General features: G+C 40.3%; 54 protein-coding genes and 3 pseudogenes (1 of these 57 cut by a window edge). 46 read left to right on the top strand and 11 right to left on the bottom strand.

Annotated elements, in window-relative coordinates:
* Positions 1-114, bottom strand: partial view of a MerR family transcriptional regulator gene (locus CEF13_RS14940; RefSeq protein ID WP_102711548.1) — the 5' end (the start) only. It extends 270 nt beyond the left edge of the window; only the first 114 of its 384 coding nucleotides appear in the window; it begins with the start codon at positions 112-114; its stop codon lies beyond the left edge, outside the window.
* 213 nt (positions 115-327) lie between these two features.
* Between CEF13_RS14940 and CEF13_RS14935 the strand changes: the two genes are divergently transcribed.
* On the top strand, positions 328-1,497 hold the full coding sequence (locus CEF13_RS14935; protein WP_102711546.1) for an MFS transporter: 1,170 nt from the start codon (positions 328-330) through the stop codon (positions 1,495-1,497).
* 366 nt (positions 1,498-1,863) lie between these two features.
* Here the strand turns inward: CEF13_RS14935 and CEF13_RS14925 are convergent, their stop codons facing one another.
* Positions 1,864-2,454 (bottom strand): TetR/AcrR family transcriptional regulator, encoded by a 591-nt coding sequence (locus tag CEF13_RS14925; protein ID WP_102711542.1) that lies wholly within the window; start codon positions 2,452-2,454, stop codon positions 1,864-1,866.
* 316 nt (positions 2,455-2,770) lie between these two features.
* Here CEF13_RS14925 and CEF13_RS14920 point away from each other — a divergent pair, with 316 nt between their 5' ends.
* The 13 genes and pseudogenes from CEF13_RS14920 to CEF13_RS14845 all read left to right on the top strand — a co-directional run bounded on the left by CEF13_RS14920 (position 2,771) and on the right by CEF13_RS14845 (position 18,871).
* Complete coding sequence (locus CEF13_RS14920; RefSeq protein WP_102711540.1) at positions 2,771-4,216, top strand: 4-hydroxyphenylacetate 3-hydroxylase family protein; 1,446 nt, start codon at positions 2,771-2,773, stop codon at positions 4,214-4,216.
* Positions 4,217-4,487: 271 nt separating this feature from the next.
* Positions 4,488-4,826, top strand: a pseudogene (locus CEF13_RS14915) (alkanesulfonate monooxygenase); the annotation flags it as partial.
* 52 nt (positions 4,827-4,878) lie between these two features.
* On the top strand, positions 4,879-5,658 hold the full coding sequence (locus CEF13_RS14910) for an ATP-binding cassette domain-containing protein (RefSeq protein ID WP_102711538.1): 780 nt from the start codon (positions 4,879-4,881) through the stop codon (positions 5,656-5,658).
* A gap of 12 nt (positions 5,659-5,670) precedes the next feature.
* On the top strand, positions 5,671-6,669 hold the full coding sequence (locus CEF13_RS14905; RefSeq protein ID WP_243864874.1) for an aliphatic sulfonate ABC transporter substrate-binding protein: 999 nt from the start codon (positions 5,671-5,673) through the stop codon (positions 6,667-6,669).
* 15 nt (positions 6,670-6,684) lie between these two features.
* Entirely contained in the window at positions 6,685-7,479 is a 795-nt protein-coding gene (locus tag CEF13_RS14900) for an ABC transporter permease (protein ID WP_102711536.1), read from the top strand.
* 283 nt (positions 7,480-7,762) lie between these two features.
* A complete protein-coding gene (locus CEF13_RS14895; protein ID WP_102711534.1) occupies positions 7,763-8,437 on the top strand; it encodes a response regulator transcription factor in 675 nt (224 codons plus the stop codon).
* Positions 8,434-9,804, top strand: a complete 1,371-nt coding sequence (locus CEF13_RS14890) for a sensor histidine kinase (protein ID WP_102711532.1) — start codon at positions 8,434-8,436, stop codon at positions 9,802-9,804. Before CEF13_RS14895 ends, CEF13_RS14890 begins: the two co-directional genes overlap by 4 nt.
* Positions 9,805-10,002: 198 nt before the next feature.
* Positions 10,003-10,983, top strand: coding sequence for an alpha/beta hydrolase (locus CEF13_RS14885; protein WP_424991995.1), 981 nt, complete (start codon positions 10,003-10,005; stop codon positions 10,981-10,983).
* A 554-nt stretch (positions 10,984-11,537) separates the two neighbouring features.
* Positions 11,538-12,884: an FAD-binding oxidoreductase gene (locus CEF13_RS14880; RefSeq protein ID WP_102711528.1), complete on the top strand. Its 1,347-nt coding sequence runs from the start codon at positions 11,538-11,540 to the stop codon at positions 12,882-12,884.
* Positions 12,885-13,529: 645 nt separating this feature from the next.
* A complete protein-coding gene (locus CEF13_RS14875; RefSeq protein ID WP_102711526.1) occupies positions 13,530-15,101 on the top strand; it encodes an FMN-binding glutamate synthase family protein in 1,572 nt (523 codons plus the stop codon).
* Between the two features lie 739 nt (positions 15,102-15,840).
* The gene (locus CEF13_RS14865) at positions 15,841-16,650 is read left to right on the top strand and encodes a GNAT family N-acetyltransferase (protein ID WP_102711522.1); all 810 of its coding nucleotides are present in this window, start codon (positions 15,841-15,843) and stop codon (positions 16,648-16,650) included.
* Between the two features lie 876 nt (positions 16,651-17,526).
* Positions 17,527-18,270 carry a GNAT family N-acetyltransferase gene (locus CEF13_RS14850; protein WP_208414791.1) on the top strand — a complete coding sequence of 248 codons (744 nt, stop codon included), beginning with the start codon at positions 17,527-17,529 and terminating at the stop codon, positions 18,268-18,270.
* 109 nt (positions 18,271-18,379) lie between these two features.
* The gene (locus tag CEF13_RS14845; RefSeq protein ID WP_102711520.1) at positions 18,380-18,871 is read left to right on the top strand and encodes a GNAT family N-acetyltransferase; all 492 of its coding nucleotides are present in this window, start codon (positions 18,380-18,382) and stop codon (positions 18,869-18,871) included.
* A 194-nt stretch (positions 18,872-19,065) separates the two neighbouring features.
* Here CEF13_RS14845 and CEF13_RS14840 read toward each other — a convergent pair whose 3' ends face one another.
* Positions 19,066-20,043 carry a YpdA family putative bacillithiol disulfide reductase gene (locus tag CEF13_RS14840; protein WP_102711518.1) on the bottom strand — a complete coding sequence of 326 codons (978 nt, stop codon included), beginning with the start codon at positions 20,041-20,043 and terminating at the stop codon, positions 19,066-19,068.
* Positions 20,044-20,586: 543 nt separating this feature from the next.
* On the opposite strand from CEF13_RS14840, the gene CEF13_RS14835 reads away from it, so the two are divergent.
* Complete coding sequence (locus tag CEF13_RS14835; protein WP_102711516.1) at positions 20,587-20,997, top strand: DUF4830 domain-containing protein; 411 nt, start codon at positions 20,587-20,589, stop codon at positions 20,995-20,997.
* A 594-nt stretch (positions 20,998-21,591) separates the two neighbouring features.
* Here CEF13_RS14835 and CEF13_RS14830 read toward each other — a convergent pair.
* The 4 genes from CEF13_RS14830 to CEF13_RS14815 all read right to left on the bottom strand — a co-directional run bounded on the left by CEF13_RS14830 (position 21,592) and on the right by CEF13_RS14815 (position 23,197).
* Entirely contained in the window at positions 21,592-21,909 is a 318-nt protein-coding gene (locus CEF13_RS14830; RefSeq protein WP_243864875.1) for a hypothetical protein, read from the bottom strand.
* A gap of 30 nt (positions 21,910-21,939) precedes the next feature.
* The gene (locus CEF13_RS14825; protein WP_102711512.1) at positions 21,940-22,173 is read right to left on the bottom strand and encodes a hypothetical protein; all 234 of its coding nucleotides are present in this window, start codon (positions 22,171-22,173) and stop codon (positions 21,940-21,942) included.
* Positions 22,174-22,517: 344 nt separating this feature from the next.
* Entirely contained in the window at positions 22,518-22,763 is a 246-nt protein-coding gene (locus tag CEF13_RS14820) for a hypothetical protein (protein ID WP_102711510.1), read from the bottom strand.
* A 242-nt stretch (positions 22,764-23,005) separates the two neighbouring features.
* Positions 23,006-23,197, bottom strand: a complete 192-nt coding sequence (locus CEF13_RS14815) for a hypothetical protein (protein WP_102711508.1) — start codon at positions 23,195-23,197, stop codon at positions 23,006-23,008.
* Between the two features lie 793 nt (positions 23,198-23,990).
* Here CEF13_RS14815 and CEF13_RS14810 point away from each other — a divergent pair.
* The 9 genes and pseudogenes from CEF13_RS14810 to CEF13_RS14765 all read left to right on the top strand — a co-directional run bounded on the left by CEF13_RS14810 (position 23,991) and on the right by CEF13_RS14765 (position 33,215).
* Positions 23,991-24,455, top strand: coding sequence for a GNAT family N-acetyltransferase (locus CEF13_RS14810; RefSeq protein WP_166742957.1), 465 nt, complete (start codon positions 23,991-23,993; stop codon positions 24,453-24,455).
* 1,650 nt (positions 24,456-26,105) lie between these two features.
* A complete protein-coding gene (locus CEF13_RS14800) occupies positions 26,106-26,732 on the top strand; it encodes a hypothetical protein (protein ID WP_102711504.1) in 627 nt (208 codons plus the stop codon).
* A gap of 50 nt (positions 26,733-26,782) precedes the next feature.
* A complete protein-coding gene (locus CEF13_RS14795; RefSeq protein WP_102711502.1) occupies positions 26,783-27,136 on the top strand; it encodes a LysE family transporter in 354 nt (117 codons plus the stop codon).
* A gap of 255 nt (positions 27,137-27,391) precedes the next feature.
* On the top strand, positions 27,392-28,663 hold the full coding sequence (locus tag CEF13_RS14790) for an IS110 family RNA-guided transposase (RefSeq protein ID WP_102711500.1): 1,272 nt from the start codon (positions 27,392-27,394) through the stop codon (positions 28,661-28,663).
* Positions 28,664-29,197: 534 nt separating this feature from the next.
* A pseudogene (locus CEF13_RS14780) lies at positions 29,198-30,285 on the top strand (IS3 family transposase); the annotation flags it as partial.
* 121 nt (positions 30,286-30,406) lie between these two features.
* On the top strand, positions 30,407-30,925 hold the full coding sequence (locus CEF13_RS14775) for a GNAT family N-acetyltransferase (RefSeq protein ID WP_102711496.1): 519 nt from the start codon (positions 30,407-30,409) through the stop codon (positions 30,923-30,925).
* A gap of 528 nt (positions 30,926-31,453) precedes the next feature.
* Positions 31,454-31,615, top strand: a complete 162-nt coding sequence (locus tag CEF13_RS28810) for a hypothetical protein (RefSeq protein ID WP_166742996.1) — start codon at positions 31,454-31,456, stop codon at positions 31,613-31,615.
* A 117-nt stretch (positions 31,616-31,732) separates the two neighbouring features.
* On the top strand, positions 31,733-32,419 hold the full coding sequence (locus CEF13_RS14770; protein ID WP_102711494.1) for a DUF2711 family protein: 687 nt from the start codon (positions 31,733-31,735) through the stop codon (positions 32,417-32,419).
* A 418-nt stretch (positions 32,420-32,837) separates the two neighbouring features.
* Complete coding sequence (locus CEF13_RS14765; protein ID WP_102711492.1) at positions 32,838-33,215, top strand: cupin domain-containing protein; 378 nt, start codon at positions 32,838-32,840, stop codon at positions 33,213-33,215.
* On the opposite strand, the gene CEF13_RS14760 is transcribed toward CEF13_RS14765, so the two are convergent.
* Positions 33,202-34,227, bottom strand: a complete 1,026-nt coding sequence (locus tag CEF13_RS14760) for an IS1595 family transposase (RefSeq protein ID WP_102711490.1) — start codon at positions 34,225-34,227, stop codon at positions 33,202-33,204. The two genes, CEF13_RS14765 and CEF13_RS14760, sit on opposite strands and share 14 nt — an antisense overlap.
* Before the next feature lie 265 nt (positions 34,228-34,492).
* Here CEF13_RS14760 and CEF13_RS14755 point away from each other — a divergent pair, with 265 nt between their 5' ends.
* The 16 genes and pseudogenes from CEF13_RS14755 to CEF13_RS14655 all read left to right on the top strand — a co-directional run bounded on the left by CEF13_RS14755 (position 34,493) and on the right by CEF13_RS14655 (position 48,530).
* The gene (locus CEF13_RS14755) at positions 34,493-34,813 is read left to right on the top strand and encodes a hypothetical protein (protein ID WP_102711488.1); all 321 of its coding nucleotides are present in this window, start codon (positions 34,493-34,495) and stop codon (positions 34,811-34,813) included.
* Positions 34,814-35,578: 765 nt separating this feature from the next.
* The gene (locus CEF13_RS14745) at positions 35,579-36,013 is read left to right on the top strand and encodes a hypothetical protein (RefSeq protein WP_102711484.1); all 435 of its coding nucleotides are present in this window, start codon (positions 35,579-35,581) and stop codon (positions 36,011-36,013) included.
* A gap of 92 nt (positions 36,014-36,105) precedes the next feature.
* Entirely contained in the window at positions 36,106-36,534 is a 429-nt protein-coding gene (locus tag CEF13_RS14740) for a hypothetical protein (RefSeq protein ID WP_102711482.1), read from the top strand.
* Between the two features lie 885 nt (positions 36,535-37,419).
* Positions 37,420-38,187, top strand: coding sequence for a nucleotidyltransferase domain-containing protein (locus CEF13_RS14735; RefSeq protein WP_102711480.1), 768 nt, complete (start codon positions 37,420-37,422; stop codon positions 38,185-38,187).
* A gap of 565 nt (positions 38,188-38,752) precedes the next feature.
* Positions 38,753-39,394, top strand: a complete 642-nt coding sequence (locus CEF13_RS14730; protein WP_102711478.1) for a class I SAM-dependent methyltransferase — start codon at positions 38,753-38,755, stop codon at positions 39,392-39,394.
* A 442-nt stretch (positions 39,395-39,836) separates the two neighbouring features.
* On the top strand, positions 39,837-40,520 hold the full coding sequence (locus tag CEF13_RS14725; protein ID WP_102711476.1) for an MBL fold metallo-hydrolase: 684 nt from the start codon (positions 39,837-39,839) through the stop codon (positions 40,518-40,520).
* 604 nt (positions 40,521-41,124) lie between these two features.
* Positions 41,125-41,205 (top strand): annotated as a pseudogene (locus CEF13_RS29270) (helix-turn-helix transcriptional regulator); the annotation flags it as partial.
* A gap of 3 nt (positions 41,206-41,208) precedes the next feature.
* Positions 41,209-41,682 carry a hypothetical protein gene (locus CEF13_RS14710; protein WP_102711474.1) on the top strand — a complete coding sequence of 158 codons (474 nt, stop codon included), beginning with the start codon at positions 41,209-41,211 and terminating at the stop codon, positions 41,680-41,682.
* Between the two features lie 766 nt (positions 41,683-42,448).
* Positions 42,449-42,835 (top strand): pentapeptide repeat-containing protein, encoded by a 387-nt coding sequence (locus CEF13_RS14705; protein WP_102711472.1) that lies wholly within the window; start codon positions 42,449-42,451, stop codon positions 42,833-42,835.
* Between the two features lie 335 nt (positions 42,836-43,170).
* Positions 43,171-43,773 carry a TetR/AcrR family transcriptional regulator gene (locus CEF13_RS14700; protein ID WP_102711470.1) on the top strand — a complete coding sequence of 201 codons (603 nt, stop codon included), beginning with the start codon at positions 43,171-43,173 and terminating at the stop codon, positions 43,771-43,773.
* 477 nt (positions 43,774-44,250) lie between these two features.
* The gene (gene map / locus CEF13_RS14680) at positions 44,251-44,991 is read left to right on the top strand and encodes a type I methionyl aminopeptidase (protein WP_102711466.1); all 741 of its coding nucleotides are present in this window, start codon (positions 44,251-44,253) and stop codon (positions 44,989-44,991) included.
* A 432-nt stretch (positions 44,992-45,423) separates the two neighbouring features.
* The gene (locus tag CEF13_RS14675; protein WP_102716387.1) at positions 45,424-46,017 is read left to right on the top strand and encodes a chloramphenicol phosphotransferase CPT family protein; all 594 of its coding nucleotides are present in this window, start codon (positions 45,424-45,426) and stop codon (positions 46,015-46,017) included.
* 675 nt (positions 46,018-46,692) lie between these two features.
* Positions 46,693-47,139, top strand: coding sequence for a hypothetical protein (locus tag CEF13_RS14670; protein ID WP_102711464.1), 447 nt, complete (start codon positions 46,693-46,695; stop codon positions 47,137-47,139).
* Position 47,140: 1 nt separating this feature from the next.
* Positions 47,141-47,368, top strand: a complete 228-nt coding sequence (locus CEF13_RS14665) for a helix-turn-helix transcriptional regulator (protein WP_102711463.1) — start codon at positions 47,141-47,143, stop codon at positions 47,366-47,368.
* Complete coding sequence (locus CEF13_RS14660; protein WP_146022718.1) at positions 47,368-47,586, top strand: hypothetical protein; 219 nt, start codon at positions 47,368-47,370, stop codon at positions 47,584-47,586. Before CEF13_RS14665 ends, CEF13_RS14660 begins: the two co-directional genes overlap by 1 nt.
* A 26-nt stretch (positions 47,587-47,612) precedes the next feature.
* Entirely contained in the window at positions 47,613-48,530 is a 918-nt protein-coding gene (locus CEF13_RS14655; protein ID WP_102711459.1) for an NAD(P)-dependent alcohol dehydrogenase, read from the top strand.
* Between the two features lie 311 nt (positions 48,531-48,841).
* On the opposite strand, the gene CEF13_RS29265 is transcribed toward CEF13_RS14655, so the two are convergent.
* Positions 48,842-49,114, bottom strand: a complete 273-nt coding sequence (locus tag CEF13_RS29265; RefSeq protein ID WP_244917158.1) for a transposase — start codon at positions 49,112-49,114, stop codon at positions 48,842-48,844.
* 846 nt (positions 49,115-49,960) lie between these two features.
* Between CEF13_RS29265 and CEF13_RS14645 the strand changes: the two genes are divergently transcribed.
* Both CEF13_RS14645 and CEF13_RS14640 read left to right on the top strand, forming a co-directional pair.
* Positions 49,961-50,827: a MerR family transcriptional regulator gene (locus CEF13_RS14645; RefSeq protein WP_102711457.1), complete on the top strand. Its 867-nt coding sequence runs from the start codon at positions 49,961-49,963 to the stop codon at positions 50,825-50,827.
* A gap of 55 nt (positions 50,828-50,882) precedes the next feature.
* Complete coding sequence (locus tag CEF13_RS14640; RefSeq protein WP_102711455.1) at positions 50,883-51,815, top strand: NAD-dependent epimerase/dehydratase family protein; 933 nt, start codon at positions 50,883-50,885, stop codon at positions 51,813-51,815.
* A 254-nt stretch (positions 51,816-52,069) separates the two neighbouring features.
* On the opposite strand, the gene CEF13_RS14635 is transcribed toward CEF13_RS14640, so the two are convergent.
* Positions 52,070-53,278: an IS110 family RNA-guided transposase gene (locus CEF13_RS14635; RefSeq protein WP_102711453.1), complete on the bottom strand. Its 1,209-nt coding sequence runs from the start codon at positions 53,276-53,278 to the stop codon at positions 52,070-52,072.
* 336 nt (positions 53,279-53,614) lie between these two features.
* Between CEF13_RS14635 and CEF13_RS14630 the strand changes: the two genes are divergently transcribed.
* The 4 genes from CEF13_RS14630 to CEF13_RS14615 all read left to right on the top strand — a co-directional run bounded on the left by CEF13_RS14630 (position 53,615) and on the right by CEF13_RS14615 (position 56,816).
* Positions 53,615-54,037: a GNAT family N-acetyltransferase gene (locus CEF13_RS14630; protein ID WP_102711449.1), complete on the top strand. Its 423-nt coding sequence runs from the start codon at positions 53,615-53,617 to the stop codon at positions 54,035-54,037.
* A gap of 395 nt (positions 54,038-54,432) precedes the next feature.
* On the top strand, positions 54,433-54,729 hold the full coding sequence (locus CEF13_RS14625; RefSeq protein ID WP_243864965.1) for a histidine kinase: 297 nt from the start codon (positions 54,433-54,435) through the stop codon (positions 54,727-54,729).
* Between the two features lie 1,020 nt (positions 54,730-55,749).
* Positions 55,750-56,373 (top strand): HEAT repeat domain-containing protein, encoded by a 624-nt coding sequence (locus CEF13_RS14620; RefSeq protein ID WP_102711447.1) that lies wholly within the window; start codon positions 55,750-55,752, stop codon positions 56,371-56,373.
* 71 nt (positions 56,374-56,444) lie between these two features.
* Positions 56,445-56,816, top strand: coding sequence for a hypothetical protein (locus CEF13_RS14615; protein WP_102711451.1), 372 nt, complete (start codon positions 56,445-56,447; stop codon positions 56,814-56,816).
* A 69-nt stretch (positions 56,817-56,885) separates the two neighbouring features.
* On the opposite strand, the gene CEF13_RS14610 is transcribed toward CEF13_RS14615, so the two are convergent.
* The coding region (locus tag CEF13_RS14610) for an IS3 family transposase (RefSeq protein WP_146022772.1) at positions 56,886-57,671 on the bottom strand (786 nt) is incomplete at its 5' end.

Here is a 57,671-nt window from a genome sequence, read left to right as displayed (position 1 = left end):
ATTTCCATTTTCATCTCTTTTTATATAAGGTAGAAGACCTTCTTGTTCATAATAGCGGAGTGTATGTGTAGGCAAACCTATCTTTTCTGCTGCTTCTTTTATATGAATTTCCATGTGTCTGTCCTCCATAAATCATTTTATTATGTTGTTTCTCTTATTACTATTACTTGTGATCTTTTCCTTATCATAGACCTTAAAGTGTACTTTAATGCAACAACTCGTTTTCATCTTCTTTGGGAATTTATGAATATTTCTTGACTTAAAGTCGTCTTTAAGGGTTATTGTTGCATGGTATTAGAAGATGAAGAAGGTTGGAGATGGAGTTTAATGTCTAAACGAATTAATTTGCTTATATTTATATTGACGGTAGGAGTTTTCGGTATTTTAAATACTGAAATGGGCGTTATTGGCATATTGCCTTTGATTGCTGATTACTATGATGTCAGTGTATCAAAAGCCGGGTTGTTTGTGAGCCTCTTTGCACTTGCTGTTGCAATATCTGCTCCAAGTATGCCGCTTTTGTTTTCGGGTATAAATCGCAAGAAGGCGATGTTGCTTGTACTCGGTGTTTTCGTTCTGGGTAATATTGTCTCAATTTTTGTATCTAACTTTGCAATTGCATTAATTGCTCGTGTGATTCCAGCTATTTTTCATCCAATTTATTGTTCCATCGCATTTACAGTAGCTGCTAACTCAGTAAGCAATGAAGAAGCTCCAAAAGCTGTTTCTAAAATAATGTTGGGAGTATCTGCCGGTATGGTACTTGGTGTGCCAATCACTAGTTTTATTGCTAGTGAAACTTCGTTTGAAATGGCCATGTTATTCTTTGCTATCATTAATGCATTAACATTCATTGCTACATTACTATTTGTACCATCTAAGCCTGTTAAGGAAAGACTTTCTTATGGAACACAATTAAGCGTATTAAAAAATTCAATTACTTGGCTTTCCATTGCCGCTGTTATTTTTATTAATTCAGCAATATTTGGGGTTTATAGCTACCTTGCTGAGTATCTTGAAACCATTACTAATATTTCAGGGAATACGATAAGTTTAATGTTAGTTGTATACGGTGGGGCAAATGTTATTGGTAATATTGTGGCAGGGAAGTTACTTACTAAAAATGCCATTAAAACGGTAGTGTCTTATCCTGTCGCATTAGGAGCAGTTTACATCGTATTATTCTCATTTGGACAGTTCACTGTACCTATGGCTATCATTACTTTAATTTGGGGAATATTAGCTGGCATTGGAGGTAATATCGCTCAATATTGGATCACGTCCGCAGCTCCCAAAGCTCCTGATTTCGCTAATGGATTATTTTTATCATCCGCTAATATTGGAACAACAATTGGTACAGCTGTAGGTGGATTATTTATATCAGCAATCGGTACACAATATATTGTAGTAGGGGGGTTACTATCGTTGATATTGAGTGCGGTGTGTATTTTGTTAAGAAACAACATATTTCGTCCTAGAAAACAACTTTCTGCATAAGAAATTTAATAAGTTTGTGCTTGATGAATTACCTGCTTATTAAAAAATTTAAAGTAGCCGATTTCTTTGTTCAAATATGCTATACGAAAGCTAATATATCGCTTTTTTGTTCTAAAATCATGCTGCTTTCTAGTGGGTTTGTCGAAATCGTCGTTGAACCGAAAGACGATTCTCGGGAATTCATCAAAGACTGGGCGCCAGAAGGCAACATATAGGACTCTATTCAAACATCTGTTATAGAGTTAAGAAAGCATAATTGAAACTCAATAAGCTCGTGAAATACCACGAGCCATTTGAGCCGCAACGAGTTTTAAACAGGCTCTCTATTCCAATGCATAATAATTTCATCCTTCTAAAGACACAAGTCTACAATCCCATAGCCTTGTCCGTGCCTAGCATGCTTATTCTCGTCAACTGAAGGGCCATGTAATTTGCGCTGTATTTCATGCCGTTGTCATACCATTTCTCAACTACCCCAATAATCGAAGAGCAGAGGTAATCCAAAAGAATGTCCATGGGAATAAGCATCTTTTGTTCGAGTTTGAAATGGGAGATGATAATGAACTGGCTTTCTCTAATGACCTCCTGCATACGGCTGCGAACTGCTGAATCCTCGATTCGCTTGAACATGATCGTGTAAAATCCTGCATGAGTTTGAAGATGATCGAACAAAGTGACGAAATAAGGATGAGGGCTGTCTATCGTATTAGAAAGTACGGAATCGCTAACTCTTGAGGCTTCAAGCTCTTCAGAAAGTGATGTTAGCTTCTCTTCGATGACGGCATGAAGGAGATCGAATTTATCTTTGTAATGGGCATAAAAGGTTGATCGATTGATTTCGGCATGTTCCGTTAAATCGGCTACAGAAATGTCGGGAAACCCTTTTTCTTTTAGAAGGGAAACGAAAGCTTCAGTTATGACCTTCCGTGAGCGGATAATTCTACGATCTTCTTTCATGGTTGCAGCATGTTTTTACTCTCCTTCTGATAAAAAACAAAATGGTTATATATGTTGTTTAACCAACAAATTGAAGCTCATGTTCAAGCAAGCAATTTCCATGAAATTAGATCTTACCAGTAATAAAAAGGTTGAATAGATCTATTCTATTGTTGTTTGTTTTTCATTAATCGAACATAAATGGTAGTTGTGTAGTTTAAAGGACATATGAACTGAAATTGATGGTTGAAAACATTGAAGAAATTGGATAATATCAACAACATGAATAAAAACATAGTATTCTTATCGGAAAAAGAAGTCAAGGAGAATCCATACTATGACAACAAGAGGTGAAAAATTTTTAAACAGCCTTAAGGATGGTAGGAAGATTTGGCTTGAAGGCCAAACGGTTGACGATTTGCCTAAACACCCCGCGTTTCAAGGCACGCTCAAAACCATTACAGGACTATTTGATTTGCTGGATGATCCGCATCGCAGAGATGAAGTTGGATACTTGCAGCCATCATTAGGCCGATATGTTCACAGTTCGTTTCTAGTACCTTATTCGAAAGAAGATATTTTAACAAGAAGTAAAGCTTTTACCTGTTGGGCGAAAGAAACAAATGGCATTATGAGCCGTTTATCCGATTACGGCAGGTCTATGATTACGGGATGGTACGCGGATAGGGAGGAAATCAGCAAGAGGGATTCGGGATTTCAAGCGAAGATCGAGAAGTATTACGAATCGGCCAGGGATAACGACTTGTTCCTTACGACGGCTATACTGGATCCGCAGATCGATCGTTCACGTGAACTGAGCGATGAGCGTATCTCAGAAAGATTCCTTCATGTTGTGAAGGAAACGAGCGAAGGCATTATTGTGCGTGGAGCGAAAATGATTGCGACAGGAGCGCCGTATACTCACGATTTCATTATTTTCTCTTTTTTGCAGCTGAAGAAGGAGAACAAGGAGCATTCGCATGTACTTATCGTTCCAGCGAATTCGAAAGGGCTGCATATCGTTTGTCGGGAATCGTTCGCAGATTCGAGAGAAAAGGAGCATATTTTAAGCTCCCGATACGAGGAAATGGATGCCGTGCTGTTTTTCGACGATGTTCTGATTCCATGGGAACGCGTATTGCTTTATGGCGATTCAGAATCCGTATTGAGTCTGCGGAACAACAAAACGGCGAATTCGCTCGCTTTCCATCAAACGGTTGTGAGGTCCGTCGCAAAGCTTGAATTCGTAACAGGACTTGCTTTCGCAATATCGGAATCCATAGGGGTAACTGGCTTTCTACACATTCAAGAGAAGCTTGGCGAGCTGCTAACGCAAGTCGATACGATGCGCGCGCTGGTGATCGCTTCTGAGACGAAAGCTGCGCCAAATGCTTCAGGAGTTTGGTTGCCTGAGATTTCCTTCATCGATACGGCAAGGAATATTGGAACGAAGATTTATCCGAGAGCGATTGAGATTTTGCAGCAAGTCGGAGGAGGAGGGTTCGTTCAAACCCCGTCCAGTATGGAAGACTTCTATGGTCCGATCTCCAAATTCATGCATCTGTATTTCGAAGGCGCCTCCGTCAGCTCGGAGAAAAAGGTAAAGTTGTTCAAGCTAGCATGGGATTTAATTGGCAGTCCGCTCGGCTCGCGCCATGAATTGTATGAACGTTTCTACGCAGGCGATCCCGTTCGCTCGTACGCGAATCAATATCTGAACACAAATAAAAGTAGTTATATCGATCCGATCTGGAAGCTGTTGCAGGAAACGAGCAAGGGATAGATGATCAACCTATATCAAAATACAAGCCGATTAGACCACTAAAGGCACCTTTCTCAAGCAACATGGGACTGGTGTCTTTTCTATTTGAGAGGAGATTGAACATTTTGGAAGTTTTTTGGTTTATTCCCACCCACGGAGATGGACATTTTCTAGGCACTAGCGAAGGTGCTAGAGCGGTTAACTACGCGTACACGAAATAAATCGCTCAAGCAGCTGACGAGCTGGGTTTTGGCGGCGTACTACTTCCGACGGGCCGCTCGTGCGAGGATGGATGGCTGCGTTGCACGGAAGGGACCGAAGTAAGCTTGTGGTGAGTCCTAACCTATGTGCCGGGGTCGGCTTGGTGCGCTGTGGAGCCGGCACTGCGCTTGTAGGCGACCCCGATCAGGTCGCTGCTCGCATGCTGGAGTATCAAGAGATAGGAATTGAAACCTTCATTCTGTCCGGATACCCTCACTTGGAGGAGGCTTATCGGGTAGCGGAGTTATTGTTTCCGAAGCTTCCTCTGCAAAAGCGGGAGCAGGGAGATCAGCCGCTCTTCATCAGTCCATTCGGCGAAATGATTGCCAATCAGATTATACCGAAGAGTATAACGACCTCTTCGCGCTAAGCTTGACCGCTCTCCGAATGAGGAGAAAAGAGTATAAGAAGGAGGGTAGGGAGTGGAACAAACAACTTTAGGCAGCCATCTGCAAATCAAGAAAACGGCTAAGCGATACGGAGATAAGCAGGTTCTGCAAGAGGTAGAGCTTGAAGGAAAGCCAGGGGAATTCATTGCTATCGTAGGAAGGAGCGGCTGCGGGAAGAGTACTTTACTTCGATTGGTAGCTGGCCTTGAGAAGGCGTCCGAGGGCGGCATACATATCGATGGCGAGGAAATTCGGTTTATTCACCCTGATACTCGGGTGCTGTTCCAAGATGCTAGGCTGCTCCCTTGGAAAAGTGTACTCGAAAACGTCAGAGTCGGCGTTAAGGACGGAGACATTCGGAAAGCAGAGAAAGCACTCGAACAAGTGGGGCTCAGCAGTCGCGCATCCGAATGGCCAGGCGTGTTATCCGGCGGACAACGCCAACGGGTGGCGCTTGCCCGTGCGTTAGCAGGGAATCCCAAGCTGCTGTTGCTTGACGAGCCGCTTGGTGCGCTGGATGCCTTAACCAGAATCGAAATGCAGCAATTAATAGAGCAGTTATGGACGGAGCAGAGGTTTACTGCACTGCTGGTCACCCATGACGTAGCGGAAGCTGTGCAATTGGCGGATAGGGTTATACTCATCGAGCAGGGGAAGATCGCATTCGACGTTAAGATTACGTTGTCGCGCCCGAGAGAGCATAATAGCGACTTCGCCTATTTTGAGAAATTGATTCTTGACCGCATTCTGATCAAGGAGAAGGCCAAATCGCCTAGCGGAAATATCGGCAAAAATGATAACTATACCATTTAAGGGGAAATGAACATGAAAATAGGAAAAGGCAAGCAAATTGTATTCGCGATTGTTATGGTTTTGGTTGTGCTACAGTTGGCAGGCTGCGGCAACGGCATTTCGAAGGACGTATCATCAAGTATTACGAAGATTAAGCTGGATTATGCTTATTATAATCCGGTAAGCCTTGTGCTGAAGGAGAAAGGCTTCCTGGAGCAGGCTCTTAAAGCAGACGGCATCCAAGGGGAATCGGTACTTAGCGCGGGTAGCAATAAGGCACTGGAGTATCTGAATAGCAAAAGCATAGATTTCGGCTCCACGGCAGGCGCCGCGGCGTTATTAGGCAAAGCGAACGGAAATCTCATCAAGTCGATATACGTTTATTCTACGCCGGAATGGACAGCTCTTGTCACGAAAGCTGATTCTACGATCACCAAGGTTGAGGACTTGAAAGGAAAGAAAATCGCGGTTACTAAGGGAACGGATCCGTATATATTTCTGCTTCGCATTCTGGATCAAGCGGGACTAACCGAAAAAGACGTAGAGCTCGTTCAACTGCAGCACGCGGATGGAAAAGCGGCATTGGAAAAGGGTGAAGTCGATGTTTGGGCGGGATTAGATCCGTTTATGGCGCAGACCGAAGTCGAGCAGGGCTCCAAGCTCGTTATCCGCGACGCTTCCTTGAATACTTACGGGGTGCTTAATGTAAGAGAGTCGTTCGCAAGCGATAACCCGGAGTTGACGAAAAAAGTGATTGAAGCTTATGAACAGGCTCGTAAATGGGCTATCGGCAATGTAGAGGAATTCAAGAAAATCGTAAGCGAGCAATCCAAGCAGACGTTGCCAGTCGTAGAAAAGGTTATCGAGAGAACCGATCTTTCTAATCCTGTTATCGGAGATACACAGAAGAACGCCCTTAACGCGGCGGGGACCGTCTTATTGAAGAGTGGAATTATTCCCGATAATACGGACATTGCCAAAGTCGTAGATGAATTGATCGATTCGCAATACTTCACTAAGATCACACAATAAACGGAGGTAATCGATTTGAAATTCACGGACAGTCGCATTTTTCAAATCGCTTTGGGATTCCTAGTTCCTATACTCCTACTCGGCGCTTGGCAATATGCTTCCGTTACCGGATATGCAGCCCCCAATTTACTTCCGCCGCTTACAAGGATTTACGGCACCTTCACCGATCTGTTGGCATCAGGCGAGCTGGGCGAACATTTATGGATTACTTTGTATCGGGTGTTTGCCGGTTTTGTTGCAGGTTTGGCTGTCGCGTTGGTACTAGGTATTCTAAATGGATACTTTCGGTTTTTCCGTTATTTGCTCGACCCTATGCTTCAGGCGCTCAGAAATATTCCCTCTATGGCATGGGTTCCACTTTTTATTTTGTGGCTGGGTATTTACGAGACGTCGAAGATCACTCTTATTGCCATTGGGGTATTTTTCCCCGTCTATTTGAATTTACTGACAGGCATTATAAGCGTAGATCGCAAGCTGATCGAGGTAGGATGGGTACATGGGTACAGAGGCTTCCGATTGATCTGGCATTTTTTTCTGCCAGCTACGTTGCCTTCCTTGGTCGGCGGCATGAGAAGTGGGCTCAGCATGGGCTGGATGTTCGTCGTGGCAGCTGAAATTATGGGTGCCAGCAAAGGGCTCGGTTTTCTCATGACGGACGGTCAAACAACGGGACGTCCGGCGATTATAATGACAAGCCTAATTCTGTTTGCTATATTCGGCAAGCTAACCGATATGGTGATGGTATGGTTAGGCTCCAAGCTGCTGTATTGGCAAACCGATTTGGTAACAGGGAAACAACAAAGCGCGTAATTGATAAGGGTATTGAAGGGCAACTGAGAGTAGTTGTCCTTTGTTTTGATTTTAGCGATACCAATATTGATTTTGGATAATTCACCGTGGAAAACGATAGATTAATACAAGAGAAACGCCCCCTAATAATTAGTTTTTTAAAATGATCTTGTTATTTTTGGATGCAGAGAGTGAGATGGGACTATCAGATCTAAGATTATAAGAGGAACTGGGGTAATTCAATTTTATTTATAGTATAATGGTTACTTCAATATGGGATTGAAAACAGGGAAAGAGGGAACGGATGCCTACAATACTGGTTGCTGACGACGATGCGAACATTCGAGAACTCGTCTGTTTATTTCTACGCAATGACGGATTCGTGACAGCCGAGGCCGCGGACGGCAAGGAAGCGCTAACCGTATACGCCTCAATGCATGTCGATCTTGTCGTGCTCGATATTATGATGCCGATTATGGATGGTTGGACGTTATGCAAGGAGCTCCGAAGAGCCAATCCTGATCTTCCTTTACTTATGCTAACTGCAAGAGGCGAAACATGGGAGAAAGTGAAAGGTTTCGAACTTGGGACGGACGATTATCTGACAAAACCATTCGATCCGTTGGAGTTGACAGCTCGTGTTAGGTCATTACTGAAACGATACCGGATTGGCTCCACGCAGATGATCCAATTCGGCAACGTCACCCTTGATCGGAAGACCTATAAGGTGATAAGAGGGACAGAGTCACTCACGTTGCCACTCAAGGAGTTCGAATTGCTGTATAAGCTCGCTGGAACACCCGGACAAGTCTATACGCGTGAGCAGTTGATCGATCAGATTTGGGGGATCGATTACGCTGGAGATGATCGAACAATAGACGTACATATTAAACGCCTGCGTGAACGGTTCGCTACTACACCCGATTTTCGTATCGAGACGGTGCGTGGGCTTGGCTACCGGATTGAGATTTACGAATGATCAGTTCCATATATACACGGGTTGTCTTGACATTTCTAGTCTCCGTCATCGGGGGCACGATCATTGCTTTTTTTGTGGCTACTTGGGTATATAAAGATCAATTGAATGAAAATTTGCAAATCACTTTACTTGATTTCGGTCAAGACATCGTCCAAATTTACGAGACATTTCCATTACGTGAAGCGGACTCATTCGTAAGTGGAATGAAGCAGCTCAATTCCTATCATATTCGAATTTACGATGAATCGGGTCAGTTCCAGTCTTACGGAACGCTTAACGGACACAATCCTGCCAAAGTGACAATGGAACAAGTAAAGGAAGTACTAGACGGAGAAAAAGTTGTTCAAGTTAATTCGTATGGTGCTGATCCTATCCTCATAGGGCTTCCGTTGAAAACGAATATGGGAACGAAAGCGATGTTTGTGGAGCAGCGTGCCCCGTCATCCTCCTCATTTCTCATAAAGTGGATTTTTAATTTTTTGATCTATTCGTTGATAGCAGGAAGTATATTGATTCTGGTTGCCGCCATGTTCCTAGTCAGACCGATCAAAAAGCTGACAAATGCAACTCGGCGTATAGCAGCTGGAGATTTCAACGTCAAGCTGAATATTAAGCAAAAGGGTGAGCTAGGTACTTTGGCTCGCAGCTTCGAAGAAATGATGCATGATCTGCAGCAACTTGAACAGATGCGCAGGGAATTTGTGTCGAACGTGTCGCACGAAGTTCAGTCTCCGCTTACCTCGATATCCGGTTATGCTCTAGCGCTCAAGCAGGTAAACATCACAGATAACGAGCGAAGACGTTATCTTGATATTATTATCGCTGAAGCAGATCGGATGTCCAAGCTGAGCGATAGCCTGCTAAAGCTGAGTTTGCTTGAATCGCAATCGCAGCATCTGCGTTTGGTCACGTTCAGCCTTGATGAACAGATCAGACGCGTCATCGTTGCGATCCAGCCCCAATGGTTGGTTCGCAATATCCGTTTCGAGCTCAATTTGCCTACAGTCATCCTTTCGGCGGATCATGATCAATTAAACCAGGTATGGACGAACATAATCGGCAATAGCATCAAATTTTCCAAGGATGGCGGCGTTATTAACGTCAGAATTAAACAAGATATCAAAAACGTGACAGTCCGAATATCCGATACGGGTATTGGTATTACCCTCGAGGCCCAGAAGCGTATATTCGAGCGGTTTTTTAAGGCCGATCGCTCCCACAGTCTTAAGTATGGCGGCAGCGGTATGGGACTCGCCATCGTTAAACAGATCGTATCGCTTCATCAAGGCGAAATCCAAGTGGAAAGTGAGCTGGGCCGAGGAACGACTTTCATTGTCACCTTGCCAATTACAACGCCGGCAGAGTAATTAGATTCATATGTAGGATTGTCTAATCCGCATTCTCCATGCTACGACATTATGTGCAAGATTCCTTGCACATGATGCCATAGCATTTTTTTTTGCTTGTTCATACTCCGTTCATATTGTCGTCACAGGGAGTACATCTTCGTCGTATAAGCTTTCTTAAGTGACACGATAAACAGATGAGGATAGGGGAAGATGCGAGTGAAGCAAGAAGAGGTAATAAAAATGAGGATGGGAATGAGAATGAAAAAAACACTTATCATCTTACTTAAATCACTAGGAGTTATAGCCATTATCATAGGACTATTTCTAGCCATTGTTTTTATTGTGAATATGATAAGCAACAAATCGGAGCAAGGGAAAATAGAAACCTATGGCCAGTTAGTATCTGTAGATGGGAAAAATATGAATGTTATGATTCAAGGTAAAGGCGATGAAACAGTCGTGCTCCTACCTGGTTATGGAACAGCAGCACCAGCACTTGATTTTAAGCCGCTAGTAGATGAACTGTCCCCATTTTACAAGGTAGTCGTGATTGAGCCTTTTGGTTATGGATTAAGTGATGTAACCGAAAAGGTGCGAAGCACAGACAATATTGTAAGTGAAATTCATGAAGCTTTACAGAGTCTTAATATTGACCGATATATTCTAATGGGTCATTCCATTGCAGGCATTTACGGTCTAGATTATGTGAACAAATATGAAAACGAAGTGAGTGCTTTTGTTGGCATCGATAGTAGTGTTCCAACGCAAGGTGGTATGGATACTCAATTTCCAATAAAAACTATTAAACTACTCCAAAAATCAGGCTTCGTCAGATTAATAATGAAACTAAGTCCTGACCCGTATGCTACACTTCCATTTGATGATAAAACAAAAGAACAGATGAGATTTCTCGCTCTCAAAAACATGAATAATACCAGCACCTTAAATGAAATGGTAAATTTTTACCCTAATTTTAAAGCAGCTGAAAAATTATCATTTCCAAAAGATCTTCCACTCATTTTATTTGTACAAGCGAATAATACAGACGTAGATAAATGGATACCACTGCATGAAGAGCAAGTAAAAGATTCCGTACATGGTAAAATGATAAAATTAGAAGGAGAACATTATTTGCATCATACCCAATCAAAAGAAATCGTTGAAAACTTCAGGGCATTTATGGAGGAAATAAAATAAGTGCACTGAAAAGGCACATTCACTATTATACAAATGTAAAAGTGATATTAAAACCGTCCTTTGGACGGTTTTTTTCGCTGTAGTAGCTCGAACATGGATTGTGGAAGTGTAGATTGAGACTGATATGGCACTTTAAGGTGCATCTAATCTCAATGACAATGTAACTAGAAACCGATTATTGAAATTGTCTAAACACAGTTGGAATGCACCTCCAGTTGATGCGTTACCTTTGGGGAAAGAAATTGTAGAACAATATTTGGAGCCACTGGATGAACTACCAGAAATTAAGCCTTTTATCATGTTATATGGAATTATTGACTAACGTATCCGGTCAACTGAAAATGACTATACTTAAGCCCTGTCCGTAATTCAAACGGCAGTAATCAAAATAACCAAATACAAAACAATGATAGCCGTGATCATATGATTATGGCTTTTTTAGTACCATATCAGCAGCAGTCCATACCAACGGGTTAAACCCTTCATACGATATATGGCATCTACCTAATTTATGGAAGAAATGAACATTCATTTAATCATAGGGAGTTGGATATGTGAATTCAATAACGAAGCTTACTGGGCGAGTGATATTTAAGGGGAATCCGGGTTATGAAGCAGCTCGGAAGAATTGGGATCCGCATACCGACAGATTTCCTAAAGTATTTGTTTTTGCTCAAAGAACGATAGATGTAGCAAATGCAATAAAATGGGCCCGCGAAAATAAGGTACCTATTCGGCCAAGAAGCGGAAGGCATGCCTTGGAGACGAACCTTTCTCAGGTCAACGGAGGCATTGTCATCGACGTTAGCGAAATGAAGAAAATCAAGTTAAATAAAAAATGCAGGACTGTTGTGGTTGAGTCAGGTAATCGGGTAGGAAGAGTCGTAGATACACTAGCACGGCAAGGATTTATCGCTCCGTTTGGTGACAGTCCATCGGTTGGGATCGGCGGAATTACACTTGGTGGGGGGATTGGTCCGCTCCAAAGGACGACTGGTCTCATTAGCGATAATTTAATCGGACTAGAAATGGTTGACGCTAAGGGAAGAGTAATCCGGGCAAGTAAAAAACGCAACTCCGATCTCTTGTGGGCTTCCCGCGGTGGCGGTGGCGGCAACTTTGGCGTATATACCAAATATAAATTCAAAGTACTGCGTGCTCCAGCCAAAGCTACCGTATTCAGCATTATCTGGCCATGGGAGCAGTTCGAAAAAGTCGTAAAGAGATGGCAAGTATGGGCTCCTAATGCCAGCACCAAATTGGGCAGCGAATTAAGCGTCGGTCCAAAAAAAGGCGGGAATGTAAGCATGTTGGGGCTGTACCTGGGATCTAAAACGGAAACCATACGTCAATTAGAGCCTATTCTTAGCGTGGGGACGCCTACTCAAAAAACAATCCTGTCTCTACCATACTTGGAAGCCACTAAGTTTTTATTAGCCCCCGATCCAGTTCTTACCCAAAAGTTCAGCAACCAGTTCTCTAGCGGCTTTGGCAGACGTCCATTCCCGGATAAAGCTTATAAAGTGATGCGCGAGTTTCTAGAAAAAGCAGAGGGAGGGACTCCAGCCGGATTCTTCTTCCTTAACTGGGGTGGTGCCATAAGCCGAATCGCACCTAGAGCCACAGCATTCTACTGGCGTAAGGCTCAATTTTATGTCGAATGGAACAGCTCGTGGGTTAAACCATCTCATGCGGCTAAAAATATTGCATTGGCTCGGAATACTAGGAAGAAGCTGCAGCCTTATATCGTTGGCTCCTATATCAACGTACCAGACCAAGGTATTAAATGTTCTGGTCCAGTTTATTATGGCAAGAACTTTCCTAGGTTACGCAGAGTAAAAGCAAAGTATGATCCGACTAATGTGTTTAATAATCCTCAAAGTATTCCGCCGGCTAAATGAAAATATCGTTTAAATGCGAATTAAAGGAGTAAATGAATGAAACTCATTCATTTACTCCTTTTTATTGAAGAACTTATTTTTTTGTTTGGCTTGAAAGGTGGAAATAGTGTTTAAATGTCGGATTACAAGAATATGAGCCGATGTTCCAGCATCTACTTGGGCGGTATTTTCGAATGTATTGTAAAAATAAAGACGGTTATAAGTATTGTGAGTATGGTATCAATTTGAGGAAAAGCAAATAGGATAAGAACAAAGCCCGCTCCGCAGAAGCACCATAGTTTAATGCTAAAAGGCTGCCATATGGCAGCCTTTTTCTCAACTGCGGAAGGCTAATTATCCACCAAATTTATAGACGTTCTAAAAATAAACGGAGAACGCTAGTTCAATACAACAGATTAAAACCTCTCATTAGAAGAAAACCTAGCCCTGGCTACGCTAATTTCTTATGAAGAAACTTACTTAACATCCAAACCCTTTTCTAAATGAAAAGTGTATTCGAAAAATACATTCATCGGCATCCTGTTCCAATATAGCAAAGTTTTGCGCGGTACGTTTCTTATCGATTGCTGTATATAACAGAATTATAATTGGAAATTGGTGGTACAATAATCTTTGCACGATTATCACTACGGGGAGGTCAATACAGTGGTACAAATTGTCCTGCTGGTTCTACTGCTTGTTATCGTTATACTGCCACCGATCATTTTTATCGGTTATATGTATGCCTTATCCAAAAAACCGAAGCATTCCATTATTCGCTCACACCCGTATCTTGGCTGGGTACGTTATTTGCTTGAAAAGTTGGGGCCAGAGTTCCGTCAATATTGGTTTGACAGCGATACGGTAGGGAAGCCGTTCTCGCGGGCCGACTTTGTCGGTCTCGTATATGCTGCGAAATACCGGACGGATCTTATCTCCTTCGGCGGGAGGCGCGATTATGAAAAGCCCGGCTTCTATTTATCTAATGCCATGTTCACGAAATTGACAAGCGAGCTAAGGGTGGATAACGAAACCCTCGTACCAGGAAAGAAATATGTCATTACCGACGAAGGGCTGTTTATAAGGAAGGAAAAATACATAGAAGAACAGGTCAAACTTTGGCTTCTACATGACGATGATGTCATAATAGTCGGCGAAAACTGTAAACACCCATGGCGGCTCAAAGGCATGTTCGGCGCTTCAGCTACTTCCTACGGAGCAGTAGGTGAGCATTACATTCAGTCTACGGGAAGCGGCGCATTCATGGCGGGCGGCTCTTGGATCAATACAGGTGAAGGAGGAGTTGCGAATGTACATCTTGCCACTGGCGTCGATATCGTCTCGCAAATCGGGCCAGGCTTGTTTGGATTTCGTGATGACACTGGCCGTTTCTCCATTGAGGCATTCAAGCACAAAGCTGACATCCCGAACATTAAGGCGTTCGAACTGAAATTTCATCAGGGTGCCAAAATACGCGGCGGGCACCTCGAAGGATCTAAGGTCACCGAAAAAGTCGCTGCAGCTCGTTTAGTGCCTATCGGTAAAACCGTGAATTCGCCAAACCGGTTCGAATTCCTAACCAATCCAGAGGAAGCGCTTCGTTTCATAAGCACCTTGCAAGAAGAAGGCGGCAAACCCGTGGGCATCAAAATCGTTGTCGGCGATCCGAAGCGGCTCGAGCCGTTTTTTCAGTCTATGCTTGAGCTAGAAATTTTCCCGGATTTTATTACCGTAGACGGTTCCGAGGGAGGTTCTGGAGCTATGTTCAAAGCAATGGCAGATGGCATGGGATTGCCGCTCTTTAATGCGTTGCTCATCCTTGACGACATCGCAAGAAAATTCGGTGTGCGCGATCGTTTCAAAATCTTCGCTTCTGGCAAGCTCATTACGCCTGACAAAGTGGCAATCGCCCTGGCACTTGGCGCGGACTGCGTCAACTCTGCACGCGGCTTTATGATGGCCAACGGCTGCATCATGGCTCTGCAATGTCATACGGGCAAGTGCCCAACAGGGATTACGACTACGGATTCTAAGTATCAAGAGGCACTGGCGCCCGAAGAGAAACAGTGGCGTGTAATGAACTATATTCTTCAGATGAGGGAAGGCTTGTTTTCGCTGGCTGCCGCCTGCGGTTTAGAGAGTCCCCGCGAATTAAGACGAGAACATGTGGTGTTTTCGAACGAAAGCGGACAAAGCTTCCGAATCGTGGATTTGTTTCCTTATCCAGTATCGAAGTAAATATACGTTCTTGGCAATATAAATAACCATTAAAGCTGTCGATGCATATGTGGCAAACTCGTATAATGAAAATCCTATTGCAGTAGAACCAAATCAGGAAATGCGAAAAGCTTGTGTACAAATACTTGGACATGAATCTAACTTTCGTGCTGTGGCAGGTTCAGCAGAATCAACATGTTTACGTGCCTGAACATCCCAACTACGGACCTATGATGGGCGAATTAAAAAGTTATTTAACCGATATGAGAAGAACGGTAAAGTATCTTATATATATGAAACAGAGTGATATTGGGGAGAAATTTAATTTTCAAGTAACGGGGAACGATGTAATCACTTGAAAATAACGAGTTAATTAATATGATATGTGAATGAAAGACAAGAAAATGTTCAATCTTCTTGTCTTTTTTTAATACTCGAGTGAGGAGGAGGGGCATCGTCATACTGTTGGTCTTAAATCGGATGGCGCGGAATCCAACTGCCCGGCAATCAGTTTTGGGGGATCCTTAAACGTGATTACAACACGGTATTACGAAGAGCCAATAAATCATTAATCGAAGACCACACTTCAAAAACACTGCCAACTAGCTAATGAGGCTTTAAACTGACGAGCAGTTAGTTCAGTTATAATCGATTTATGCTATTCCATTTTATACTAATTATCAGTATGATATTACTAAAAGTGGCAATGTAATTTGGATTGTATGGAAATGCAAACCAAAGATATAACAGGGGAGATATTATGAGCGAAAATAACTTTCTGAATGATGTAGCTTTTAAAAAAATTAAAAAAGAAATCTTAAATAGCTATAATGTAAAAGACGATATAACAAAACCAAAAGTAATTTTTAAAGAAATTGATATAGAAAACGACAAAGAGAGAATGTACGATTCATCTTCTGATACATACATTCCATTGAAATATATCCAATTTGCAGACGGTGAAATTGTAATTTCAGCCATATCTGACTATATAGATTTTGCAAAGGGTTATTATCAATTATTTTCTGAAAATCTCTTCAGTGAAAAAGCTTTTGATTACCTATTTGATTTTTTAAGTGTAAAAGTCAAAGATTTTAAACTAATCCCTTATACAGGGAATCAGGCAAAAGAAAAATATTTATCTATATTTGGGTTAAGTGATAAAGCTGATATAACATACTATAACATTCAACATTCGACAATTCAGTTCAATTCCAATACATCAAATAAGAATATAACCCATTCATATGAAGAATTAACGCCAGATAGAGTTTATTACGGTACTTTACTCGGAAACAAAATTGTTTCAATTGTAGGATGTAATAACGCGATTCAACCGTTACTATCTCCTACTGTTGTGGACATTGGTCTAGAAACACATGAGGATTACAGACAAAATGGCTACGCTCTTTCAAATGTTGCTGCAATGTCGAATTATCTAGTCAGTGAGGGACATGTTGTTAAATATTGTTGTAATAACAAGAATACAAATTCAATTAAAACAGCTATATCGAGCGGGTTTAAAGTAGTTGCAAATGAAAAGACATTTTGGTGCGTAAACCCGAGATGATTAAGCTAACAGGGAACGATAGCTCAAGATTGCTCAATGAACATAAGAAACGCTATGATACCTTCAAACTAAGTAACTAGATTTCAACTTCCAACGGATGGATGTGGAAGGAATCGTCGATATGATTTTTACAGGCATACAGTCAAAGGAGAGATGAATGAAATGGTCATCCTGAAATCGAGATCAGAAATTGAAGAAATGAGAAAAGCCGGCTGAATTGTCGCTGCTTTTCATCAAGCAATCGCAGGTATGATCCAGCCGGGTGTTACGACGCTCGATATCGAGTCGTTCGCGGTGCGGTTCCTAGAGGAGAATGGCGCCAAGGCTTGAGCGGTGATATCCTCTTCATGATTTTAAACAAAAAATAGGCCAAATAAAAATAATCGCAGAGTACCGGCGGTCATGCTGGTACTCTGCGACTGTTTGGCGCATATCGGATCGAGAAACTTAGTTCATTGGGCTTCCTCGTCGGCCGAGGGAACGTAGATGCCCGGCACCGGATCTCGAGAAGTCGCAAGTATACCTGATAACGATCTCCAGGAATCCTAAACGGGACACGATAGTTTAACAAAACAAGGAGTAGATTTGCCATGGCAGCTGCTCTTTATTTATTATGTTAACTGGTAGATTACGTTAACAAAAAAATAAACCGGCACAAGTATGTGCCGATTAACCAATTGCCATTATGCAAAAAGGATACCCTAAAAAAACCATGGATACAGGATAGGCGCAAAACGATAAGGGATGAAGGGAGAAGACCTTCATGATTACGCTCAGAAAAATAACACTGGAAAACCTTCGCGCCATATATAACTTGGAAGTATCAGAAGAACAACGGAGCTTCATTGCGTCCCTAAAGCGAAAGGAAGGGTAACCATGATTATGACACAAGAAGAAATGCTGTTCATTGTGCAATCACAACTTGCAATTGACTTGAATTGCTCTATCAATGACCTGAACGGCGAGAGGGACAGCATTATCTTTGTTGAAGCTAAAGAAAATCCTGGACGCAGGCCATTTCCAAGGAAGGCGCGTTATTTCGAAATTGTGTTTATGGGGAAATCAATTGTAGTATCGGCTACATCCGAACGGTTGTTAATTGCCAAAACACAGATGCAGGGCAAAGACAGGGATAGCGTATTCTCCTTGCCATTTATCAGAGGTCTTTACTTGCATTTTCTACCTGATGTAAAAAAAATAAAGCCAATGACACCACCGAAATTATTTTCATTTGAACTGATTAAGCGAGATGAAGTGGTTAGTTTAACGGATGTCACAAGATTCAATGAAGCGATTATTTATGATACGAATCTTCCCTGGCAGACTGATCTAGCTGTGCTTGCAAAGCAAAACGGGGAAATTGTTGGTGTGGCAGGAGCAAGCAAAACGTGTGCAAAACTGTGGCAAATTGGCATAGAAGTATTACCCGAATATCGTAATTTGGGATTGGCTAGTTATCTTGTAAACAAGTTAACTTTGGAAATATTGGAACGTGGAGATATACCGAGTTATGACGTAATCGCCAGTAACATTGCTTCACAGAGAGTAGCTCAACGATTAGGGTATTTTCCCGCATGGGTGTCTGATTGGCGATGCAATTTTGAAGGACTTGAACAGTAATTGTATATATCATGACGCTTCAACTAATAGGTATGATGATTTAACAAAATGTGGAATTATAAATAGAAATACTGAATATTGAACCCTAGGGTGAAAAGAGGAAATACGAATGATAACTATTCAAATTGTCGGCTATGATAATAAATCGACTTTAAGAAATCTCCTAGAGCTCTATAGATATGATTTTAGTGAATTTGACCCTGAAGATGTAAATGAAAACGGCTTATATGATTATATGTATTTGGATCATTATTGGACAGATGAAGGCAGATATCCATTTTTTATTCGTGTGGATGGAAAACTGGCTGGTTTTGCTCTAGTGAGGATGATTGGGACAAATGAACATAGCCAGCCAATTTATTCGGTCGCTGAGTTCTTCATAATGAAAAAATATAGAAAACGTGGAATAGGTATAATCGCTTCTTATGAAATATTCAATCAATTCAGAGGTATTTGGAAAGTTGCTCAAATAGAGAATAATATACCAGCTCAAATATTTTGGAGAAAGGCAATTGAAAGATATACAAGTAACAACTTCCAGGAAGTTAGAGAAGACGAGTGGGATGGTCCTATTCAAACATTTTCAAACGCAACTCACTAGACTAACGGAGAACTGTGCTTTAACAATCACTATAACGTGGTTGCTGTCATAAAACGACCAGTTTTAAGGATATAAGTTCTTGTCATCCGACAAGAGAGGTTGGGCGTCGGATGACAAGAATATGAGCCGATAAAGGAGCAATGGGCTATACGGTTGAACAAAATGAAATGAAGGAACTAAGTCTCCATAAACTTTTATGTATAGTTTAGGCGTCGTTCAATTTCTTCAGCAATTTTCAAGCCATGGAATCGTCCATCTTCAATATAAACACGATTTGTAGTGCCTCCAGTTACCACACCTGCAAGAAAAGCGTTATCAACGTTCGTTTCATATGTTTCTGGATTAAAGGTTGGCACCAAGGTAGAAGAATCAATCTCAATCCCAATGCTTTGAAGCATTGTTGTATCGGGTTGATATCCAATCAGAGAAAATACAAAGTCATTTGGAATCGTGACCAACCCTTCTGGTGTATCTAAACAAACAGTAGTATCATTTATCTCTTCAACACTGGAATTGGGATAAAACTTGATCTTTTCCTTTTCGATAAAATTTCGTATATCTAAAAGCAAAGAAGGTTTAATTCCTTTGTAAACAGTGTCTCCACGATGGACAAGTGATACGCGTGCCCCGTTACGATAAAGATCGATAGCTGCTTCGATAGCAGAGTTCTTGCCACCTACCACGGTTACTTCTTGTCCATGAAAGAAATGACCCTCTTTATAATAATGCATAACCTTCGACATGTTTTCCCCTTCAACGCCGATCCTCTTCGGGTGATCGAAGATCCCTGTAGCTATAACAATCATACGAGCTTGGTAGGGAATTGTTGTTCCTATACGATCTACGGCATACACTGTAAAAGAATCTGTATCCTTCGAAATATGATTAACCTTTTGGAAGCATTTAATATGAATAGCTTGTCGTTCAGTAACAAGACGATAATATTTTAATAGCTCCGTTCGTGTAGGTCTTGCTTCTTGTGATAGGAAGGGGATATTACCAATTTCTAGACGGTCTGAAGTACTATAGAAGCGCATATCTAATGGGCAATTAACAATTGAATTCACAATCGCTTCCTTCTCAACTATTACATAACTAATTCCTTTTTCTTGAAGCGCAAGGCTGGTAGCTAGGCCACAAGGCCCTCCACCTATAATGACAACATCATACATATGATTAATCTCCTTAATCTTGGTTGCAGTTTGCTGTTTTAACCACAAATATTAATTATTGTACAATAGTTTATCTCATAATCAATAAATTATCAAAAATCCAAAAATCGCATTTAATTATTTTATAATAAAGTTGATAAATTTTTAAGAATTATTAGAGCTACCAAACTGATAAATCATGTTATTTTTCCGGTAATAGTAAAAAGTTTTTAGATGTGAGACGGTCAGCCATTAAAGATCAATCACAGTATAAGCGGAAAAGAGGAGCATATTTAATGAATATTTAGATCTTGTTGTTCAATACGCTCATTTAGGTACAGGCCTGTTGCTAAAAATGATATATCTCTCAGACAGATTCCAATGATTGCAATACTTTACATTGAGGAACATTTTGTTTTCTCGCGAAGGCTCTCTTATTCGTGAAATTTGTTCAGTTTGATAAGGGACGATAGATAACGCTTTCCAGTATTGCTAACGGGCAGAATAGTTGAAACACCGCAACCTTCATGTGGGTCTTTACGTCTCATATCTAAATGGAAAATGATGGGGGTAATTTCGGTTAAGAAAATTATTGTTTTATTTGCATATTTTTGTCTCGCGTTCCTGATTGGTTGCGGTAAAGAAACAACTGAGCAAAATAATGTTAAACATATTGAATACCTTAAGTCGTTTGGTTGGCATATTGAGGAAAAAATTAGCGAAAGAACGCAAGATACAAAAAACTTTCTACCTGCAACAAACGCAGGTATTGATTTGAAGCCTTATAAAGAAATTTATATTACAACCTACTTGCTGAAAGAAAAACAAAAAACAGGAAAGAAAATATACGCTTCCATTTATCAAATTAATGAAGATATTATTGGAGGAAACGGACATTTAGAGACTTGGGAGCCTGGAGATTTCTCTTTGAAGGATAAAGAAAGATTAATCAACGAAGGAAAAATAAATAAATAGCGTGTTCTCCTTTATTACGCTAACGGGACACATTAGTTTAACGCATCGTGGAGCATTTTTCCCAGCGCCAACTACTACGCAAAGCTCATAAGGGTAGGGATGAGAAGTGGAGTTTACGGAATTGATTGCAATGAAGAAGTCACGAAAAACACCTGAAGAAGGCGATATATTTGTTATCCAACCCAAGGGGGTCATTATTTCTTTGGTAAAGTAATTATGACGAATATCCAAGGAAACAATATAAACTTTCAGGGTATGAATTTAATTTATGTGTATAACTATTCATCCGTAAATAAGGAAGTCCCTGCTAACTTTGATTCATGGTGACCTAAAAGGTGCAATTCGTTAGTTATTCAACATTACGCTAAAGAATAACGTTAGTTTAACAGTGCAAGGAGCAGATACTACAGTAACTGCTCCTTGTTTTTATTAAGCTAACTGGCAGATTAGTTGAATCGTGAGTTATTCTTACATGAGACGTACAACAGAAAAATAGGAGTGCGTATGAACGAAATCTAAATGTCCTGTTTCGTCCCTGACGCGTAAATAAGACACCTATTATGGTGTCTCGTGATATTCGGCAGCCGTAATTTTCTATGGAGTGAAAGACTCATTTCTCACCCAAGCTCCACCTTCATCCGTACTCCGGTAAAACATCGTAGCGCAGCGGAGTGCTCCTCGTGCCGCTTCTTCAACAGATGAATATCTATTTTCCAATGGATCGTGAGGATCGGTTTTATCCGCGTCTTTATAGTAATGGCTTAGCTCATAAAAATAATGGTCGTTCTGATTTCTGAGGATATCAATTTCAATTTCTTTACCATCGATTATAACCTTTAATGTTCGGACAATCTCGTGAACGGCTTGGATATCGGCGTGAAGATTTCCGAGTTCAGACAAATTCAACATCATGAGTGTCCTCCCAATAGCTTCCTTCACCAATTAATCTTTACATACGCTGTTGAGTGACTGCAACACATCGATAATTCCTTTTAAATCACATGTATGGAAAGTGTCATTGATTTCACGATTTTCCTCCGTAATTGAATATACATGGATCTCAGCGCAGCCATCCCATCTAATATTTACATCAAAACGCTTATCTTCTGTTTCGAGTTCTAGCGCTGCAATTCCGCCGTCTGCATCTCTTTTATGTTCGGTCTTAATAATCCACATTCTAATACACCACCTTGGGCATATGATACCCAAAAGTAGAACATTTATTGCTGTCGCAACAGTATTTGGAACCCATTTTGCAATTAAATAAGGAGACAATAACAGTAACCAAGGAGCTATAAAGATGAACATAATAGATGGAATGGATGCGGCGAGGTTTAAATCAGCGAATCCTAATTACAAGTCAGAATAGAAGTTAATGAAGAAAGAAAAAAAGATGTCGATGGTTTTAAGAAATCTAAATAATAAATAAGCTTAAGTGAAATTTGGGATCAAGTTCCATATCACAAGAACTTGGTCCCATAACACAAAAATCATCATCCTTTTTCACATTCATCGTACATTTATTCGGTTTCTATATCAGGTAAATCATCAAAGACGTTCGACTTCGGCACCTGGATCATATCTTTTTTTTGCTGAACCCAATACCCGATATTGCGGTACCAATCCTGAAAAGAGTCGTCCAATTGCTGTTCCCGATTGCGGTCCTCATTAACGTCGGAATCAACTTCCGTCTCCTCCCTAAGAACCCCATAAACATCCTTATTAACCCCGTCTTTCCGGTCTTCGGTATCATTAAATGTATCCATGTTGATTTAGCCTCCTAAAATCTCATACCCCTATTCATTCAACTATGAGAAAAAAATAGCCGTATAACCGTCAGGACGATCTCCAGCCATTTTTAACTACCCTACATCTATTATGCTTATGCTAACGGGGAACGATAGTCCAATTAAAAAGCAGAAGGCTATTGGCATCCAGGTGGGGAAGTGTGTATTTGTCAGCAGATTGTTATAACCAAGCTGCCGATAGATCGGCAGCCTGCAGTTCACTAAACCCCTCGTTCTTTACTATCGATAATCTTATCTAACGAGGTATGTGGATCACTGTTTGCCACTTTAGCAATTTCGCGATCCGTTTCACTTCCACCTTGGATGGTATCCGTTGCATTTGTCTGCTGCTTCAATTGCTCTTCAACTTGTCCTATCCCATGCGCCCCTTGATGATTCCGGCTTGTAGGCATAATTATCACCTCCGTTAACATTTTTGGAAATTCCTAACTTATTTTTTGTTGGTCGAACCCGGGACTGCAGAATCGTGATTGTTTCCGGGATTTTTTTTGCCCACCAAACCTTCGCAGCAAATATCTACCATAAAAAGTATGTCCCGTTGGTTAATCAGTAATCCGAGAACGTAGGAACAGATTCATCCAGACGTACTTCTCGTTCTAGTAACATCAACTATCGGATAGGATAATTCATTATCATGAGGGCTGCCAGTCATGCAGCCCTCGTTCTCTAACGGGAAGAATATTTTATAAACCCCTTTGCTCTGGGGTGCTTTGTTGATACTTTTCCCAAAAAAGAACCCGGTCATGTAGACCAAGTTTGGTGATGCTTTCATAATATTTAACTGGGCATGTCAGCTTTACTTCGAATTATTTTGTACTTTAGATCTTCCTTGATCGTTCGGGTCGTTTGATCGTGATGGGCTTTGCTTTGGGTTGTTTTTAGCGGGTTTGGTTTTAGTGCTCATTTTATAGTTCACCTCCTCTATAATCCATAAAGAGTATTTCTCCAAACCGTTATCCTTATTAGAATATTAGGTGCTAAATTAATGGAGATTATAGCTTAACAATCACCAGGACGAGGCTGCCGACATGAGACGGCAGCCTCGTTGAGCTAACGGGCAGGAGTGTTTAATCATTTGACGAATATTCATGCAAGGAAGATGTAAAAGATGTAACGACGTATTCTAAGGATGAGGTTTGAAGACGAGAGTAAAGAAGTTCTATCCACGAGAGAGGGGAATGCTTATTGCTGCAGAGATACATTAGATCGGACCAGGATCAATTGGAAGACTTCATGAAAACTATGTATGTTTCCAGAGGATATGTCTTTGATCCTGAAGGGCCGCATTCAGATATTAGAAGTATTGAACTGCTATATTTTGAGACAGGAGGCGGATTCTGGTTATTGAAGAAAGAACAGAGCGTTATTGGGACTATTGGTTTAAAGGGTATTGATTCTGAAAACAGAATTGGTGAAATTAAGAGGTTCTTCGTCTTACCTGAATATCAAGATAAGGGTTACGGTAAAAGCATGATGAGCCAAATAATAGAATATGCAAGACAAGCTGGATTAATAAAGCTGAGATTGGACACTGAGAAACAATCTTATAAAGCGATGTCAGTGTTTCGAAGTTTTGGCTTTTATGAGATACCAAAATACAATGATAATGATATTGCTGAAATATTTATGGAATTATCCATTGTGTCATAACGAATCTGAATTCAAGATAGAAGGAGAAGTACTTACAAAAGATAATAGCACTGAAACAGTACAGATTACCTTTCGGGCTGAAGTAGAAGAAGGGTATAAAGCCGATGGTATGAGCGTTATTTCTAAGCAATCAAGCGAATGAGGTTGGGCCAAAATGTTAAGTTAATGGGGAACTTGAGTTGAAAGATACACATTGATGAGCAAGCGCTACTGTAGTCTGCTCATTTCATTAGCTAACTGGCAGAATAGTGAAGGATTCGGATAATAATTGTCAAATGTTTTACTTAATCTTTTATTTTAGAAAGGAAACCGAATTAATGAGATTGGTCTGTTTTGGGGACAGCATAACTGGAAGGACAGAAGGTCATGAGCACCCCTTATTAACAATAAAACTTAAAGCTAAACTTAGCGAAGAATGGGAGGTCATCAACGCTGGCGTAGCTGGCAAGTTGTGAGAATTGAGAAAGAAATCTTAATTCATAATCCAATGATGCTGCATTTCACAAAATGGTTCAACTACATGATTATAAAAGGAGTCTCACCGATAGTGTGACAACCCTTTCTCCTATGAGGGTGATACTCATTAGCCCTGCGCCAGTTGACGAGAGGTTACAACGTGCTCGAACTAACTTCGTACTTAAGCAATAATCAGAGGTCGTTAGAGAAGTGAGTGTATCAACAGGCAGTCATTTTATAGATTTATTCTCAAATATGATTGATCTTCATATTTTGACCGAAATAATAAGAGGTCAAAGAAACGAGGGACTTCATTTCGGCGAACTAGGATATGATTATTTGTCCGATGAGATAAGTAGTAAAATTCTGAGTTTGTGAGGCAGAGTGGTTTATGTAGAGACTTTTTTGCGTCTGGTTCAGTCCCATAAATTTCTTCATTGACAACTTCGTTCCGCTGAAATGTTATCTGCAAAGAGCAAACTAGGACAATATTCTAAGAAAATGTAAGTATTTAAGAGAATAGTGATTATCCATAGAGGGAGTTTAGTTATAAATGTTTATTACCTTCTATATCGTTTGTGAGATGCTATAATTGTAAAAATATAAGTAGATGAGTGGGTATAACTAATGTAAAATAAATTCCCTGTATTTATCGTAACAGGCGCAAATGGATCGGGAAACATTTGTCGTTCAAGAATCACGCGAAATAATGCTAAAATTCGATGTTTTTGACTCTGATAATATTGTTGAGTTTATCGGACGTGACTTGGGATATTGAAAAATGTGTGGATTTTCCTTATTTAAGCATGTTTATTACCTAAGCCTACACTGTAATGAAGAAACTCGTGAGCAACGCTTACGCGAATGAAATTGGTCTGAGGAAATGATTCAGGACCACAAAAACTTTGCAAGGGCATTGCTTGATATTGCCGATAGAGACTTTAATCAACCTATGTCTACTATTGATACAACGGATACTGATGTAACCTTAGTTGCATCTCAAATAAAAGAGTGGATTCTCCGATACGTTTGAAGGGTAACGACGAGGCTGCCAGCATAGAACGGCATCCTCGTTGAGCTAACGGGCAGGATAGTTTAATCAGTATCCGATTTAAGATTAGTAAATGAAGGATTTAGACTATTATTTCTTGAACATATAATTAAAACGAAAAAAAGGGATTGAGGAGTACCAGAATGACTATAGTTGGTATATTAGGTTCAATGTTTGGAATAGAGGGACATAATTGCAACTTAGATCATTACGCAAATCTTATAACAGAATTTCAGCCAGATGTCATTTGTGGAGAAGTGCATCCAAACACATGGAATACATTTTTATCTGACAAATCCAAACGAGGGTTTTGGGGAGAGGCAGAAGATATATATTATGACTGGATAATCCCTTATTGCGAACAAAATAATGTGGTATTTTCACCTGTCGATTGGTTCGAGTTAGATGTTTGGAATGATTTCGATCCATTTATAAAATTCAAAGGCACACAAAAGGAAAAACTTCAGAGCGAGTTAACACAATGGTTCGAGAAACAAAAAGCAGTATGGAATGTTACTCTTGTACCTTTTAATTCGAAACAATATGACGAAATTGCAAGACAGAAGTATAAATGGCTATACGATATCAATCCCGAGTCGCAAATCTTCAGATGGATCTGTAGAAATCAAATTATGGTACAAAGAATCAAAAATACAATAAAAGAACACCAAGGTAAACGAATTTTATGTATTGCTGGAGCAGACCATAATTATTGCTATTATGATGGATTAAAGGAATTAGATTTAGAACTCAAATATCCATTAAAATAATGGTTACAAGGTGTTACGCAAACGGGACACGATAGCACAAAGACAACAGGCTGCCCTTATCTCTGGCGGCCTACTCAGCTAACTTAGTTGGAAAATCTAAGAACAGTGAAAAACCGATTGAACAAAAAGAAGTAGATATTAAACTTTCCTTTCGTCAAGCTGTGCTAATTGAAGTATTAAACCCTAAAACCGCACTATTTTTCTTAGCCTTCTTACCGCAATTTGTACAACATAATGGCTATCCAGTATCCATCCAACTTTTAACACTCGGTTCAACATTTGCACTGATTGGTATTTTGTACACCTTTGTACTAGTGCTTCTATCGAATGCTATCGGTAAAAAATTATTTAGCAAAAAAAGCAAAGACTCAAAATGGATGGGAAAAGTTATCGGCTTAGTCTAAATTGGACTGGGTTTAAGAGTAGCCCTTCAAACACAAAAATAAATCAAATATATTATTTTATTTCGTAGTTTAATTAAGGAATTTAAGAATGGGATGGCTAGGGCGATCCCGTTTTTTATTAAGCTAACGAGGAACGTTAGCATTCCTGTAGAGCGTTAATTAGCAGCTTTGCAAAAAGAAGAGCGCCTCGGTACGATGGGAGTACGCAACGGGTCAAAGCCCTTAAAATCCCATCATCCAGGAGGACGCTCTAATATGAAGTTTAAAGCCCAAGACAAACAAAATCAACTCATTGAAAAAATTACCCCTCAGCATCTCGTCGTCGGAATCGACATTGCACAACTAACGCATGTCGCTCGTGCAGTAAACTTCCGCGGGATCGCAATTGGCAATCCGCTATCTTTCTCTAATGATGAAGAAGGATTTCAGGCCCTTCTTCGCTGGATTCAATCGTTGCAAGAAGCCCATAACCTTAACTTCGCAATTATCGGCATGGAACCGACGGGGCATTACTGGCTAAGCATCTCTAGATGGCTATTCGAGAAACAATTCGAAGTTGTTCTTGTTAATCCTCATCTCGTGAAAAAGAATAAAGAAAACCGTGACAATACACCATCGAAGAGCGACAAAAAGGATGCTCTCGTCATCGCAGACATGGTCAAAAACGGTTATTACTCTTTTATTCGTAGCACGCCTGAGGCTTTTGAAGAGCTGCGTGTTTATCTCTCAAACCGCGACTCTGTTGTGACGAGACTCGTAAGCGCTAAAAACCAAATCCATCGCTGGGTTGACGTAGTGTTCCCTGAGCTGCGACAAGTATTTAAGAACCTGTTGTGCAGGGGGGCATTGGCAACACTACGTCTTTTCCCAACGCCTGAAGAACTGAGAAGGCTAGCGCCTCAGGACGTGGTGAGTGGCTGGAAATCCATTATGCAACGTCAACCCGGGAACAAGAAAGCTCAGACCCTTATTGCGCTTGCTCGTCATTCTGTTGGCTCTAAGCAGGCAACGCATGCGTACAAGCTCCACTTAACGCAACTTCTGGCTGAATACGACCTGGCTTGCCAACAGCTGCAAGTCGTAGAGGCAGAGATTACGGCAGTCTTAGACCGTATTCCTTTTGCTAAATCTATGCTTGCGGTCAAAGGGATTAGCGCCATTTCACTCGCAGGTATTCTCGGTGAGGCTGGGGATTTAAGTGGCTTCACTCACGGTAATGCACTGCTTCGCCATGCTGGTCTCAACCTTGCAGAAGCAAGCTCAGGTAAATGGACGGGTCAGATGAAGATTAGTAAACGCGGACGATCGCGCCTTCGTCGCTTCATTTTCATGATGACCATAAGTTTGGTTGGGAACAACCCAGAGTTCAAAGCCATGCATGCGTACAATGTACAGGTTAAAAAGATGAAGAAAATGAGGTCTCTGATGAAACTATGCGGTAAATTGGCACGAATACTCGTTGGAATGGCTCGTAGCAACGAGGCATACCATCCTCATAAAACGATGCCAATTCAACTAGCAGCTTAAGCTTAATTTAACCGTTTCGTCGTACGAATTTTGGCTTATTCGTAGGATTTCAAAGAAAGCACGGAGTACCGGATGCATTGAACCAAAGGGCACCGACCCGTAACGTTAGCAAGACCGGCCTCCACCCCTTGGACAGGCGTAACGAAGGAATGAGAGGGCAAAGACCCGTTGAGACATGGGAGTGATAACCTCCAGGGGCAGCGTGGAGAATGCGTGCAGTATATGGAAGGATATGGGGCTTGCAACCTCCCCCTCTATTTCCTCACGCCTTTATGTTGACCTGGTCTTCAACTACCTTTCTCTACTATCTTTCCGCATTTCCGGCAAGGGTGAAATCCTGCGAATAAGCGAGTATTTGTGAGAAAATTGAATCGTACTGAGGGAGTTCATAAAGCAACAACAAAGGCAGCCGACAAAAGTGATGAACTGCACCCCATTTGTTAGACACGACTAACAATGGAGGTGCAGTTTTTTTGCCTAAATTCAGTTTAGATGAGAAATTGAAGGCCATCCACAGGTATCTCCTCTCCTGGGATCATTAGAAAATGGCGCAGTCAATTCAATGAACATGGAATGAACGCCCTAAAATCAAAGAAAAAGGGGCGTTCACTCATGACAGATAAGCGCAAAAAAATGACGAAGAAGCAAGAACCTACCGAGGGCTCAGTTGAAGCTCTACAAGCTGAATTAGAACGTTTGCGTATGGAGAACGCCTACTAAAAAAAGTTGAATGCCTTAGTTCAAAACAAGGAAAAATCACCAAACAAGACAAAGTGCAAGTAGTCTATGAATTAAGGCTCGAATTCCCGGTGATTGAATTACTAAAGCTCGCTGAAGTCCCACGTAGCACCTTTTATTACGGGGTGAAACAGTTTGGTAAGCCCGACCCAGACGCAGAACTGAAACTCCTTATTCAATCCATATACGAGGAACATCAGGGACGTTATGGCTATCGTCGTATCCGTGATGAACTAATTAATCGGGGCAACCGAGTTAATCATAAAAAAGTGCAGCGTATCATGAAAGAATTAGGTCTGAAATGTGTGGTACGCATGAAGAAATATCGTTCCCATAAAGGAACAGTAGGTAAAATTGCGCCTAACGTACTGGATCATAATTTTCAATCAGATAGGCCAAATGAGAAGTGGGTTACCGATATTACGGAATTTAAGTTATTTGGTGAAAAGCTGTATTTATCACCTGTTCTGGACTTGTTTAACGGCGAGATTATCACCTACACAATAGGGACGCGTCCTACCTATTTCTTAGTCTCCGAGATGCTAACAAAGGCCTTTAAACGCTTGTCTGACGAGGATGAACTCCTCCTGCATTCGGATCAAGGCTGGCACTATCAGATGAATCAGTATCAACATGCTTTGAAAAAACAAAGAATTACCCAAAGCATGTCACGCAAAGGAAATTGTTACGATAACGCAGTAATGGAAAACTTCTTTGGCATTATGAAGTCGGAGTTTCTTTATCTTAATGAGTTTGAAAGTGTAGATCACTTTAAGCAAGAACTAGCTCGATATATTGATTACTACAATCACAAACGCATCAAGTCAAAGTTAAAAGGCATGAGCCCGGTACAGTACCGAGCTCATGCCCAACAGGTTGCATAAAAATATTTGTCTAACTTTAAGGGGTCACTTCATGATTGACTGCCTTGCTCAACTAACGGGCAGTTTACTTCAATCCGCAAGTGTTATTTAGAACAATTTGATAAATGATCGGAAGTGACTAATGAACATTCGTCTGTTGAATGACTCTGATGCCCAAATGTATAGAGAAGTAAGGTTGCGTGCATTGAAAAATGACCCCGATGCATTTGGATCAACGTATGAGCAAGAAGAAACTAAACCACTGGGGCACATTATAGAAAGGATACACCATACAAAAGATCAATTTACATTGGGATGTTTTGACGACAGTAACACATTAGTTGGCATTGTCAATTTTTCACGTGAAAACAGGCTTAAGACGGCACATAAAGGAAACATTTACGGTATGTACGTAGAGCCTCTATTTCGAGGACGGGGGGTAGGTAAAGCCCTTCTATTAGCCTTGATTGAAAGAGCAACAAAAGAATGTGAAGGGTTGGAACAGATTCATTTGACGGTTGTGTCTAATAACAAATCAGCAAAACGCTTATATGTCTCACTGGGGTTTGAAGTTTACGGTATAGAACCACATGCATTAAAGTTTGATGAACAGTATTTCGATGAAGACTTAATGATTTTAAGATTGCGACTTTTAAACTAAAGGGTACGATAGTTGAATAATAATGGATGGGCAGGCGCTGCGGTGACCTGCTCATTTTATTAAACTCCTATGGAAGAACGCAATTGCTTCCATAATCCGTGGTGTCGCGTGAGCGGCATGGATGGCTAACGGGCAGGATAGCTTGGTGATATCAAAAGGGTTCCAACAGTAAGTCTCGAAATATTAGCTGTAAGATGCACTAGCGAAAGGATAATGAATAAAATGAAATTTTTTAACCTTTTAAAAAAACACAGATATAAGAATGTCAATATCTATGTAAGCAAACATAAAGACTTGTTTATGATTCCAACAGGTTCCTCCAAAAAATTTGGAATTGCGGAAATTAACATTGTTAATGAACTAAAATCACCTTATACAGATTAAGGTATAGAGGAGAAGCTTTTATTAACATTTGATCAATGTTTCACCAAGAATCCAGATGAATTAATAAATATCACACCAATCGAGCTACATTTCAAAATAAAAGGATGGACTAATGCTGTTCGAAACAAGAAATTGATTAGTTGCATGTGGAATGATGAGAGTGGTTATGTAATTACACCGACCAATAAAGTTCCATACAATGGTTACGAGCATCAAGAAGATGATTCGATTGTGGTAGGAAAAAAAATTAACCTTGGTGATCTGGCGAATGCTGTTAAAATAGCGATTGAGAAATCAAAGAATTAATGAGCTCTCAGTTATCTGCTAATTATGTAAGCTACTTGTTAAACTAACGGGCAGATTAGTTCAATGATATAGTGTGATTAGTGATTACGGTAGTTTATTGATTTGAAGGAGGATTACATGAACTACATATGGTTTAATTACGAAACGCCTATCTTAGAGCAGCTACCTCATCCGTTTACAAACGCGGCGATATTACTCAATCCGTTCATTCAAATGCCAATAGGCTGGACAGACATGAAGCGAAAGAGTGAATATGAGCATGTTTATCCAGAATTAAAAGAGTCATTACAACTTGGCAGACCTAAGCCTTGGAAAGAAGTCATGCATGATACAGGGATACAATCTTATGAAGAGATTGCTGTTGCTCTAAAGACATCTATCTCAGCATTTAAAACAGAGTTTGCTCGCCCAGATTTAGCAGTTTTATTAAATAACAATCTATCCAAAGATCTTTACTATCCTTTTGAAGACAGAATATCGGAATTTTTTATACCCGATATCCTCGACGTTCTAAGTTCTAATGGAGCTGAGTCTTTAATGTATTCTGAACCGATTTTAGATCAGTCTGGTGAATTGAAAATAAAAAATGTCACAGACCTGGAAATGTGTGAGTTATCACCTGTCGAGTTAGTAATAACGGATGAAGGAATGGATTATGCATTTTTAAGTGTTTACGACTCATTTATTACCTTATTCCTCTCTAGAGAAAAGAACATTGAAGAAATCATCAATAAAAAGAAATGGGAAGCAGTGATTTGTGCCCCAGACACGTACATTAGTTGGTATTTTGGCAAAATTGATTAAGCTAACGGATAACTATAGCGCGGTGCTATGGAATTAGGCGCATGAAAAGGAGCGAAACATTTGGATAATAAAAGGATAAGTGCTTATTTTTATTTGCTGTATAGCGTACTGGTAGATATACGCTCCCATTCATTTACGAACTCAGAGAAGTCAACAAAATTTATTAATGAGCTATCAGATACATTTCATAACTTACCTTTGGTGCTTTCTGATGATCCTAAAAAGTGAGACGAAAAATTATTTTGGGAATATGTAGAGAGTGTACAGGAAAGGTATCCACAAGAAGCACGGGACTATAAGATTTTGTTTAATCAAGGCTGTTTTCTAAAAGATTGTTGTTAATTATCATGTAATTGTATAATACTTACTTTTTCATGGTAAAATTAAGTGCGACAAAAGTTAAAAGAGGGGGAAAACAATGGAGCTATACAGATTTGATAAAGAGATTGGCAAGAGAATTTCAAAATTCAATTCCGACTTTATTATGTCTCGGATTATTCAAACTGAAAAGGTTGCTCATATTGGGTGTATGCATTTAGAAGCCAATGGTATTATAGGCTATCACCAAGCTGTTGTGCCTCAAATCCTCCTAATTATGGCTGGTGAAGGGTATGTTAGAGGCGGAAAAAATGAATGTTTTAAAGTTGAAGCTGGAGATGCTGTTTTTTGGGAGAAGGATGAATGGCACGAAACAAAAACGACAAATGGATTAACTGCAATTGTAATTGAGAGCGAAGAATTAACCCCTTCATCTTTTATGACTGTTAAAGAGGCATCATCAGTCAAGCCGTTTTAAATGACCGAACCGTAGTAAAATTAGGTTTCTGACACGATGCCAATAGTATTGCGTTGGAAACCAATCTATCGTCTTGGTTTTTGTTCAGTTCAAGGAACCGAAACCAAAACAAGTAATTATCCAGGTAGCGAGTCGCTACACCGTCAAAGCGTTTCAACCAATATTTCAACTCACCATGATAACGATTCACGTGTTGGATATGGTAGATACCTTTTTTCACATATCCATCTTTTCGAATGTTGATTACTTCATGGTTAATCTTATGCTCCTTGGCAAAAGCTTTGTAATTGGTTGCAGAATCCGTACACAACACAGCGTCACCATGCAGAAGAGTACCCATTACGTCATCAATTTGAGATGCAGTAATTCGTCCACGTCCAGCTATCTTTGAAAAAATTGAACCATTGCGATCAAGTGCTACCACGACTGACACTTGTTCATCACTAATCCCACGTTTTTGGGCTTTACCGCCTCTCTTACGGGGATTTCGATGTTCAATGCCACCCTTCTTGGCCTTGTCACTTTCCAAGATGTACGTTTCATCACTTTCCACAATGCCTTGCAGTGTTGTGTGACCTAATGAACGTAAAGCATTTAGAATCTTATGTCTCCAATAAAATGCAGTAGAAACGTGTATATCGAGTTCAACTGCAATTTTGGGCAATAACTTCCCTTTGTTTTCAACCATCATCAAAAAATACCGCATCCACTTCTCAGGATTGTGTGTGCCAGAGAGAGGGGTTCCGCTAATATCGTTAAAACTTTTTCCGCAATCCTTGCACAAGTATCGTTGGCGTTCACGGTATGTTCCATTTCGCTTTACACGAAGACTTCCGCAATGAACACACGCTAAACCGTTCCGAAAACGGGATTCACGAATGCCTTCAAATATCCCAATAACCTTCTTGGGTCCGGCATTTACATCATTCTTTATCGCTTCAAACAGTTGCCTTTTGTCTTCCTCAGACAAGTCTGTATACTGTGCGTAAAGGTCTAACCACTCTTTTGCCATTCGAAATGCCACCCATCTGAAAGTTGTTATTATTGATATTATAACAACTTTCAGATAACTTCCGCATAATAGCAACAATTATTTAGAAAACCGCCTTAATCAAAAGATGAACGGCTAAACTAACGGGACACTATAGCTTAATAATCACCAGGACGAGGCTGCCGGCATAAATCGGCAGCCTCGTTGCTAACGGGCAAGTTAACGCAACAATCACTTTCCATTTTCGTCTACTATATAAAACGGATAATTGATAGGAGTGCGGAATGTGAAAAAGATAATCCTCTCTTTGTTAGCAGTACTATTTCTTTGTTCATGTCAAAATCAATTTAATACAGATAGTTGGTTAGAGGATCCCGAGAAAAGAAATAGTATGGTTTATAATTTGTTAGATAAATACGAACTTAAAGGAAAAACAGAGAACGAAATTATTAGTTTGTTAGGTGAGCCTGGAGAGAAACTAGATGAACCAGTTCTCGAGTATGTTTACTACTTAGGAAGAGCGGGTTTAGGGGTTAGTGACAGTTTACTTAAATTGCAATTCGATCTAAATGGAAAAGTGGAGAGTCATAGGATTACCTATAGTTAGTAACCCTCATATGACTTCGCCATGCTAACGGGTAACGATAGTTCATAAAGGAACAGCAAAGGCAGCCGACAAAAATTGATTGGCTGCCTTTGCTCAACTAACGGGCAGGATAGTGGAATTATTCCACAGGGTAAATGTAAGATAAGAATATTAATATACCGTAAGGGTATAGATGAATTATGTAAAATTAAAGGAGTGGTAATTTGGAGGTTTTATTTGGATTCTTTGTAATTCTAGTTTCGATTTTTTTCTTATTTTTATTAATTTTTGGACTTATACAATGCAGGAAAAATCACTTCATTGCAGGCTTTTACTTCTTTCTTATAATCATATTCCTGAAGATCTATGATTTTATTGCACCTTTTACAATAAGTCGATTCATTGATTCTTATAATGTGAACCGTACTACACTACCGCTGAGAATGACATTTGGACAGATGATCTCATTACTGACTTTCATTCCTAGAACTATTGAAGTTATTGCTTTTATCTTTCTAGTTGTTGGACTGTATCGAATGTGGAAATCTAAGACATTAAAACCATGAAACTGATGTACGAAGAAAATAAAGTGTTAGACTGAAAAATAAAGTTGTAGACTGAGAAAATAAACCATTAGACTCCCAGACCCGAAAAGCAATATTTTATCAAAAAATAGTCCGCTCCGTTATAGCTTTACATGTTTGCACAACCATCCTATACTATATTTAATGCAGGGTTGCACAACATATACATTTAGATTGAGTATAGATTCGGGAGGTGCTTTGTATGGCACGTATAAATTTGTCAATCAGTGATGACCTATTTGAACTCTTAAGCAATGATGCTGAGCAACATAACTGTACAGTAAATGTGTATCTTATCAGTCTGCTTGAAGGTTTATACCTACAAAATCCTTTTGATTACGAAGCGGCATTAAGCAAACTTATCGAAGAGGCAAATATTAGACCGTTGGGTGAGGAATTTATATTGTTCGACTTGCCTTCTTTTTCAGAAATTTGTATTGCAAAAGCAGAGAATGCAAATGTAAAGCCATCTATCGTAAGAGCACGCTTGGGAAAAATGTTTAACTCACTTGTGCGAATAAAAAAGGTGGGAAATGTTAGGCGAGTACATAGTAAAGATGGAAGCTTAAAATTCATTTCTAGAGCGGCAGTCTATATTCGAGAGGCAAAGGAGGATTTGGGTGACGTTGATGAATAGATTGGCCGGAAATGAGCAGTTGGAAAATGAAGTTAAAGTAAGAAATTTCAACATATCATTTGCACAGAAAGACCAATGAATGCGGGATGACTATGAGAGAAGAATTAGAAGAAAAGCTGGCGAATGAATTTCCATTCATGAGGAGAGGAGAAAGTTATAAAGAACAGGAGAAAAGTGGCGAAATACGCGATTTATTTGGTGCTTTCGGATGTGAATTTGGGAACGGGTGGTATGAGGTGTTGCGCGGGCTTTGCAATGAAGTTACCAAGGCTTACGAAAGGGCTGGGTTGCCTGTAGACATTGTTGTTGATCGAGTAAAGGAAAAGTTCGGGAAATTACGTTTCTATTACCATCCGGTATACTATGACCCTGGTATTCACGCCATTGATTCCCTTGATGGGGGCGGTCTTAAGGCAAAACCCAGCTGTTCCGAGCTTTATAAGGATGTTTCTAATATTGTACATAAATGGGAAATGAAATCTATGACTGTTGCGAAAGTTGCGGATCAGCTGGAGTGTTGAGAAGGGATTTAAGGTGGGTACAGACCTTATGCGAACAGTGCTATTCACCACGGAAACAAAAAATCGACGAGTGGCGATTGAGAAAGGAGTAAAACGATGGACAAAAAATATGAAGAAGAAGTAGAACATGAGGTATTAAATTTTTTCTACGATGAAATCTTGTGTAACTACAGTGAGGAAGAAACAGGTGAAGTGTTCGACGGCTATGATGACTAATTAGGCTAGAGAGCAAAAGGATAGTCTAATACTATTTTTTCTTTTATTGATGGAATGCAGAAATGAATTCACAGTTAGTCTACATCTTATTATCGGAATGTTGGAGTTAATATTTCCACTAATCCGCGTCAAATTAAGAACTTCAGTCTACTACTTTATTTTCTTTCGACAACTGAGATAAATGCTTAAGCTAACGGGACACGATAGCTTAATAAACACGATGAAACGGCTGCCATGAATCTGGCTGCCGTTTTCTCAACTAACGGGCAGGATTGTTCAATAACTTCGCGAATACTTAAAAATTGATAATTTTCGCGAAGTTCGTAAATACACTGTTAACCGAAACTTTCTAGGTCAAGAACATATGGGTAAACCCTCAAAGCCAGAAGCATCTAAGGTCAAGTTCGGATAAGGGCATATGAAGGTCAAGGTTGGATATGGGCATATAAAGGTCAAGAATGGATAAGGGCATAAGAAGATCAAGACATATTCGGTGGGTAACTCTAAGAAGAGGAAGCATCGGCTAACACCGCAATCACGCTTCGGGCTACGCCCTCGAAGTTGAGAAGCCAAGTAGTAGATTCAGCCGGACACATCCGACTCCGTCGGACGTCGAGAATTCAAGAACGTTAGCCGAAAGAAGTTCTTACATGTTTAGGAGGAGTCTTTATGATATTAGAAAAAGTTATAAATAGAATTGTAATACAAAGTGAATATAAGGATTTTGTTGATAAGTATATAGATAATATACTTACTGAATTTAAAGGTAAGATTCATAGCATTTATATGTGTGGCTCGATTCCAAAAGGAACTGCTAAACCTTTTAAGTCAGATGCAGACTTTACTATTGTATGTGTAAATCCCAAAGATATTGATTACGAAAGATTGTCAAATATTAAAGACAATCTTTTGGACGAATATCCAGTAGTAACTAAGATTGATACGATAATTTGCTCGATTGACGATGTATTAAGTAAACCGAATGAGTGGGGTTTTTGGATTAAGATAATTTGTGTTTGCATATATGGTCATGACGTTGGTGAAAGAGTGCCACCGATAATTACTTCTCCAGAGTTCATTTTAGACTTAAATACAGAGACCAAGGAGGAAGTAGATCGTATACATAGTTTACTTTCTAATGCTAGTGATAACACAATGAAAACTAGATATATTAAAGGTTATTCTAAGAGATTAATTCGTGCATTATACTCTTTGGTTTTAGAAGATACAGGTGTATGGCAAGATGACATTATTAAGATGAAAAATGCCATATTAGACTATTGTGAGATTGACTCCGCTTTAGTTGATTATCTGTATGCTTGTTACTTGGATAGTCATGTACCTGTTGAAGAGTTTCTTGGAATTGCAGATGAAGTATATAGCTATTTTGAGAACGTCTTAAATACAATGGCTGCTTCCAGAACTTCCTTCGGCTAACACCATATTGACGCTCGGGGTCACTCTGAGAAGCGAGTGACCACATCCAGCCCCCTAAGCCCGTCGGGACGTCACTGCATTAGGTGTTCGGCAAGCCTCACAACTATAAGCAGCGGCTCTAAGGGGCCAGGACGTCGTCAATACAAAACGTTAGCCGAAATTTCCTAGGTTAAGAACATATGGGTAAACCCTCAAAGCCAGAAGCATCTAAGGTCAAGATCGGATAAGGGCATAAGAAGATCAAGACATATTCGGTGGGTAACTCGAAGAAGAGGAAGCATCGGCTAACACCGCATTCACGCTTCGGGCTATTCGGCCTTCGGTCCTGTTAAGCTAACGGGGAACGATAGTTGAACAAACATGGAGTAGTTTGCTGCGGCAGCTGCTCCCTTTCTTTGTTAAACGAACGGGCAGGATAATTCAGCACAAAGTTGAATAAATATTAATAAATCATGGGACAAGGAACTCCATGGATAATCAGTTACACGAATTTACACTTAAATGGATAAATATACCAATTTCACACCATTTTGATGAATTTATTAAAACGTGAGGAGTACGTATCATGACGAAACGTTCGAGTGTTCCGGATCAAGAGCATTGGAATCAAGTGTATAACAGGTTATCCCTTGACAAGCCGGTCTACGACTTATGGCTCGATGCCTATGAACCGTTTTTGGCCGGAGCGAAGAAAGACGCCATTATAGATCTAGGCTGCGGCTACGGCTGTGATACGCTCTACTTGACTGAGCGCGGGTACCGCGTATTAGCTTGCGACTTCTCGGAAGAGGCGCTACGCCGTATCGCCGAACACATCCCGGAGGCTGAGACGAAGCAAGTTGATATGACTGCAGGATTGCCGTTTGCGGGCGGAAGCGCCGGAGCGGTCGTGGCCGACTTATCGCTACATTATTTCGCTTGGCAGGATACCGTTAATATCGTGAATGATATCGCCCGGGTACTGAAGCCGCAAGGCGTTTTACTTGCCCGCTTCAACTCGGTGGGCGACGTTCACTATGGCGCCGGACTTGGGGTTGAGCTGGAGCCGAACTATTATGAGCATGATGAGCGGCGCAAACGGTTTTTCGATGAGGGCGATTTGCGCCGGCTGTTTGTGGATTGGGGAATTGAAGTGGTCAGAGAGACGGACCTACATCGTTACGGCAAGCCGAAACGGTGTTGGGAACTGGCTGCTGTAATGGTGTAAGCGAACTTGCCGCCAAACTAACTGGACACGATAGTTAAATGTAAAGGGTTTCACATATTATACATGACTAATATGCGAAACCCTTTATTATGACTGAATTTTATAAATTTAGCTCTTGATAAACTGAGAAAATAAAGTCTTAGACTAACGATACGTCATTAAGCTCCCATGGAAGAACGCAAATACTACCATAATCTGTGGTGTCGTGTGAGCGGCATAGATGGCTAACGGGCAGGATGGTTAAATCTCTTCACGAATACCTCAGTTATGGGGAAATTGCGGTCATCGAGGGAGGGATACAATTAAACGTTGAGCTAACGAGGAACTATAGTCGAATCACATAAGGAGCAGATTTGCCGTGGCAGCTGCTCCTTGTTTATTAAGATAACGGGCAGTATTGCTCAACTGTTTACGAATAATAAAGTCGAATGGAGAAAGAAAATTGAAAATATTAGAACTACCAATTGAATTTGAATTTAATGGACAAAAAAATTACATTTACCCTAGCTTAATTATTTTGAATAATGAACTAACCTTGGTCGATACAGGGTATACAAATTTTTTAACTTTAATTGAAAATGAAATTTTAAAAAATGGATATGAAATGAAGAATTTAAAGAATATAATCATTACTCACTATGATGATGATCATATAGGTTCCTTATATGATTTCAAAGAAAAGTATCCTTGGATTAACATTATAGCTAGTGAAATTGAATCGAAATACATTAGTGGTGAAATGAAGTCAGAGAGAATGGTTCAAGCCGAAGAAATGCTGGAAAATATGCCAAGTGAAGAAATTGAATTTGGTAAATGGTTTATACGGCAATTAAAGAATTTGAAGCATGTTTCAATTGATAAAAAGGTACATGATGGTGATTTGATTCTAGATAACAAATGTAGAGTAGTAGTAACACCAGGGCATACCTCAGGCCATATTTCATTATATATTCCAAGTTTAAATAGTGTAATTACAGGTGATGCAGCTGTTCATGAGAATCATGAATTGGTCGTTGCTAATCCACACTTTTGTTTAAATGTTGAGAGAGCAGAACAGTCTTTGATACAGGTTAAAAATTTTAAAGCTGAAACTTACTATTGTTATCATGGTGGGAAATTCACTTAATAATTGGGGCTAAACGTAAATATTCAGCTCTCGAATTAAAAACTTTATTATTCAGTGAAACGACGCTCTTAAGCTGCTAGCGGAAAACTTTCGTCGAGCCGTAAGCTTCACTGCTCTTAGCCTAACCGACCAGCATGCGGGCAACATGCCGGTGACTTTCCCGCATAATTTCATGATAGATTTCATTTTCATGAGCTTTTTCACTTCGACATTGTAGTGATCTAAGGCTCTAACATCCGGATTGGTCTGCTCCTCCCAGCACACCGACTAATCTGGTCCCATTAACACCATGAATAGCAAGTAACTTTTGGGCATATGGAATGCACTCTAGGATATGATGGAGCTCATGCTCAATCTGCTGAATCAGCTTAGTCTAGGAGCACAGACTGGTCGAGAACTCGGTTTTATTGAATGGGCTGCCACAGCAGCTCATTTGTCATTTATGTAGACTGTTTTGATGAGCCTATAGGGAATTATGGGTTAAGTAAGATAAGAGGAACGCCAAAGGAAGTAAAGCAGCAGGAACAGGTGTGTGACGGGCTATTGAGTTTCGTTTTGCAGCCTTCTCAAATCACATTACAAAACGTAATATATAATTGACATTTACAATCCTAGCCTTAAGTTATGTATTGAAATATGCAAGGCACTTAACAAAACATTGAATGATATATTTTGGGAGGAATGATATATGAAGAATGAAAAGATAGTTAAAGAAGCTAAAGTGATTATGGGTGTAACGTTGTTTGTTGGTATCGTACTTTTGGCAGTAGGGCTTCTATTTATACAATTGGATATTAATCTTATTTCAAACAATAAAGCACTGATCGGATTATCAGTTCTACCGTTAAGTGTGGCATTTGTTTATTTCATAAAGTTAACAAGAATAAAGAAATCCTCCAAGAAGATGCGAAGCATCTTTATTAAAGAGAATGATGAAAGGCTCGTAGCATTAAATAATGAAGCAGATGCAAAAACCTTTAAATTACTCAAAGGAGCATTGTTTTTAACTTATTGTGGTTACACATTTATGGTTCCGGAGGACGTTTTTAAGTCGGTCGGATGGTGGATTTTATTAATAATTCTTCTAGGCTCGCTCTTCTTACAAGGAATGCTTAGAAATGCGATATGTAAAGCCAATTCAAAAGATAGTAATGAAGAATAAATAACGGATTAGGAAAGTATAACTTCAATTGCAGATAAAGCTGCAATAGACACTGAGTTGCCTAGGGACGTTAAGGAGTTTTTCGATAGAGTAGGCGCAGCAGTAGGTGATCGTTATCCTGAACATTCCACGAAGTTATTAGACAAGTGAAAGAAGTGAATAAGGTGGAGGTAAGGAATGGAACTTTCTTTTTATTCCTCACTCTGATGCTCAAGAAAACATGACCATAGATGGGTTGAAATCTAGGGATATTAATAAACATGTATTAGGTTTGTGTGCTCCCACTAAATATTTGCATTATTAAAATGAGCCGCATGGGTATGCGACTCATTTTGTTTTAAACGAAGTATTAGGAAGACAGCAGAGCGCGGAAACAACAATCGGGCAAATCGGACAATGTTCTTGTCATCCGTTGTCGGATGACAAGAATATGTACCGATTGCCGAATTAGGCCAAGAATGTATTCCCATTGCCGATGAGCTATTTTGTTTTCTCACGAAGGCTCACTTATTCGTGAAATTTGTTCAGCTTGATAAGGGACGATAGATAACGATCTCCAGTAATGCTAACGAGTTACGTTTGCTCATAAATACAGAGAAACGGCAGCCAGAGAATTGGATGCCGTTTTCTCGACTAACGGGCAGGATAGTTGAGTAACTGCGGCGAATCATCATAGCAGTATGTAATAATACCATATTATAGGAGGTAACCAAAATGAATGAAACGAATAGTAAATTTTATTCGGGTGATTTGACCAACTCCGTTATTGAAAATTGAAAATGCCAACTTAAATGAAACAACAATAAGATTTGCAAACATGAAAAACGCCCAAATCGTTCATGTTGATTTAACAGGTTCCACAGTTCGAGCAAGCAATTTATCAGAAGTAAATTTGGAAGGTAATGCGTGGTGGGATATGCGTATGAATCAATGTGATATTTTTGGATTGAACTTTGATTCTGGAACCTTGGAGGATTCAACGGTTTCCAACTCGAATCTTGTAAATCTAACGATAGATAATTGTGTAATTGATGGTTTAAAAATAAATGGTGTTTTGATAAAAGAGTTGATTGAGAATCATCCCGATTACCGTTTTAATGGGAAATCGATTCCTAAAAATACTCTTTATAACGAGGACAGAAATCGCATTTAATTATTAAGCTAACGTGTAACGATAGTTCAATAAATAAGGATAATAAATAAGGATAGCAGTTTGCTGCGGCAGCTGCTCTTATATTCGTTAAGCTAACGGGCAGATTAGCGTGATAGCTATGACTATTATATAATTAAGGAAAAATCAGTTTTCAGTTTATTAATTCCATTTGACGAGGGCCAATATGAAAAAAAACGTACTTATAGGTTCTGAAGGTTCAGGCAAATCAACTTTGGCTCGCAAAAAGCAGGCGAATCGAAGTACTTGATCCTTACTTCTAAATGATGTATATTGGTTTTAAATTGACATTACTGCAGGTCTAAAAAGGAGGAGCCATGTCACCACGTACCAAAGAACAGAATGATGCGATCAGGGAGATGCGGATGAACCAAATTATGCAAGCGGCTGCGGAAGTATATTTGGAGAAGGGCATTCAATTGGAAATACGTGATGTTGCGGTCAAGGCAGAGCTCGGTTACGGAACCGTGTATCATTACTACAAAAGTAAGCACATGCTTTTGGAAGATTTACTTTGGGATGCCCTGAATCGAACGGAGTCGGCTGTACTGCCCGCTTTGACGGGGGACGGCGGCAGTTTGCTTAAAGCTGAGTCGTTCTCCAGGCTGCTACTGCGGAAGTGCATCCAAGATCCTTCCGTATTTATTTTGCTTAAAACGGTTGCGGATAATTTTCATCACTTCCCGGGAAACCGGTTCATCAAGCTGTTTGCCGATTTTCAGGAACGGATCTATTTGCCGTTTGTAGACATGATTCGTGAAGGAATCGGTTCCAAATCGCCGGAGAAAACAGCTAATCTGATATTTGGCTCGCTTGTTGGCTGCACAACATTGAACATCCACCACAATATGCGGAACGAGATGGATGTGGAAGGAATCGTCGATATGATTTTTTCAGGCATACAGTCAAAGGATAGATGAATGAAATGCAATCGCAGGTATGATTCGGCCGGGTGTCACGACGCTCGATATCGAGTCGTTCGCGGTGCGGTTCTTTAAGGAGAATGGTGCAAACGCTTTTCCGGCATTAAACATCGGCTCGATCGTAAAAACCATTCCTTCCTACGTAATGACCGAGCAGCTCGCGCACTACCGAGAATCCGTTTCGCTCGGCATGGGTTTGAACCTAGTTACGAAGCCAAGAGCAAAAGAAACATGTGAAATCAATTACCAAAGGGATTTCAAAAAGAGAAACGCTTCAAGAACGCATCGAGCATATGCGTGCTGAATTTGAAGCAAAGTTCGAAAAGCAAAGACATGAGTTTGAAAATCGCCAACCATTGAAGGGTGAAAAAGTGTATGGATTCAGGGGAAATCGCAATAGGCGAACTCATGTCCCTTTCTGCTATTAAAAATAAAGTATAACTAATACTTAGATAGATATGGAGATAGGAAAAAATGATTGCAAAAACAGAAGAAGATTTTAATGGTTTGAAGGAAATTGGTAAAATTGTTGCCTTCATTAGAGATGAATTGGTGCAAAGAACAATTCCTGGTATAACGACCAAAGAACTCGATGATATAGCGGGAGAACTTTTAGAAAAAGCAGGTGCAGTTTCAGCTCCAAAAGATGAATATGATTTTCCTGGCTATACTTGCATTAGTCTTAATGAAGAAGTGGCACATGGTATTCCGGGTCATCGGGTTATTCATGAAGGGGATCTAGTAAATATAGATGTATCTGCTTCAAAGAACGGTTATTTCGCAGATACAGGAATCTCATTTGTAGTAGGAGAAGGAGAAGAAGTATTAGCGAAAATATGCAACGTTGCTAAAAAGGCATTTGAAGCAGGTCTTAAGAGAGCAAAACCCGGTTCCAAAAAAAGTGGTATCGGAAGAGCAGTATTCGAAACAGCGAGACAGCATGGATTCACTGTTATCAAAAACCTTACAGGACATGGTGTTGGACGTAACATACACGAAGCACCTACCCATATTTATAATTATAATAATACATGGGATGATGAATTATTAAAGGAAGGGATGGTTATCGCATTCGAACCATTTATCTCAACCTTTGAAGAAGAAGTATTCCAAACAGAAGACGGTTGGACCTTTGCTACAGAAAAAAGCTATGTAGCTCAAATGGAACACACGATTATCCTTACTAAAAATGGTCCGATTATTGTCACACTTTAAGTTGGAGTTAGTATCCTTATTAATAAATGCTGAGCAATATATTGCAGAGCAAAATCAGAAGTGGCTCAAAGAACAATTTTGAATTTTAAAAAAGTGATTAAGGACGTTTAACCTAGTCGTATCCTGGCTAAGTAAACGTCTTTTCATTTTACATACACAATCAATTAATTGAAAAAGCGAAAAAGGATGAAATTTATGTACTAAAAATTTACATTTCAGCAGGACAATGAGAGAGATTGGCTAGAAGTGATATATCAAAATAATAAAAATCGTTCTCTTGAGATTGGAATAAAAGCGATAAAAGCTTTGGTTAACTGGAAGGATATTTCAATCATTTCTCGAATATTTTCTGAGTTGGATAATTTTATGAACTTTGTGAATATAACGTTATCTGAAAGATAGGCAATGATTTTTTTTGAAGGGATGATTAAATTGGAGCAAGGGATATTAGTTTTTCTAAATGGAACTTCAAGTTCTGGAAAGACCTCCATATCGACTGAACTGATAAATCAGAAAGAGATTCTTTTTTATCATTTATCAATTGATGATTTTTTTAATAATTACAATGATTTTATTAATAATAAATTTCCAGATGAACCTACAAGAGAAATAGATCATCAAGTTGTCTCACAAATACTTGATGATTCCATATTCTCAGTGTATCATTCGACAATTAAATTGTTATCAGAAATGGGTTTTAATGTAATAGTGGATACCGTAATCGACAATGACAAGAGGTTTAATGAGTTTCTTGATCAATTTTTAGATCAGCCTACGTTATTTATAGGTGTAATATGCTCGAAAGAAGAACTCATAAGAAGAGAGCAAACAAGAGGAGATAGACAGATTGGACTAGCAGCTTCACAGTTTAGCAAAGTATATTGCTTTGATGAATATGACCTCGAAGTAAATACGGAAGAGATGAATCCAACAGAATGTGCCGAAAAGATATTAAGTTTTATTAAGTCCAATAAGGAATACTCGGTATTTAAGAAATTACGTAAAAGAAATGTTAGTGTTTCCTAGTTGGCGTATCCATCAGACAACACCATATTCAAAACAATCCGGGGAGGTTTTAGAACTTATTATTTGATGATCGAAAATACATATCATATATTGTGTAACAATATATGTGTCGGATGACATCCTTAGCCGAAATGGACAAGAACTCATATCATTAACCGTAGTCGTACACAGCTAACCCGCATTATCAATTTCATCGCCACATTACGCTGACGGAGACGATAAGAACATTACTAGCAGGCTTCCGGAATTATCGGCAGCCCCGCTCCTCTGTGACTTCATCTTGTCGCTCCATAGCATCGCTTGTTATACGGGATCTTAAGTCCCAACCAGCCTCAATCATGGTCATGACTAGTAGGGCTGAACATTATAGCGCTCGGGATCAAGTCCCACGGGCAGCTACGTTCGACCCGTCTACCTCAATTCTCAAAGCTAATAAAAAAAGGATCAGCCAGAAAGAACTGGTTGACCTTATAATACGATCGGGCAGTTTAGTTGAAGATTAATTAAGATGAACCGTACCACAAGTATGGCGAAATTTTCGTCCCCTGTTGCCGGAACACTACCTTATCAGGTAGTGTCCGGCATTTTTTATGTAAAATTAATTTAACTTTATGTCAAGGCTTCCTTACATATTGCATACAATAATTTACACCAGTTTATAAAGGGGGGGCGATAATGACTTATCAAGAGAAGAAGAGCATCGTATCGCTAATCAGCACCATACTCATTTTTACAGTTTATTGCCTGTATAAGTACCCGCAGTATCCCGAAGCAGCGCTGGATTCAACGGAAACCTTTCATTACTGGGGATCCTTTGTCCTCGTTTTGACCGTGGTCTCTATCGCAGCGCATATCGTGATCAGCATCGTTTTTAACATCGTCTTCCGAATGACGACGGGTGAAAAGGAACCTTCATTTGCGGATGAACTGGATAAGCGCATTGACTTATTGGCCTTCCGAAATTCATTTGCCGTGTTTGTCATCGGTTTTCTCCTGGCTATGGGTTCCCTGGTTATGGATCAGCCCTCGAAGACGATGTTCATCATCTTGATCGCCTCCGGCTTTCTTTCGGATGTAACGGGATCCCTATCGAGACTGTATCATTACAGGAGAGGAATCTAATATGGGTAAAAATTTTGTCGGCAACCATATCAGAAAATTACGATTTAATCACAATGAGATGACCCAGCAGCAGTTAGCCGACATGGCGGGCGTAACCAGACAAACGATCGTAGCCCTGGAGAAGGGCAACTATTCACCGTCTTTGGAGTTGGCTTTTCGAATTGCTTATGCCTTTAACTTGCCGTTGGAAGAAGTATTTTTCTACGGGGGAAACACGGAAGAAGATTAGTGAAAATGAATTTTTCAACCAAGGCAGCATCAAGAATTATTGGCGTTCTGTTTATTGTTGCAGCAGATACAGCGATCATCGGGGGATTTATCTTATACAAGCCAATCCTAGATGTTCCCGATTATCTGATTCAAGGTTCGGCGCTGATTATTCTTGCATACTTGTTAGAATTATTCGGGGTTATTGATCAATTCTCCACTAAGCAAACACTAGAATGAAAATATTATAATCAAGGAGGGCAAGGATGAGAGCAATTGTATATGCCAAATACGGATCGCCCGATGTTCTTCATCTGAAGGAGGAAGAAAAACCTACACCGAAGGACAATGAAATACTGGTCAGAATATATGCGACAACGGTAACAGCGGGGGACTGGCGCATGCGAAAGGCCGACCCACTCCTTTCAAGACTGTACAATGGTCTCCTAAGGCCCAAAAAAGTAACGATATTGGGGTTTGAGTTAGCTGGGGAAGTTGAAGCCGCAGGCAAAGATGTAACACGATTTAAGATCGGTGATCAAGTATTTGCGTTTTGTGGTTTTGGCTTCGGTGCATATGCCGAGTATAAATGTTTGCCTGAAGATGGAATAGTGGTCATCAAACCGGTCAATGTGAGCTATGAGGAGGCTGCCGCTGTTCCCATCGGGGGAATAACCGCGTTTAATTTTCTTAGGAAGGGGAATATCGCGAGCAGAATGAAGGTTCTTATTTATGGAGCCTCTGGAAGTGTAGGTACTTATGCGGTGCAGCTTGCCAAATATTACGGGGCAGATGTAACAGGGGTATGCAGTAACGCCAATCTTGAGATGGTGAGATCTATAGGAGCCGATCGGGTTATAGATTATACGAAACAGGATTTCACGTCGCTTGGTGAAAGCTATGATTTAATCTTTGATGCCGTCGGGAAACAGATATCGAAAATCAAAAAATCGACATTCAAGAAAGCACTGCGTACGAAAGGAAAATATGTGAGTGTGCATCAGACACAAAAGCCTCGCGTTGAAGACCTTATCTTCCTCCAAGAGTTACTTGCAGTCGGTAAAATTAAACCAGTCATCGATAGACGCTATTCGTTGGAACAAATTCCCGATGCCCATCGCTATGTCGAACAAAAACATAAGAAGGGGAATGTCGTCGTAACTGTGAGAGAAACTTGCCGCTAGTGACAGCGCGGAGAACCGTATCAGTACGGATCATTGAACTCCCTCGGTATGATTCAACTTCCTCACTCAGACTCATGAATTCGCAGGATTTCACCCTGTAGTTGAATTGAAGAAGAGGATGATGGGGGAGCCGGATAATTGGGCATACGGAAATAAAGGGTGAGTAGCAATCACCCATATTGTTCCATATCTGCACGTCTCCACTTCGCCCTAGCGATTCTTACTCCCATGTCTCAACGGGTCGTATGTCTCCCGATACTCCGTCCTTCTTGTCATCCTGCGAATACTTGAGCTGGTGAGGATCGTTTGGTTTATGCTGCTTGAGTGAATACCTTTATCGGTTCGTAAGATGTATTGTTTTTAGCAAGAGCTATGAGCATTCGTACTACTTTACCGCATAATTTCATAATGAATTTCATCTCTTTCCGTTTCTTTTCCTCTACATTGTAACGATGTGATGCTCTAATTTCTGGATTTGTCATGACCATACTCATCGTCATGAGATAAAGAAAATGACGCAAACGTGGCCGGCCTCGTTTGCTGAGAGTGACAGAATATGAATTTCTGTCGGATGACACAAACATTGTCCGAATCAAGTCCGCATAAACTGCGTGCTTTTATATTTATCGGCTCAAGTTCTTGTCAATTGACAATGTTAAGAACTTGAGCCGATTGTCGATTTGTGACAAGAACATTGTCCGAATGCTGATAAGTTAAAATGTAGCGCTCAACTATCGGGCAGGTTAGTTCGGAGGAATGTGGAATATATTAGAAATGCCCCTGGGCAATCTTATGGTATACAACGGTTTGAAAAAGAATGTTGGAGAAAAAGGCGAGACATATCCATTATGGTATCGGCGGGGGTAGTCCTGGTTTTTAGGTTGAACTGCCTTCAAAATTATCCGATCAACTCAACGCATAGACGGATGGGATAACATAACCAGCTGACAACTGAGAAACAAATAGCGAACAAGGTTGAAACGAATGAGAGGGGAAACTGACTTGAACACAAATTGTCATACAGACTTATCATGAAATAGACGCACCAGAAACCCTCAGTAATGTATTTAATGGCCTACAGCCGAAAACAAACCCTTTTTGCATTGTGAATGAAGCAACCTTTTCGAAACTGGAAAAACAATTAGAAGCTAATGCCTACTACATCAAACATTTGAAAAACGGAGTCATGGTAAATGAAAGAGATTATGCGAGTTTAGTAAGAAGATGAAACAAGGGCAGGTCGTTACGCTGATGGGACAAAGACTTGGTTTGCATGAAGTCAAATATGAAGGAATAGGACTTCTCGAAAAGGGCGATTGGGAGGGGCCAACGAATAGGTTATATACCCCAAAAAAGTAATTGAAGCAGAATAAGGGGAGGCAAAGTTTAGTAAACGACTATTAATACTCTGGTGAGGTGTTAGCTGTATTATGGTTAATGATCAATCTTATACGATCGGGCACGTGTCACGGATATGCGGGATTTCCATCCAGACGCTGCGATATTACGATAACGTTGGACTGTTGTGTCCGAGCCGGACTGATCCCTTTACCCACTATCGTTATTATTCGAATATGGATATTTTGCTGGTAAAAATTGTGCAGGATTTGAAGAGTCTGCGTTTCTCACTGGAGGAGATCGGCAGTATACTGAAACAGTCAGGCCTGGACGGACTAACAGCAGCTTTGAAGGGGAAGAAACAAGAAACGCTGGAGGAAATCGAACGTCTTCAAATAGCGCATGCTTCTATAGAGAACCGAATCAGACAGTTGGAAAGCCTGAGAAGTCTGAATGAGAAGCTTGATTCCGAAGGAGAAGTAGTCCTAATTGAATTGAAGCAGCTGGCTGACCGCATTATCGCTTTCGAAAGAAAGCGGGCGGTGTGCGGAATGGAGGCGTCTGTTGTTCGCTTTACACAGCTGTTTGATACGCTGGAGATGCATGGCTTGACGGCACAGGGTCAACTCATGAGCATCTATCACGAAAATTTGCTCGCGTTTGATCGAACCGATTCGGATATCGAGGTTAGTATTCCCCTATCATCGGACGCTCTCAAACACCCGTTCGTGCGGACATTGCCTGGCGGCGAATATATTACAGCTACCTACAGCGGCCCCCCTAACGAGGAGTCATGCAAAAATGTATACCGTTATCTTTTGGATTGGATGGGTCGGAACGGGTACGCCGAATGTGGGCCCGCTGTGGAGCAGTATGTCGTTGATTTGAGTCAAATGCGCGACCCAGGCGAGTTTATCGTGGAGCTTCAAATTCCTGTGGAAAAGGTATTGACCCTATAGCTGCTATAGGGTTTAAGCTGGTTTTATTCAAATGAAACCAGGGAGGAATAGGAGCATGCATGTAGTATTAGGCACAGGGCCACTCGGAAGATCGGTGATCAAGGAGCTTCGAAGGAGGGAGGAACCGTTTCAGGTGGTGAATTTCTCCGGGCGGCAGCTGGGGTCCGAGGATATATTGGTTGTCAGGGCTGATTTAATGGACTCGGATCAAGCGAAAGCAGCCATTACAGGAGCTTCGGTGGTATATCAATGCACACAGCCTCCGTATCACCAATGGGAGGGTAGGTTCGAACGGCTGCAGGAGAATATCATCGTGGCTGCAATGGCATCCGGTGCTAAGCTGGTCGCCGCAGAAAATGTGTACATGTACGGGGATGTGGACGACGAGATGCACGAAGGACTGCCATACGCTGCGCGGACTAAGAAAGGCCGAATCCGTGCGAAGCTTGCCGAGCAGCTTCTTGAATTGCACCACCGTGGAAAGCTTCAGGCCGTCGTTGGTCGAGGGTCCGACTTCTTCGGACCCGGCGTCACGGATTCGTCCGCTGGCGAAAGGATGTTTCAGCCTCTCATAATGGGTAAGGCCGCGTCTGTAATAGGCGAACCCGGCAGGAAGCATACGTTTACGTTCATTGAAGACTTCGGGAGAGCGCTCGTTACGCTTGGACAATCAGAGGATGCGTATGGAGAGGCTTGGCATGTACCGAATGCGGATGCGGTATCCGTGGCAGAATTTGTAGAGTTAGCCGCACAGCTTGCTGGTGTTGAAGCAAGGATAAAGCCAATGGGGAAGGGAATGCTGCGCATTGGCGGGCTATTCATTCCGGCAGCGAGGGAATGCATCGAGATGTTTTATCAATTCGAGAAGGAGTTTGTTGTAAGTAGTAAAAAATTTTCGGACCGGTTCGGGCAGAGAGCAACACCGCTGAAAGAGTCGCTGGCAGCTACAGTCGATTGGTATCGAGCTCGAAGATCTTTAGTGGGATGAACTCTCTTTCAAAAGATTCCGTTACACACAGCACGGAGAACCTACAAGTGATTGAATTAACGGAGAACGATAGCACAGCGGTGGAACCGATCCATCGCTTGTTTTGCATTGCTGGAAATCCGCTCAGCTATACCAGCTAATAGCTTGTCAAGATTACCAGTAAAGTGAACTTAAATCATATGTTATAGTTAAAATAAGAATGCCAAATAACCCTCCAATTCACTCTACATCTTGGAAGGTTATACCAATGTTATTTAGTCTATCCGGAATGTTTTTTTGTTTTTCAAGATGGCATGGAGCCAATGAACCATCTTATTTGCACATGCGACTAGAGCTACTTTATGTGGCTTTCCTTCGGCTCGTTTGCGATCGTAGAACGCTTTGATTCGCGTATTTCGGGAACGGATAAGTCCACATTGGACAGCCATAACGAGCGCATAACGAAGTTGTCTGGAACCACGTTTGGTGATTCGATTTCGGGTTGCCGTAAACTTACCAGAAGCGAAGACACTGGGGTCGATGCCAGCAAAGGCGACCAATTTTTTTGGATGATCAAATCGGTCGATTTCTCCAATTTCCGATAAAATTGTTGCCGCAATTTTATGGCCGATACCGGGGATCGACTGGATTAAATCATACTCTTCGATTTCTTCAGCCAGGGCATCGATGTTTTGTTCCAACTTAGCAAGATGCTCCTGGTACTGAAGAATAAGGGTTATGAGAACCTTTAAATTGATTAAGTGGCTCGCGTACATGGTTTGCTCGAAAGGGTTTTGTTTTGCTGCATGCAGCAACCGCTTGACTCTCTCATTAATCCATTCCTCTGAACGGCCTCGTATCGGAGATAACAACGCTTTGATTTTAGCATTAAGTGTATTTTCGTCCATTTGCAAAACCGAATTTGAGGTTGGAAATTCACTTAAAAACCGTAGTGAAATGCCTGAATACATAGCACCAAAGACACCTTTGTAAGCAGGGAAAACCTGATCCAACACAGCTTGGAACTGCAATTTAGTCTGTACACACATCTTTGAAAGAGAATCATATTGCCTTGTCAGATAGCGCAGATTGAGCAGCTGCACACCTCTTTTTTTGATAGGTTCAAATTCTTCTTTGTAATACAGTTCTCCTAAAAGATAAGCATCTGCAGCATCCGTCTTCACTTTACGAAGGTTAGACTTCCTAAGTCGATTCGAGATGAGCGGATTAATGACGATGTATAAATAGTGATGCTCCTCGAGGAACTGAACAACAGAGCTTTGGTAATGCCCAGTTGCTTCTAGAATAAGCAAAGGACGTTGTCTTGCCGCATGCTCAAGATCCTGAACAGCTTGAAGCAGCTTCGCCAGACCATCTCGAGTATGCTCGAAATGGAACGTTCCTCTGTACGGTTTTCCACGCTCTAAAAAGGCTTGTCCATGGCTCTCTTCTTTAGAAATATCTAGACCGATAACTGAATTCATTTGATCTCTCCCAACATGTAGATTTACCAGCAGCCCCTAATGATACTTCTTGTCGCTCTATAGCATCGCTTGTTATACGGGATCTCGCGTCCCAACCAGCCTCAATCATAGTCGTGACAAGTAGGGGTGAACAATATAGCGCTCGGGATCAAAGTCCCACGGGCAGGAACGTTCGAACCGGCTACCTTAATCCTCTATGCAAATGAAAAAAGGATCAACCAGAAAGAACTGGTTGATCCCATAATACGAACGGGCAGGATAGTTGGGTATTAATGGTGAATATTTGAAAAAGGGGCATACATCACATTAAAACTTCAGTGCAGAGGGAGTGAGCAATTGAATATTAGAGAGGCTCATGAAGGGGATTACCCTGAACTAAGAAAGCTGTATCTCGAATCACGGCACAATACCTTCGTATGGGACAATATTATTGAAATGACTTTGGAGGATTTCGACAAGCATACGGAGGACGAATTCATCATCGTAGCAGAAGAGGCTGGTATCCTTAGGGGCTTTACCTCCTTGTATTTGCCGGATAACTTCATTCATAATCTTTTTGTTCACCCGGATTTCTCAGGGAAAGGAGTCGGCAGTCGTTTGCTGCAAGCAGCTGACGTTAAAATGACTAAACCGATGCGACTAAAATGCGTATCTAAAAATCAAAAGGCATTGACATTTTATGAACGCAACGGATGGAAGAAGGTTGTTGAGGAAGGCCGTCCGGGAGAAGAAAAGTACTGGGTTATGGAATATAAATAAAACAAGGAACCACATTTGGTTCCTTGTGAGGCTGTCGAGAAAGTCTCGACAGCCATTCTTTTTGCTTAATATTTTTATACGACAAGATAACAGGCAACCTCAAGAGTTTCATTATGTTTATGCCTCCGATAACCGACTTTATAGTGACCAAACAGTGCATTTCGTTCAACTAACGGGACACGTTAGTTAAAAATAAAGGGTTCCACATATTATGCATGACTAATATGTGGAACCCTTTATTTTATTTGATTTCCTTAAGTTTAGGTCTTGATAATTTCCAGTCTAATACTTTATTTTCACTCGACAAATGACAATAATTAATTGGGGGATGCCTGATGAATTAACAAAATGCTTTATTTCAGGATTTAAAGCAGATAAGGGATTTTTGGATTAATGTGGACTACCTCGGTCCGAATGCGGTTATTCCTGAATGGTCTGATTTAAAAAGTGAATATCAGATATTAAATAACCTTCTTGGTACAGATGAAGGAATTGAAGCTTATAAAAACGTTATACAGGATAAGATTGATGGAGTTTTACATTCGGTTTTAGTAATGATTGACGGTGGTACAGAACTTGCCGAAAATTTCACTATTGACCTTGTTGTAGAAGATACTAGGGAATCCCTGAAGGAGGGGATTGCTTTACTTGAGGAGTTTACGGGGTATTTGCTTGATGCCGAGGAACCGTAAAACACAATAAATGATTAAGCTAACGGGGAACATTAACTTAATAAAACACGACGGCAGCCGGATATAAAAAAATCCATTTCATTGGTAGGTATTTTTTTGAAATTCGAATCGTTCCAGCGATCCTATAACTGAATCAATTGGTTTTTAACTTTCAATAACAAAACATCTCTTGAAGTACAAATCAATAACTGATTCAATAAATATAATAAGTATTAAAAATGCTGAGTCCAGGTAGGGTATGGATTCAGCTTTTTTATTAGAAGAGGTTTAATCAAATACCAAAATTACTAACCGAAAAGGAAGTGACAAAATAACAATGCTGAGAATACAAAATAGATTGTGACACAAGTGTCGGATGACACAAACATTGTCCGAATCAAGTCCGCATAAACTGCGGGCTTTTTTATTTATCGGCTCAAGTTCTTGTCAATTGACAATGTCAAGAACTTGAGCCGATTGTTGATTTGTGACAAGAACATTGTCCGAATGCCGATAAGTTAAAATGTAGCGCTAAACTAACGGGCAGTTTAATGGAACGCCGTGTTGAAATAAACAGCTGTTATTTATGATTGGGGTCACCGTGGAATATCTTACAAATTGTCAACTTGGCTTACTGAGTTCGTGTTTCAAATAATCATGAATCAATTTTGAAATATATCAAAAGAAAAATACGAGTAAAAGACACTATATTTCCACACTAAAGTTTCAACTTTCAAAGAGCATAGTTTTTGACATAAAGAGGATGAGTGATTCGGGAGGCTTCAGTACTCTGATCTTGACTTGGATCGTGTGAAAGGCTATAAGCTGTCAGATTTGATTCTAGTGGGTCTGATAAGGTGTTGGGATGGGTGGTGGTTTACATCATATTTGTGTTTAATGGTTTCAAGTATCCCCATAGCACTCCCATCGATCGACTATGTTTAAAATTTGAAGCGATACGACATCAACAAAAAAACCAATATATGGTACAATTAAATCTGAGAATTGATTGAAGAATGATTTTATTTGGAAGGGAAAACTATGATTAAAAAAACTGGAAATGTCACATGGGATATGTTGGAGGAGGAACTTAATCAAGCAGGTGTTCCCATTTCAACTGCAATAGATAATACTCTCTTAAATCCAACCGACGTTCTTGTAATGCATAGAATATCTGCAAAACCGTATATAGACATACTGCTAAAGTATGCACCCAAATTAGAACTCTCTAATAAGACTTGGATAGCACGAATTGTATCGGAGAAAGGACTAAAGCAGGCTGTTCCTTTTCTAATAAGCATATTTGAAGATTATAAAGGGGAGAACATTGACCTATGGGCTGTTGGAAATGCTTTGTATGTTATTGATGACAGGGCTTCATATTCTGCAATATTGGAACTATGCAAAAACCCAAGGTATGGAATAGCAAGGCAAATGCTGATGGGAACTTTGGCAAAGATGAAGACAAAGGAAGCATACGAAGTGTTAATTGATTGTTTTAATGATGAAACAGTTAGGGGTCATGCAATTGAAGCGATAGGCAAATTTGGGGATATTAGAGCAATCCCTTTGTTGGAGAAACTTGAAGTTAAAAAGGGGCTTTATGAGTATAAAGCAAGGGAAACTGCTATAAAAAGATTAAGTAGAAAAATACCCAAACAATGAAAGTACAATATTATTGTGTCGACAGATAGCTGATGGTAAATAGATATTTGAAAAGGGAGATTCATATTGATATGAATAAATCGTTTGATAATCAAATCGATACTTATAAGGAATGTGCAAAGATTCATTTCGAGATTGATTATTCTAATAAGAAGTCGGTAAAACGTGCAAACAAAGCTGTTGTTGAGATGATTCGTATTGCACAAAGAATAAATATAGATTTCCCACAGAAAATGGATGAATTTTCTGAACTATTAAATGAAAAAAAATATAGATTGGATATTTGGGTTGCTCATCATCTCCTTGAAAGAATGAATTATACAAAAGATATGGAAGAAAAAGCGATTGCAGTTATTGAGGAATACGCAAAAGAAGATTCTGCTGACGGTCTTGGCAATAGAATGTGGCTAAGTGAATGGAGAAAGAAGAATGAGAAAGTATGAAGAACTTTTTATAGGATACTGAAAACCACTCCATTGTGATGTGACCCCCAAAAGTTAGACACTATATTATTAGGCTACTTCTAGGGCGTGAGTCCGGTACTGTACCGGGCTCATGCCCTTTAGCTTTGATTTAATCCGCTTGTGATTGTAGTACGTGATGTATTGATCTAATTCTGCTTTAAACTCTTCAACACTCTCAAATTCCTGCGTGTATAAGAACTCGGACTTTAATGTGCCAAAGAAGCTTTCGATGACTGCATTATCGTAACAGTTTCCTTTGCGTGACATACTCTGTGTGATCCCATGATCCTTTAATGCTTGCTGGTACTGACGCATTTGATAATGCCAGCCCTGATCAGAATGGATAAGAAGGACATCTTTATCATCCAATCGTTCAAACGCATTATCCAGCATCTTTGAAACAAGGGAGTAGGTCGGGCGGGAATTCACTGAGTAGGCGATGACTTCACCGTTAAACAAATCGAGCATTGGCGATGGCGATAGATACAGCTTCTCTCCAAATAGTTTGAACTCCGTAATATCTGTTACCCACTTCTCGTTCGGTGATGCGATGAAGTTCCTCTCCAGTATGTTCGGCGCAATTTTACCTACATTCCCTTTATAAGAACGATATTTCTTCATACGCACGACGGATTTTAAGCCAAGCTCCTGCATGATTCGTTGCACTTTCTTATGGTTTACACGCTCATCTTCATTGTGCAGCACATCTGTAATACGACGATACCCATAGAGGCCCTTGTGTTCGTGATAAATCGCTGTAATACGAACTTTTAAGGCTGCGTCTTTGTCTGGGCGGTCAAAGGTGCTGACCCAGTAATAGTACGTGCTACGCGG

Origin of the sequence: Paenibacillus castaneae (assembly GCF_002884445.1) — a bacterium.
Taxonomy (GTDB): Bacteria; Bacillota; Bacilli; order Paenibacillales; family Paenibacillaceae; genus Pristimantibacillus; species Pristimantibacillus castaneae.
This window is presented reverse-complemented; position numbering and strand designations above follow the sequence as displayed.

What these genes read in the sequence shown, in the direction of transcription:
- CEF13_RS14620 (WP_102711447.1), top strand. Translation starts at nt 55,750, where the DNA reads ATGATTAAAAAAACTGGAAATGTCACATGGGATATGTTGGAGGAGGAA.
- CEF13_RS14850 (WP_208414791.1), top strand. Translation starts at nt 17,527, where the DNA reads ATGATTATGACACAAGAAGAAATGCTGTTCATTGTGCAATCACAACTT.
- CEF13_RS14665 (WP_102711463.1), top strand. Translation starts at nt 47,141, where the DNA reads ATGGGTAAAAATTTTGTCGGCAACCATATCAGAAAATTACGATTTAAT.
- CEF13_RS14765 (WP_102711492.1), top strand. Translation starts at nt 32,838, where the DNA reads ATGGAGCTATACAGATTTGATAAAGAGATTGGCAAGAGAATTTCAAAA.
- CEF13_RS14710 (WP_102711474.1), top strand. Translation starts at nt 41,209, where the DNA reads ATGAAGAATGAAAAGATAGTTAAAGAAGCTAAAGTGATTATGGGTGTA.
- CEF13_RS14655 (WP_102711459.1), top strand. Translation starts at nt 47,613, where the DNA reads ATGAGAGCAATTGTATATGCCAAATACGGATCGCCCGATGTTCTTCAT.
- CEF13_RS14800 (WP_102711504.1), top strand. Translation starts at nt 26,106, where the DNA reads ATGACTATAGTTGGTATATTAGGTTCAATGTTTGGAATAGAGGGACAT.
- CEF13_RS14740 (WP_102711482.1), top strand. Translation starts at nt 36,106, where the DNA reads ATGAGAGAAGAATTAGAAGAAAAGCTGGCGAATGAATTTCCATTCATG.
- CEF13_RS14615 (WP_102711451.1), top strand. Translation starts at nt 56,445, where the DNA reads ATGAATAAATCGTTTGATAATCAAATCGATACTTATAAGGAATGTGCA.
- CEF13_RS14845 (WP_102711520.1), top strand. Translation starts at nt 18,380, where the DNA reads ATGATAACTATTCAAATTGTCGGCTATGATAATAAATCGACTTTAAGA.
- map (WP_102711466.1), top strand. Translation starts at nt 44,251, where the DNA reads ATGATTGCAAAAACAGAAGAAGATTTTAATGGTTTGAAGGAAATTGGT.
- CEF13_RS14745 (WP_102711484.1), top strand. Translation starts at nt 35,579, where the DNA reads ATGGCACGTATAAATTTGTCAATCAGTGATGACCTATTTGAACTCTTA.
- CEF13_RS14835 (WP_102711516.1), top strand. Translation starts at nt 20,587, where the DNA reads ATGGGGGTAATTTCGGTTAAGAAAATTATTGTTTTATTTGCATATTTT.
- CEF13_RS14640 (WP_102711455.1), top strand. Translation starts at nt 50,883, where the DNA reads ATGCATGTAGTATTAGGCACAGGGCCACTCGGAAGATCGGTGATCAAG.
- CEF13_RS14820 (WP_102711510.1), bottom strand. Translation starts at nt 22,763, where the DNA reads ATGGATACATTTAATGATACCGAAGACCGGAAAGACGGGGTTAATAAG.
- CEF13_RS14735 (WP_102711480.1), top strand. Translation starts at nt 37,420, where the DNA reads ATGATATTAGAAAAAGTTATAAATAGAATTGTAATACAAAGTGAATAT.
- CEF13_RS14815 (WP_102711508.1), bottom strand. Translation starts at nt 23,197, where the DNA reads ATGCCTACAAGCCGGAATCATCAAGGGGCGCATGGGATAGGACAAGTT.
- CEF13_RS14895 (WP_102711534.1), top strand. Translation starts at nt 7,763, where the DNA reads ATGCCTACAATACTGGTTGCTGACGACGATGCGAACATTCGAGAACTC.
- CEF13_RS14905 (WP_243864874.1), top strand. Translation starts at nt 5,671, where the DNA reads ATGAAAATAGGAAAAGGCAAGCAAATTGTATTCGCGATTGTTATGGTT.
- CEF13_RS14760 (WP_102711490.1), bottom strand. Translation starts at nt 34,227, where the DNA reads ATGGCAAAAGAGTGGTTAGACCTTTACGCACAGTATACAGACTTGTCT.
- CEF13_RS14670 (WP_102711464.1), top strand. Translation starts at nt 46,693, where the DNA reads ATGACTTATCAAGAGAAGAAGAGCATCGTATCGCTAATCAGCACCATA.
- CEF13_RS14935 (WP_102711546.1), top strand. Translation starts at nt 328, where the DNA reads ATGTCTAAACGAATTAATTTGCTTATATTTATATTGACGGTAGGAGTT.
- CEF13_RS14825 (WP_102711512.1), bottom strand. Translation starts at nt 22,173, where the DNA reads ATGTGGATTATTAAGACCGAACATAAAAGAGATGCAGACGGCGGAATT.
- CEF13_RS14865 (WP_102711522.1), top strand. Translation starts at nt 15,841, where the DNA reads ATGAGCGAAAATAACTTTCTGAATGATGTAGCTTTTAAAAAAATTAAA.
- CEF13_RS14790 (WP_102711500.1), top strand. Translation starts at nt 27,392, where the DNA reads ATGAAGTTTAAAGCCCAAGACAAACAAAATCAACTCATTGAAAAAATT.
- CEF13_RS14700 (WP_102711470.1), top strand. Translation starts at nt 43,171, where the DNA reads ATGTCACCACGTACCAAAGAACAGAATGATGCGATCAGGGAGATGCGG.
- CEF13_RS14840 (WP_102711518.1), bottom strand. Translation starts at nt 20,043, where the DNA reads ATGTATGATGTTGTCATTATAGGTGGAGGGCCTTGTGGCCTAGCTACC.
- CEF13_RS14730 (WP_102711478.1), top strand. Translation starts at nt 38,753, where the DNA reads ATGACGAAACGTTCGAGTGTTCCGGATCAAGAGCATTGGAATCAAGTG.
- CEF13_RS14775 (WP_102711496.1), top strand. Translation starts at nt 30,407, where the DNA reads ATGAACATTCGTCTGTTGAATGACTCTGATGCCCAAATGTATAGAGAA.
- CEF13_RS14920 (WP_102711540.1), top strand. Translation starts at nt 2,771, where the DNA reads ATGACAACAAGAGGTGAAAAATTTTTAAACAGCCTTAAGGATGGTAGG.
- CEF13_RS14635 (WP_102711453.1), bottom strand. Translation starts at nt 53,278, where the DNA reads ATGAATTCAGTTATCGGTCTAGATATTTCTAAAGAAGAGAGCCATGGA.
- CEF13_RS14645 (WP_102711457.1), top strand. Translation starts at nt 49,961, where the DNA reads ATGGTTAATGATCAATCTTATACGATCGGGCACGTGTCACGGATATGC.
- CEF13_RS14925 (WP_102711542.1), bottom strand. Translation starts at nt 2,454, where the DNA reads ATGAAAGAAGATCGTAGAATTATCCGCTCACGGAAGGTCATAACTGAA.
- CEF13_RS14830 (WP_243864875.1), bottom strand. Translation starts at nt 21,909, where the DNA reads ATGATGTTGAATTTGTCTGAACTCGGAAATCTTCACGCCGATATCCAA.
- CEF13_RS28810 (WP_166742996.1), top strand. Translation starts at nt 31,454, where the DNA reads ATGTGGAATGATGAGAGTGGTTATGTAATTACACCGACCAATAAAGTT.
- CEF13_RS29265 (WP_244917158.1), bottom strand. Translation starts at nt 49,114, where the DNA reads ATGTTTGTGTCATCCGACAGAAATTCATATTCTGTCACTCTCAGCAAA.
- CEF13_RS14890 (WP_102711532.1), top strand. Translation starts at nt 8,434, where the DNA reads ATGATCAGTTCCATATATACACGGGTTGTCTTGACATTTCTAGTCTCC.
- CEF13_RS14770 (WP_102711494.1), top strand. Translation starts at nt 31,733, where the DNA reads ATGAACTACATATGGTTTAATTACGAAACGCCTATCTTAGAGCAGCTA.